Below are 54,704 nucleotides of genomic sequence, written 5' to 3' on the forward strand. Positions count from 1 at the left end.
CGGCCTGTATGCGGTAGAAGTCCTTCAGCGCCAAACCATCCAGATCCTTGGTACTGACTTCAGCCAGGGAGGCGAACAAATTCAGATCTTGCTGTTCTTCATCATTGGGCGCTGTTTGGCGGGCGATACGAAGATCACGCACGGTCGGTGTTCGGAGGCTCAGCGTATCGACACGCACGCCGTTGGCTTCAGAGGGCACAGTCAGTTTCACGGTGACGCGGTCAGCGGCCAGGGTCATCCAGCTTGGAATTGCGGTATTGCTCATAGAGGTGGGTCCTTAAAAAGAGGAAACGCCGCCCGGGCGATTCGCCAGGCGGGTATCAAGAAGAGTTAGAGGCCCAATGCAGAACGCTGGGCGGCCAGTTGATCAACGCCATTGATGACACGGCGCATGCCAATGGGGTCGATCTCGTAGACGGTTCGGCCGTCCACTTCGAGCTTGTAGTAGGTCAGTCCGACGGCATGCTTGATTTCGGCCTTGTCGCCCGCTTTCCAGTCCCCCATATCGACCTCTTTCAAGGTGCCGCGCAGTGTGACGATGACCGGCGTAACTTTGCCTTTGAGCCCTTTGTAGGCTCCTCGGAATGTACCGTTAAACGCAGTGCCGTCGGCCAAGCCGAAGAACTTCAACGACTCACGACGCACACCCGTAGTGGTGAAGTTCGCCTCCTGTTTTTCCATGCCCATGTCCAGCTCGACCGGGGCATCCATGCCTCCGCCGCGATGTTCTTCCATCTTGAGCGTGAGCTTGGGCAGCGTCAGGCTCGGCACGTCGCCCTGGAAGCTAACGCCGTCGACGAACAGGTTCAGGTTCGCCAGGGTTTCGGGAATCATTGCCATTACAGTCGCTCCTTATGCGGCGGTATCGAGGACTTCGGTCAACCATTGATTAGTGACCTCTACACGGAAGTTGGGGTTTTCTGCTGGCGGAACGTCAGTGAAGCGGATGTCCCAATACACCTTGCCCTGCTCTAACTGGCTGGCCGTGTTCAGCTCCGGATTGGCAAACACCTCGAAGTTGATGATTGCGCCTAGGGCTTTCAGGTCGCGCATGAACGCTTGCAGACCGTCAGTCACGTCCTTGATGTAAGTCGCGGTGATCGAGCGGTCGACCGCCCATTTGTGGCCGTAGAGGATCGCATCCATGACGATGTCCATCGTCCGCACGCGAGTGACGAACGCCCACTTCGGATCGCTCGACAACGTGCGGTTACCCCACAAGCGGAAACCGTCATCGCGGATGATCGTAGTGATGTTGGCGTTGTTGAGCAGGTTGGCCCGGCAGGTTGCGTCACCGTCCAGAAACTCAATCGGGCGCGAGGTACCGGTGATGCCGACAAACTCCTTGTTCGAAGGCGACGCCCAAAAGCCGTATTCACTGTCGGTCCAGGCAAACAACCCCGCCACCCAGGCAGAGCCCGGCGCGTCGACCGTGGCGTCCGCCGTGGTGTCCCAATACTGCACGCCTGGATCAACCAGGAACCCCCGCTTGGCGCCAAAGTTCTCGGCGTAAGCCATCACCGCCTCATCAGTGGTGTTCGGGCCGTCGAGGATGGCGAGCCCTCGCAGCTTGTCGGCCAGCGCGACCAGCGCGGTACCGACAGCCAGTGTCGCGCTGTGCTTGGGAGTCACCAACAGCCGCGGCTGGGCGTTGAACCGACTCTTGCCGTCCAGCAGCGCTTGCAGGCCGGTGCGCTTACCGTTGGCCTGCACGCCACCGATGATTGCCGAGGTCTGTTCAGCCGGATCGGCCAACTGAGGCACGCCACAGGCAACAATCACCGCCTTGGCACGGGTGTAGATGGCTTTGCAGGCTTTGGTCATTGCCGAGTCGGGCCCGAAGGCGGCCACCGCTTCGCGCTCATTGGTGATCATCACCAGGTCATTCGGCTGTGCGCTGTAGGCCGGCGCCGGTACAAACGTGTCAACCAGTCCAATGATCGAGGACGACGGCAACGCAATAACACGAGTGCCGGTGTCGACGCTCGTGGTAGTAACGCCGTGAAAGAAGCTCATAGTTTCTCCAGATACGAAAAGGCCCCGCAGTGCAGGGCCTTGTTTGTGGTGAAGCGGAAAAGAAAACGCCCCGTCAGTGCGGGGCGTTTAAGTCTCGACAGTGGCCGGGGGATAAGGCCAGTCAATCGATGTAGGAAAGCCTTCTTTCAGCTCAATCCGATTAAGGTCGATACGGTAATTTTTCCAGGCTTTCAGTGCCTGAACCTCGGCTTCAGAAGCCCTATCAATATCGACCGCATCCTGCAATGGCGCTATTCGCAATGCAGCCTGGGCCAGCAACTCATCACGACGAGCCAAGGCCGCAGCCGCCAGCTCTTCTGTCGTTGGATCAGGTGCATCTTGCAGTACCGGGTAGCCCTGCCGATTGGGCACTATCGAGGCGCCTGGGCGACTTGCAACGCCGCTGAATAACGTTTGAAAGTCCTCGTCGGAAATGTACACCGAGCCAGCCGGCGGTGTGTCGGAGTGGTCAAAGCCTCGAATATCAGCAATGTAGTAAGGCATGGTTAGCGCTTCCCAATGATTCGAACAAATACGCCTAGAGGCGCTGCAGCGCTAGCCCTTAGACCGCACGAGGACAACCCAGGAGGACCGTCGACGGAAACGCCATAATGAGCGCCCCCAAAAATCACGACTGGGTGAACTGCGTAGACCGCCGAAAGCGTCTGAGGGTAGGTGATCGTGCCAGTACCTGAAGCCGACAACGTGGCCTGCATCCATTGCTCGATAAATCCGTTTGGGCCCTTTTGAAATCCTGCCGGCGAATATTGCCCACTGAACACGTCGGAATATCCAAGCTGGGCAGACCCGGACGCCCACCACCCTGAAACGCCGTTGCCGATCAACTCAAGATTCGTTCCGGGCGCAAGGACCATGCTTGTGACCTGACCAGAGCCTGCGTTGATCCCATCTGCTCCGGCACAAACGACGGTGATGGTGCCGCTTCCGATGTTTCGAAAGTGGACACAGGAACCACTACGGCTATCAGCAGCAGATGGAAGCGTGACTGTGAATGTCCCGATGCACGTGACCACCGATCCGATACTCGCAGCAATCAGCGTCAATGGGCCAGTAGTACTGATGAACCCTCGGTAGTTGCCCATTCCGCGCTGAACGAATTCGGTAGTAGCCAGGGCCTTGGTGCTGTCATGCTGAGGACGCGTCGTGTAGAACTCCCCAGCCATTACCCCGGCAAACCGCAGCGCCAGAGTGCCCCCAATCAATCGCCATTGATCCTGCAAGCGTATGAATTCGGCCGTGTCGCCCAGCGCCATCGATAACGCACCCGCTACCCCGGTCGAGGTATAAACAACATCATTGCCGGCCCCAACGACGTTGAGCCCACCAGCGCCTGCGCACGACAGCATTACCGTGGCACCTTGGGTTACGCCGGTCGAGGGCGGCAACGTGACCGTCAATTGCCCAGCACTGGAGAAGCTGTGAAGCCCACCAACGTGTGCAGCCGTGAGGGCGAGGTTCGTACTGTTTGAACTGAAGGAGGAGTACTCAACGCCGCTCCTTTTCACAAAGTCGGTCGTAGCGAGTAACTTGCTGTTATCAAACTGAGCGGGAGTTGGGGCCTTGGGCATCCCCGTGAAGGTCGGCGACTGCAGACGGGCGAAGCCGTTGGTGATGTCCTGAAAAGTCAGAGGTGTTGTGCCCAGGATAATTGGTCCGTCTGTCATGAGCTGCCACACCGTGTCAGCCTGCGCCGCCCCTGATTCGACGCTCACCGTCAGGCCCGAGGTGACATCTGCGGAGGAGTCAGCATCAGCCGAGCGCGGCCATGCCCCGGCGGCTACGATGTAGATACCATTGTCCTTGGCTGCCGCTTGGTTTTTGACGAGCACTCGTGCCCCAACCGGTACTGCAATCCCATCGATTGTCTGGGCACCGGCCAGGACAATCGCGGCTGTGGTTGCCACCAGCACCGAGTTTTTGAAGTCCTGCTTATTCAATTCCTCCAGAATTCGGCTGTCGACGTATTCACGTGTAGCCAGCACCACTGCCGGATCTATTTTGAGGGTCACGTTGGCGGTGCTGGAGACGATCATGTTCATTCGAACGACTTGCGTTTTGCCTGTGCCTTGCACCAATAAAGGCTTGAAGCTCGGCGGACAGTTCGCTACCGCGACCAAATCACCATCGGCGTCATACAGACCCAGCTCACGAATCCACCAGCCACCTACTTCAGCTGGGATCACTTGTTCTGCAATGATGATGCTCGCGTTATTCGGATCCACCTTGAGTTGGTTCAAAGGTGCCCGACGCTTCTCATTGATGAGCCGAGTTTGCAGCCGATCTGGCTGCGGGTCAGTACCATTGGCATCTCCCACGCCCATTTGGGCAAAAGTCCATGGCACACCGAGTGCATCGGCGTTGGCTTGCTTGGCTTCCCCAATGGCAGTGAGGATGCAGTAAAACTGGCTGTTCTGATCGATCATGGGTAGACATCCAGTGTGTCGATTTGGTGAGTGCGTCCGACCTGGCTGAAGGAGCCCGTGACTTCAATGTCACGTTGGATAGGCGGGTAAACGCTAATGACGTCGCCTTCATACACGCAGGCGGCAAAGTTGATGAATCCGTTGGTTTCCAGACTGATGGCCAGTCCTGTCAGGTGGCGACTGACTGGCCGGGCGTCATCGATGAGCCACGTCAATTCCTGGTAGGTTTCTTCGCTAATGCCTTCATCGGAAACACCGATCTTCAAAGCGAACGTTCCCGGCACACCCTTGGGCTCTGTCTGGAACCACTCGACGACCTCAATGAGATAGCCGAACGGCTCCACCACCCGACGCAACGCGCCGATGGTGCCCTTATGGGCATGGACGTAGAACGAAGAGCGGATCACCGAGCGCTTGACCTCTTCCGGCCACGCCTCGTCCCAGCGGTCCACGGACCAGGCCCAAGCCAGTTGGTAAAGCAAATGCGCCGGGCAGGCGTCCGGGTTGTATAGGGTTCTGAGCGGTATCTCTGTTGTTTCGTCGATAGCCGCCTCAATTGCACGCTCAAGCTGGGTACTGTTGAGGGGAAGCAGACTTTTCATTTGCCACCCCGCGTTACGGTGAAGCCCGAGCACCACGCCGCTTGAGCTTTGGTTGGGCGGATGTCCACCCATCCAGGTATCTCGACCCGGGCCACACCAGTGACATGGATTTGTGCATCAATCGCCGAACGGGCAACCTCAACGCCCAAGCGGCGCCGGGGGTTGATCCAGGCCCGCAGTCGCGCATTGCACTCGGCAAGTGCTGCCTCGTTTTCCGGGCCCGTGCCGACCATGTACACCACGGCGTCGATTCGATAGGGCAGGATTTCAGCACCCTGCACCGTCAACCGATCAGCCACAGGCCGCCGATCTTCATCGTTGAGGTAGGTGTCCACTTCGGCCAACAGCTCGGGGCTAGCGGTACCGTCGCCCTCCAGGGACAGGACCGTCACCACCACCTCGGCCGGTGCCGGGCTTTCGGCCGTGGCATCTGCCACCAAACCCGAGGCATTTCGAGCATGCAGGATGTAACTGTTCCGTGGCCCGGCAGTGGTCAGCCCTTCGTACCTCAGTTGGATACGCTCGCGCAGTGCGTCATAGCTTTCCATAACCGCTGCGACTGGCGGCACAGTGGTCAAGTCCTCAGCCTGAATGACCAGGCGCTCAAGGTTCACGTTGGCGGCTAACTGCACCAGGTCGGCACCCGTGGCATGAGCCAGCAACAGTGCCTTGGCCGCGTCGTTGACCCTCGCCCGATTCTGCATGCGTCGATAAGCACCCAACTCCAGCAGCTTGGTTACGGGATCGCTTTCAAGTAAAGCGGTCCAGTTATCGCCCATGTACTCGCGGAAAGTTGCCAGCTCGCCCTGATACAACTCTTCAAAATCCAGACTCTCCAGCACCTGTGGGGCCGGCAACGCCGAAAGGTCGATAGTGCTCATGCGTTCACCTCCAGCACCACGCCATCGCCAATGTATGAGCCCGTCAGCTGCAAGGTGATTTGTCCATCAACCACCGCAATGACCCGGACACGCTCAAGCTTCAAACGGGGCTCCCAACGCCCCAGGGCACGAGCGACCTCGGCCTGAACTGCGCTCTTCCAGCCCTCATTAACTGGCAGGTCGACATAGCGACGCATCTGGCTGCCGTACTCTGGCCGCATGCGGCGGCTGCCGACAGGCGTGCTCAGAATGTCCTCAATGGACTGCCGCAAATGCGCCTGGCCGGACAGCGTCTGCCCCGTGCGACGGTCCACTCCGATCATGGAATTACTCCGTCAGCTGTTGCATATCCGGGTGCGCCTTGAGAAAGGCGTATTGATCATCGCCACGGGCTGTGACCTGACCGGCGATGACCGGCACGGTGCGGCCGTCTGGCATGACCAACGTGCGAGAGGTGTACAGGGTGTCGCGAAACACCCGCGCCGGCCCGATGGGTTCGGGCGACTCGGTCCGTGTGGGCTGAAGCGGGTTCACATCGGTAGCGGCCCGGTCCGTCCCCGTTCGTTGCTTGCTCATAAGGTTCGCTCCAGAAACGCAAAAGCCCGCACGCGGCGGGCTGTGGATGAATGTCGGAATCAGTGTTTATGGTTCGGCGTGTTACCGGTGGTGTCGATGATGCTTCCGCCGCCGTGGATATCACCCGTTACGTGTAACGGGCCGTTGATCTGCACATTGCCGGTCAGGGTGATATCGCCTGCAGTGGCGTTGATCGCACTATCGGTAACGACCACTTCGGTTCCGCCGACTTTGACGGTGACGGTACCGCTTGGCACGGTGATGGTGTACGTGCTGGCCTGCCAGTCGTAGACCATCGAGCCACCATCATCGAAACGCCATACCTCGACATGATCACGGTTGTCCGGCGGTGCCCCAGCATTGCCATACAGACCGGGGATAAATGTGCCTTGTGCCACTTCCCCGCTGGCACTGACCAGAGTCCCCTGCTCGCCCATGCTGGGCGCTCGCCAATGACGGGCCTTGCCGGCAGCGATACTGTGCCAACGCACCCAGGCACTGACCCAGTCCCCATCCGACACCCGGCATACGGGCGGCGAAGCGGTCAGATCCAGCGCCACCACATAACAATCCTTGACCAGGCCAGCCAGCATGCGGTCATGCTGCGCGCTGGGGTAGCTCATGCCATCTCCTCCGCTGACTGATAGCTTCCTTCGCTGCCGGGTCCCGTGTCAGGGCTGAAACCCCAGAGCAAGGTACCCGGTGGCTGATTCGGCCATGGCCACTCTGCTTCACCCAGATAAATTGTCTGGGTCCATTCAACGACCCAGACCGCATAGCCATCCAATTCGGGACGGGTCCAATCTTGGGCCGCCCGAACAAACTCGGCGGGCTCGACCTCCAGCCCCCATGTCTGGATACGCAACAGCACGGCCATTTGTGCGGCGGCGAATGCCGCTTTCTGCTGACATTCGGCATCCTCGCCGCCGACGATAAAGCGCACTTCCAAGCGCGCAACCAGCGCCGTCTCCCCTGTTCCGGGATCTTGGCCGGGTTCCAGCTCTGCCAGCTCAACCACCGCAGCGGGCAAATCAATATGATCGGCCATGTAAGGCATGGTCCGCACGCAGGCCAATCCCGGGATCGCTTGGTCGATATGAGCCTCAACGGCCTCATACAAAAGCTCAAGACTGAAGTCAGACACGGGCAGATCCTCGCAAATACTTCTGCAGTTCGAAGTTCAGTTCCTGCTCCAAGATCTCAAGCAGGCGCTGGTGAGCGCGATTGGTCCACGACTCGAAGTGGGGCCGGACGTCCTCCAGTGAAATCTTGGCTTTGGCCAGGGGGTAGCGACTGCCGTTCTCTGCAATCCAGCCCGAGCTAGGCCCTGTTCCGCTGGATAACTCACTGTCGGGGTAATCACTGGACTTGAAGTGCTTGCTCGCCGTGCGAATCCAGATATCTGCTCGACCGCCGTAGACCTTTTTGAAAAACGCCCCCTGATACCGGCGCCCCGCCACCGACACACCCGACCGTGATTGCCGAGGTCGCCCCGCCCGGCTCGCCTCAATTGCGTTGATACCGAACCAGAGCTTGCCTTGACCATTGCCTGAGAGGGGATAGGCTCGCAGGCGCTGCCGCACCGCAGAAACCGCAATGCGTTCCTGTCGGCTGACGGTGCGAGCAATGTGGGTGCGCAACCATCGCAGAGTTTTGTTGACGGCCCGACGCTGGGCAGCGGCGGCAGCTTTGGGGACCAACGCAGCAAAGTCGGCGAACGCCTTCAAATCTGATCGATCCGCCTGCAGCGTAATCATCCCGCTACTGGCTGATTGCTTGAAGTAGCTGCCGACGCTCATGGCGATTTCCTCAACACCAACGTAACCAGACCATCGCCTCCAGGCTCCGGCCTGACGATAATGTAATTACCACCGCCGTCATGCACCGGTAGGTCGACCACGACCTGTTGCCGCTCACAGACCCCCTCGGCGTCTGCCACCCGGATGACCAGGTGTGGCTCACGAAGGCCGGTGTTGATCCGGCCGAGTTTGGGTTGCAACCAGGGAGCGGAGAACATGCCCAGGACTGGTCGACCTTCGATCAGCACCGAGTCGCCGAGGACATCGAATACCGTGTTGTCTAGGTCGACGACCAGCTCGCGAAAGCTCACAATCAGAGTTCCAGCAGGATCTGCGCACGGGGCCGAGTGCACAGGTGCAGCGGGTTGGATTGCGCTTCGCCGGCCACACCCTTGTTGAACGGCAATGGCTCCAGCTTGCTGTAGTACGGAATGCCCTGGGTATTGACCGTTTCCATGTAGTCAGCCGGAGCGAACACCGAGATGTACAGGTCCGGCACACCTTCAGGGACCAGCAGCGCCTTGTCGTCGTGGACGAAGGCCACACCGGCTACCTTGCCACGGTAGCGCTCCCAGACGATGCCGCCGAACTCGAAACTCTCCCGAGCGTCACCGCGCAATGCCGCCGCTTGCTGAGTGGCGATGTAGGTTTCCTTGACCGACTTGTGAACGATCAGCTTGTTCCAGAAGTTCTTGCCACAAAAGGCGCGGGAGCCGGTGCTGGTGACGCTGCCCAGCGCGTCCTCCTGCATGTCCAACGCCTCCCCGCACTTAACGCGCAGTTCGGTGCTTGGGTCGTTCAATCCCATGGACAGTTTTTGTCGGGACACTCCGAAGGCGGCGTACAGGTCCAACAGAGGTGTCGAACCGTCGGCATCCAGAACCAAGCCGTTGAGCGCGCCCATGCGCTGGAATTCGTGTGTAGCGTCCAGCTGCCGGCGCGCTTTTGCCAGCCGGGTGTTCACCACGTCCTGTACTGCTTGCAACTCAGTGCGGGTGCCGAACGCCCGGATGCCCTGGATCTCGTCGGCCTTGATGGTGAAGCGTTCCGGCAGGTGCACGGTGTTGAAAGGAATCATCTTGCGTTTGCTGGCACCGACGACTAGACCCGAAGTACCGCGCTCACCTGCCGGCACCAGCGCCAGGGTGTCGCCATCCTTCTCGATTTGCACTGTCAGGGTAGCAACACCCTCTTCTTGAAACAGGCCGAGACTGCTGATGCGGCCCGGCAAATAGGGTTGTTCGTTGATTGCTGCGGTGAGCGCCGGTACGGCAAACGCTTCATCGTCAAAAATGGCGATATGGGCCATGGGTACACTCCAGAAATGAAAAAACCCGCCGGAGCGGGTTCAAAAAAGATTGTTTGTAGATCTATCCCTGACGCAGAACTCGAATTGCATTGCCGATCCCCTCGGCATTCAGGTCCAGTGTTTCCAAGGCAGTCGTGATGTTGTCCGCAACGTCCAATGAACCTCTATCAGCGACCCAGTTGGAAAGTTCTTCAACGGCAGCGCCAATTGCACTCTGATTGATCAGCAATAACTCCAGGGCGCTGGCTAGGGCTTCGTTGTGGTCTGGCATAGAAATCGTCCTTAGTAGGAGTTTCTCTCATGCTAGTTCAACCACTTTAACGAACGATCAAAAAATGCGCGGCGAGGGCCCTTTCCGCGTCGGGATCCAGGCCGGTCAGATGGACTTCGCTCACCTCCGCCAAACGCACCACAGCACGGGCTCGACGTACCACGTCGGATTCGCCAAGCGGGCCGAAAAGGATACCCACGGCGGTTTGCGTGCCGTCTTCGGCTGCCGGGTCGTAAGGGGCGAACTCGCCAGTGGCAGTGATCAGCCCGAGTACTTGCCCTGGATTCAATGCTGGGCCTGCCGCGACGTTGATCGATTCACGCGAGATGTTCCCGGCACCCTCGGACAGAAGGAATTCACCGGCATGCATCGGTTCCAGTTTGATGGTCATGGTCTTGCTCCTTTCGAGGTATTAGCGCTACCTGACTGCGCCGCCTGACGGGCTGCCCAGATAGAGGTGGGGTCGGGTTGTTTGGCCTGGGCCTTCGGGGCCGGGTCTGCGTTGAGCGGTAGGCTGTTGTCGATCTCGAAGCCTTTGCCGCTGCCCACCAGCTTGTCGAACAGACGCGCTCGCACCGAGGAGGCATCCAAACCGGCCGCGACATACTCGGCGCTGAACTCAGGCAGCCGTGCGGCAACGCACAGATCGTTTACGGCTTTTGCGCGAGCCAAACCCGCTAGGACGATGGTCTCGCTTTCCAGCTTGGTCGAGTTGAGCAGCGGCTCGATCAGGTTGCTGATGCCATCCGCCGTACAACGCTGGGTGATCATCAGGGCCAGCTTGGCCGAGTGCACCACCGGAGGTTCATCTGGCGGTTCGGAAGGATCAGGCTCGTTATCCGACTCAGGCGGTTCATCAAGCTGGGCGAGCAATTCAGCCGGGGCATGCTGGTATCGCTGCAGCACCGCGCCCTGTCCCAGGCACGCCTTGACCTTCACCCCGTCACCCACCTCATCGGCCAGCCCCAGGTCCACCGCTTCGTTGGCGGTCAACCAGGTTTCAGCCGCCACCAGACGCCGAAGCTCGGCCTCGTCGATCTCTGGCGCCTTGGCCTTGTAGGCCGCGATGATGGCCTCCATGGTTTGGTCCAGGACGTCGGCCACCTTGCGGAAGTCTTCGGCGTCCCCTGCCGCATAGGTCCATGGGTTATGGATCATCAGCATGGCGTTGGAGGCGATGACCACGCGGTGCGCACCGCAGACCGCGACACTGGCCGCGCTGGCTGCCAGGGCATCGACACGGCCGGTGCAACGCTCGCCCAGGCGGGACAACGCGTTGTGCATCGCCAGACCATCGAACAAATCGCCACCGATGCTATTGAATGCCGCGATCACCGGCGATACGCCGTCATCCATGGCGCGCAGATCCTGCACGAACTGATTGGCGGTGATGCCCCAGGTGCCGATCTCGCCGTAGACAAACACCTCGATAACCCGCTCCTCGGCTTCGCCGCTCTCCTGCATGGCGTACCAGGTCTTGTCCTGGACGTTCACCCGCTGGCCGGCTCTGTTGTAGATGCGCGGAAGCGCTGGTTTGCTCATGATTGCTCCTTGTCGTCAGTAACCTCGACGGCTTCGTGCGTGTTGTAGTTGAGGCCCAGAGCCTGGGCTCTGGCGTTGTCAGCTGCGTTTTCTGCATCGACGGTTTCGGCGTCATAACCGGTACGGGTGACCATTTCGCTGCGTGAGGCGAAGCCGGCTTGCACTTCCATCCGGCGAGCCTGCACATCTTGAACGGGCTGGATGTAGGCCCAGCCTTGCGGTACCCAGCGTGTGCGCAGGTATTCGCGGCGCCGTTTGGCGTAGTCGTCCAGCACCAAGGCACCGGATAGGAACGCCATGTCCATCCAGGCGGCACGGATCGGGCGGCAGAGCTGATGCACATACACACCGAATTGCAGTTGTTCCAGGCGGCGCCGGAACTCGTTCAACACGACGCGCAACGCACGGTCATTCACTTCGCGCATGTCACCGGTGAGGATCTCGTATGGCGTGCCAGTACCGGCCGCTGCAGCCATCAGTTGTTGGCGCATGAAGTCGGGATAGTTATTGCCCGCGTCCGGCGGCTTGGAGAATTCAACCTCTTCACCGGGCCCCAGCTCCTGCATGGTGCCCGGTTCCAGCGCGACCATGGGCGTAAAGCCGTCACGGTCGAAGCTCAGAGGCTCACCGGTGACGGGATCCCTGGGCACGGGGCCGGAGTCCGGTGCCGGGCGGCTGATGAATCCGGCGAACAGGTTTGCAACCTCCTGCCGGAACAGCACTGCGTCGTCATAGTTATCCAGGCTACGCAGGCGTTTCAGTACAGGAGACAGACGCGGTACGCCGCGCAATTGCCCCGGTTCTACCGGTTCGAAGATGTGCAGTACCTGCGACGCCGGAACCCGTACCAACTGGTTGTAACCAGCGTTCAGCGATACGCCGTCGCGGGGGTGCGACAGGTACATCCAGTAGGCCACCCGCTTGCCCTCCGGATTGAACTCGATGCCAGCACGAATGGCGTTGCCGGTGCGCGTGGTCTCGAATTTGTCGTGGGGCACGAACTCCGGCGCGAGGATCTGCACCTGAAGCGGCACAGCCAGTCCCTCGTCCAGGCGGCGTGGTCGCAAGCGGACAAAGCATTCGCCGGAAGTCTCAACGGTGCGAGCGACCAGCGCCTGCTGCCCGTAGAAGTCGGTGTGCTCATCGGCGTCCGAATCGTCCACCCAGTCATCCCATAGCAGCTGCAGCAGCTTGCGAAGCGAGTTGTCTTCGGTGTTCGGCCTGGGCGTGATGCCCGTGCCGATCAAGTTGCTGACGCGTTTGTCGATGACGTTGAAGGCATACGGGTCGTTGCGCACCGCCGCCCGTGACCGGCCGCGCAGATTGCGCAGTGCCGGTGTGTTGATACTGTTGATTCCGTTGTCGGGTGCATCCCAGCCAGTAGATCGGCGACCCTCTCCGGCGCCTTCGTAACTGGCCTTGATGTTCGACGGCAACAAGAATCCGCTACGGCTGAGCGTCGGATAATGTCGGGCCATCAGACTCCTTTGCCTCCGTGATAAAGCCGGACTACGCGGGAGCGCGGCCCGGCCGAATTGACCAGAGAGGTGCGGATCTCGTCGCGAGCCTTGATCAGCTCGTCGACGGTGCGGTACTCCACGGTGCGGTCGGTGTAGCGCACGACTTTCTCACCGCGAGCGATGGCCGCCTCAACCGCGTCGAGGTGCTTTTGTGTAAAGGACATATCAGCGTCTCTTCAGATAGCCGCTGGTGGAACTGCGGCGTTGAGGGGATGGTGCAGCGGGTCGTGGTTGAGCCGCTTGAGCGACAGGTTGTGGTGCTGGTTGTGGCATGGCCGCCGGAACAGGTTGAGTGACTCGTTCGCCCTGCACAGGCTTGATCCCCAGCGCGTCATCGAACAACCCAGACTGCGCCAGGGCCTGGCGGACCCGCTCCCAGTCGTGCTCCTTGTAGCGGTTGATGCCCACGTAATGCGCCATGGCAAGGCAGTACACCATCAGGTCAAGGGCTTCGTTGCGCTCGGCCTTGCCCTTGACCCATTCAATGCGCTTGTGACCCCGTACGTAACGCGCGACCTTACGTTCAGCTACGCACTGCGCGAAGAAGTCGTCCGGCAGGTCGTTGGCAAAGTGCAACGATCCCGGCCCGTCTGGGAACGAGTAACGATTGTAGATCCAGTCCTTCGCGGTATCGGTGCCGACAAACCACAGTTCAGCGCCGTTGCGTTCTGTCTGGCCCTTCCATGTCACGTCCACCATTGACGGCCGCTGGGCAATCACCGGTTTGCCTGGCTTGCTCGCGCCCTTGATGGCGAACACGTTTCGCCAGCGGCGCACGCGGCAGAACTGATAGACCTCGTCGGTGTGATGACCGCCGGAGTCGACAGCCGTTGCCAGAATCCCCAGACCAACACCACACGGATGCCGGTACTTGGCCTTGAGCAATTCGTCCAGCGCCGCCCAAGTGCGATCATCTGCCGGGTCGCCCGAGACGATCTGGTAGTCAATGACCCAGCGCTCCATGCCGACGCCCCACCCCATCGCCATGAACTCCAGGCGGTTGGCCTGGACGTCAACGGCGCCGGTGATCATGAGCACGCCGGCCGGCATCGAGCCGAGGGTGAAGTTTTCCAGGCGTGCCCGGTGCTTCAGGGTATCGGCCTTGGTTTGCTCCTGTGCGCTGTCCCAGACCTTCGCCAAACGGGTGTTGTAGAACACCTGCATCGGTTCAAGGTCGCCCTTGGCCTGGGCTTTTTTGGCCTTCTCGAACTGCTTGGCGAGGGACTTCCAGTCCATCCAGCCAAGCGGCGAATACAAGGCGTTAAGGGTAAACCCCACCGTCTCGCCGTCACCCTCGGCATGGGCGCGCCATTCGCCTTTGGCGAGCATCTCGGCCTTGTGGTACTCCTCGATCAACACGTCACAATCAGGGCCGGCGCACTGGTAGTGCACCACGCTGAAGTCCCGCGAGTAGTGCAGGCGCTCCCACTCCAGAGTCTGCATGTGCCCGCAGGTGGGGCACGGCACGTAGTAGTGACGTTGGTCGCTACCCTCGAACAAGTCGGAGATCCGCGAGGCACCTTTGATGGTTGGCGAACTGGAGAAGTAGAACTTCGCATTGCGACCGAACGTACTGCCCCGCGTTTCCGCCAGCTCGATGGGGTCGCCCTCCTCGCCAATGTCCACTTCCCAGCGGTCGATCTCATCGCCGTAAACGTAGCGCGCCGACAGCTCCGAAAGGTTGGCCGCCGAGCCGGCTGTGGTGACATACAGCGAACCACCTTCGAACTCCTTGGTGTCCATGGTGTTGCGCGAGTCTCGCGAGCGGCTGGAGGCCACTCGTTCGCGCAGAACAGGCGTAGCCTTGATGGTCTTGCCAATCCGTGAGGAGACACGCTTCGCCAAGCCCAGACTCGGCAGCAACGTCAGGATGTTCGACGGCGCCATGTGGATCAGGCCGCCGATCCAGTTCAAGGCGATCTGGGTTTTCATCAACTGCGAGGCGACCATGGTCACCACACGTTTGCATGGGTGAGCCGGCGAAAGGCATCGCATTGGCTCGCGGGCGTACGGTGTACGTGACGTGCGGTACTGGCCGGGCTCGGCGGCGCCGGTGTCACGCGGGATGCGCATGTATTCGTCGGCCCATACATCAATCCAGACATCCGGGTCGGGACGCAGCCCACGGAAATATGCCTCGCGGTACACCTCTGCACCGTCAGGGAATTCCGTGGGCATAGGCTCAACTCGTATTCAGGGCGTGTTCAAGGTCCGCCGAGGAAAGGCGCTCCGCGTCCTCCAGCGTGCGGCGTAAGGCCGCCGTCAGGTGCTTTTCGATTTCCCAGGGGTCGGTCATGACCGCCAGCTCCGGCGCCAGCTGTGGCGGCATGCCAAACAGCTGATCGCGAAGGAGGCGCCCAGCGTTGTAGGCGCCTAATTGCACGGCGGGTAACGCGACCAACGATCCTTTGGCTTTGTGCAGCTCGATTTCCGCGAGCTGAGCTAAGTTGTGCTCACGCAGTGCACGGGCTTTCTGGAAATCGGGGAGCTGCCCCGCAGGTGTGTTCGCGGGCGGCGGCGCAGCCGTGCAAGTCGGCTCAACCGAGGTTGAAAGCTGGCCGTACACATCACGCTGAATCCGGTCCTGCTGGTGACGCTCGGCGACGGCGGCTTTGCTCGGGTCGGCGGTGTCGCGAATCAACGCTTCGCTGGCCTGAACATCGACTTGTTTGCCGTCGGCACTGAGCACCAGCCGGTTGTTGTTTTTCAACCAGGTGATGTAACTCGGTGCCCTGCCGATCCGGGCCGCGAAGGCGCTCTTCGACAGGTACTGTGGTTCTGTCATGAGCCCTCCTTTCAACGGCTTTTCAATGCGAACCTTTCAATTTCAACGGGTTGAATTTCAGTAAGCTGGCAACCCTGCCGCTAACGCTTTCCCGCGGGTTTGCGACCCCGTGCCCTCTGAATGCTCCCAGGGTCCCCGGCGCCAAAATCACCCCTGCCCACCGCCAGTCGGCGGTGCTTCTGCTACACCGAGCCGCTTGGCGGCCCAGCGTTCGTAAAGCCCGATGGCTACATCGGCACCGGCCATCGCCGTGATGCTGCCCAGGCTCCCTGCCGTCCAGAGCGACATGCCGGCGGCGATCATCAGCATCATTGCCGACACCCCGCAGACAACGCAGGCACCGGACCGCAGCGCCAGGCGTCTCAACAACACCCAGCCCCGCGCCCCATCCTTGTCCGCCCGCCACATCTCCCCCGATACGCCACCGACCAAGGCCAGGAGAATCACTAACCAGATCGGCATCTCTGCCAGTGCTTGCTGCTCGTTCGTCATTACCCCGCCCCTTAAACGCAAAAACCCGGCGCAAGGGCCGGGTTTGGTGTGTGGTGTCGGCCGCTTTATGCGGTCGCACCTATCGAAGATGAGTACTTTTTACAGGTCGATTCCGGTGGCAGCAAGCCTGTTTTAATGCCACCCGGTGAATGTCTGGTGAACGCCTAGGCAATGTCGGCGAATATCTTTATTTCGGCTTCCAGCGCCTGCGGCGCTGTCCTGCCTGTCCCACTACCTTAGATCGAAGTGGGACAGCTACAGGCTCCTAGAATCGGGGCCTGCCCCACTGTCCTACTTAATTTTCTCTTCTCTCACGTAAAGAGAAAAAGCTAAGAGCACGCGTGCGCGCCCTGGGCGCGTATACGTTCCCGCTACGCTCACACATGGGCGGGACGTGCGGGAAGGTTGGACAGTTGGACAGCTCAACAACAACGCGGCCCGCGATTGTCCAACTGCATCAAACAACAGTGGGACAAGGCGAGCCGGTAGGACAGCGAAGGACGCAGGCAGGATCAAGCAGCGATCCCCATCAGCAGCCAATAGATGCACAGGTGTGCGTCATGCAGACGCTGGTAGTAGGTGTCGCGCCCGCAGCCGCAGTGGGCATACTTCAAGCGCATGTCCGAGTCCTGGTTGCAGTAGTGCTCTCGCACGATTTGCACATGCAGGGGGTCGAGATGCTTGGTCACGATCAGCTCGATATCTAGCGAACCCTCCAAGGGTGCCCGGAACGCACGCCGGCCTCGAATCAACTGCCCATTGCTCTCCATCATCATGGCGACCATGTTTCCACCGGCGAGCCCGCCGGCACTCATGCCGCAATGCAGATCCTCTGCCCATTTGCGCAGCCGCGCATCGATCTCCTTAATCATCGAAACAAGGCTCCTCGACCGGTTGCTGTTCCAGGTTCGATCCCCCGCCCCAATTCTCCGGCTTCTTGTAGGCCCAAGGCCTGATGCCGCTTTTGCGCAGAGCTGGTTGCCGGACCTTGCGCCAACCCAACCGGTGCATGATCGCCCCGACCCGCATCTGTTCCGGTTTGCCCCAGTGACCGAAGTCCAGTTTCAAAGCCCCCTGCAGAATGTCGGTGCCGGTCGCGGTCTCGCCAATTTGAGACTCCTCGAGCCAATCCAGAATCGGGCCTTCCCACTCATCCACCACAAAGCGCTCTTCCTGGGCCTCGGCGAACAACGGCGCCTCCTCCCGGTTGACCCACCAGATATCGCCGGACTGATAGCAAAACATCGCCTCGGCCCACAGCTGGTCGCGGATCTCGCGCAGTTGCTCCAGATCGACCTTGGTACAAGCCACCGGCCAATAGCGCCGGTTCCCGGTGGCATCCTTCAGGTATTCATCCTGGTTCGTCGTACCCACGAAAACACACTGGCGTGGCACGTCCATCGTTCTGCGGCCATAGCTCTCGCGGTAGGTGTCGGTCGAGGCCGAGAAGAACTGCTTCGCCTTGGTGGACTCGGCCTTGTTGAAGCTGTCCAGTTCCCCCAGCTCAACGATCCACTTGCCGCGAATGGCCTGGAACCCATCCTTGTCGCCCAGGGCGAAGGGGGTATCCATAAACCAGTCACCACCCAACACCGACATAGCCGTGGATTTACCAGCGCCCTGCGCGCCTTCGAGGATCATCACCGAGTCAGCCTTGCAGCCAGGCTGCATCACCCGGCCGACCGCCGAGACCATCCAGCGCTTACCGACCTTGGAGCTGTAGTCGGTAGGGGCTACGCCCATGATGTCTGTCAACCAGGTATCGAGCCGTGGCACTCGGTCCCATTCCAGGCCATTGAGGTAATTGCGTACTGGATGAAATGCATTGTCATGAGCAACAACACTCACCGCCTCGATCACGCTGCTGGCCTTGACCCGCAAGTTGTACTGCTGGGCGAGCCACTTCATCACCAGCATGTCATCAATGTCAGCCCAATCACCGACGCCACCGCCATACGGGGCAGCACGCAACTTAACGATCTTGGAGCTGAAAGCACTGAAGCCGATCACACCGGCCCAGCGCTCATCGTTGCTCAGGATCAGCTCTACGTTTTGCATGTGAGCGATCAACATGCCGTTTTCGGTCCGGGCCAGCCAGTCTTTCCAGCCACCTGCTGCAGGAGGCTTGACCACCGCCAGCACCTGACGGCGGACAGCTTCCAAGCCTTCAGCGCAATGAAGGTCGTTGAAGTCAGTCCATTTGTCTTCCCGCTCGACGGTAAAGATCGGCGCGACCACCTGACCACCCACCACCAATGCCGCGTTGCTTGCCTTTTCCTCACCCGGGTTCCAGGGCTCACCGTTCGGACGCTTGGTTCTCCAGTCGTCATCGCGACAGATGATGATTGGACGCCCCGGGAACCGCTCGCGCATTACCTTGGAGACCATCATGAGGTTGCCCGCATCAAAGGCAACGGCGACCGTCAATGAGGTCGCCATGTGCAGGCTTGCACCTGTGGCGTAGCCCTCACACACCAGCACTGGCTCGCCCGGCTCAGGGTGCGGACCAATGAGGTGGAAGGCGCCTTCCTTCGCCATCCCATAGGGCCAGTAAGACTTGTCGCGACCAGTGTCCTCTTGCTTCTCGGGAAATATCACTTGTAACCCGACGATCTGGTCCCGAGCGTTTTGCATGGGCACCAAAACCGCGCCGGAGCGCGGGGCATAACGAACGCCGAGGCCCACGATCTGCTTTCGATCCAGATAGGCGCTACGGCCTTTCTCGGGCATTCGCTTGAATAAGCCTGAAGCACGGTTAGCCGCTCGACGGGCAGCGTTGGCAGCCTTCTCGGCGGCCTTTCGCTTGGCTTCCTCCTGACGAGCGCGCATGACTTCACGCTCTTCAGGAGTCATCCGACCGGGCTTTACTTTGATCTTTTGTGTTTCCCCTGTACGCCAGTCACCGAACGAACCGAAGATCAGGGTTTCGCCTTTCTCGGTGCGGTGTTCATGCAGAACGTACCAGCCGTTTTTCTCCTTGCCCTTATCCAGGGCGGTCTTGCATCGAGTCAGCTTGCCGTAATGCAGTGGCTGCGCGGGCTCCAGACCAAAGTCCGCAAATTGATTCAACACGTCATCGAGCATGACGTGCCTCCCGCATCTCATCAATGGACTGACAGGTCACACATTGTGTGCAGCCCTGCTGGGCCAAGCGCCGCGCCTCGGGGATCGGATCGTCACAGCTTTCACAAAACAACAACGAATGCCCAGGCAACGCCGGTTTGAATGCACTGCGAGCAGCGAGCGCCTGATCGATGCGCTCCTGCACCAAGTCATTGGCGAAATCAGCAATGTCAGCCACGGCTGTCACCCCGCGTTGTCTGGTTGACGTACGTGGCGCGGTTGAACAAGCCCAGCAGCCCCTGGATACCTCTAAACACCTGCAGGCGGATCGCGGCCAGCTCATGATCGCTGACCACCCCATCGCCGATACTTTTGGCCCAGGTATCGGCCAGATCGGCCACCTGCCGGAAATACTCGGCGAGGCCGATGGTCAGGGTTTCCGGCATGTCAGTGGTATACACCTCAGACAGCTCGTGCCAGATCGTATCGCCGACCAAGGCATGCACCGCGTCCAGGATGCGCCTGTCCTTCGTCAGTTCGAGGATCTCGGCAAACTCTTGGATGTTCACTGAGTGACTGGGGTGCGTGGGGGACAGTTTGTGCTGCAGCGTGGTGGAGTTTCTGCCGGTGGTGGCGGCAATTGCAGCGGCACCGCCCGGATAGTCCCGTGCGGCATGGTAAAGCGCCAGATCGAGCGGCAGGACTTCCCGCTGTGCTCGTTCGACGCAACTCAAAGCGATTCGGCTCATGGCATTAATCCTTGAAAGTTGCCAGTGCCGCGCGACATGCAGTGGTGATACATTTGCCGCGTGGCTTGAAAGGGCCTAAACGCCGGATAGATCTTCGGGATCAACACCGGCACCGTGCCGGGGCGAACAATCCATTGCTCACCCTTGGCGCAACAGCTGCCCAATCTGTGGTGGAAAAGGCAGCAACACCAAGGCTTCCGAGCCTTGGGAAAGCGCGATGAAGAGAGGTGGTTTGCATGTGGTGTGCCCGCCTACCTTTATCGCGACCCGACAGCGCTGTGGTGGTGCGTGTCGGGAGGAACTGGGCGGCCGTTGGGTCGCCTTTTTTCTAGCTAAGCAGCTTTGGACGCAGTCGTTTCGGTGATGCCAAAATGCTCCAGCACTTCGGCAAGGGAGACGCAGCCTTCGCTTTCGCGGGTCAAAGACTTGATCAGCGAGACGCTGGGATCTTTGCTCGCGTACTTGACGTGTAGCCTTAAATAGCTCACCGCTATGCTGCATCGCGCTGCATAAGCCATGAGCTCCTCGGGATCCAAATTGTTGATGTAATCGCGCAGATTCATGTGTGATACCTCCCGCCCCAAATTTAACCATTCAGGTTAATTTTTTCAACACCTTTTTGGACATTCACCGGAAAGGTTAAAAAAGTCAAACTCCCGGCATGAAAATTTCCGACACGCGCCTGCAGAATTTCCGAAGAGTCTTGGCTGAGAAAAAACTCCGCTTGACCGACATCGCTGACCTTTTGGGCAAAGCACCGGCTCAAGTGAGCGCGTTCGGGGGGAAAAACCCCACGAAAGGTATTGGTGATCAGATTGCCCGGGAAATAGAGCAGGCATTAAGTCTTCACACCGGTTATCTAGACATGCCTTTTGGAATAGGCGAATTCAATAATGCAACCGTATTGAGTCACACTGGACGTAAATTGCCTGTGATTGGATCTATCGCCGCCGGGGCATGGTGTGAGTCGGATATAGTTTTCGATCCGCGTGATGCGGAGGAATGGATCGATGCCCCCGGACCTGTCGGGCCTCGAGCTTTCATACTTCGCGTCGAAGGAATGAGCATGGAGCCGAAATTCGTCGAGGGCGATAAAATAGTCATCGATCCCTCTCTAGAAGCTTTACCTGGTCATTTCGTTGCCGCAAAAAGAACCAGAGATCAAGCGGCAACACTCAAGCAATTGAAGCAAGAAGGGAATGAGCAGTATCTCTATGCGCTAAACCCTGACTGGCCGGAACGAATCATAAAAATGACCGAAGAATGGACCATCTGTGGAAGAGCAAGATGGAAAATATCAGACCTATAGATATCCGAGCCCAGATCAATAGATCCGAACTCAGACTGATAGTTTTATGCCGCATCCGGAGATTGGCTTCCTAGATCATCTATTTGCTCAGGATCATCAACATACTCTTTTAAGCCTACTTCAGTCAAAGCTGCATTCAACTCCCCAAGCTCAACTTGCTTATTATCCTTCAAAGCAGATATTACAGCACCCACTACAAAGCTGTATTTGATTTGATCATTTGTTCCACACGCTCGAATTAAGTCAAGGACTTGTTGTTTGGTAAAATGCTTCGCAAACCTGATAACAGTGTGACCAAATTCATTTGCCATAGCAAAAGAAGGCGAGATAGCGAATAGCTCGGCCACCCTCTCCCCGACGACATCATTGTATAAGGTTGTTTTTGAGTGATTAATTTCCGAACGATTAGCTTTCATAACACGGCTTTTCGCAGATGCCTCTAAGCCTTCAAGTGCCAACAGGGGGATTAACTGGTCAAAATTACCGGTAGGCAACTCTTCAACGTAGGCAGAAATTCTCTGCTGCTGATCCTCATCAAGCATAACCCATGCGTCGTCTAACAAGGTAAGCAGCGTGAGAACGTTATCGAGATTCCCTGCATCTAAAGCACGAACAACTGGAGAAAGCTTTTCCGCCATTGTTTGGTCATATACGACCTTATGCATCGTTTCGATCGCTTTAAGCGCGGTTGAAACTTGCAGTTCTTCTTTAAGTGTTAAACCTGCGAAAAATTTCTTTAAAAGAACCACAATGAAACTAGTCACGAGAGCCGAGCGCGCCTTTAGCAAGGGGCCATTTCTAAACGCAACGACAGCCTTCTCTGTATCGGCGGGAAAATAGCCCGAGTCAACTTCCTTGAGCAACAAGGCAAGCGCGTACTTTCCTTGAGCAGGTGGATACTGAAGCAAATACTCAACTGCCGATCTCATATGTACCCTCGCGAGTTCGGCTGGAGGGTTAAAAATTTCACTATCTACGGTCATCGAAGGATGAGCGCACCTATTACGATCCTGTTGTAGCCTATCTAAATCTGTAAACTCAACATGCGATATCAGTTGAAATTTGTCTCTAGCATTAGTTAGCAGCTCTCGTTCGAATTTCAAAGAGGCAGAAATATCATTCGCCACGCGCGCCGCTTCGAAGGCCTGTATTACTCCCTCAGCTTGCTTATCACCTGCCAAGGATAACTCCTTGTATTTATCGATGATATCAAAAGCCACGGCAATCCAAGTCGAAACAATCGATGAGCGGAATGCACCAGATTTATAGCAGGCTACAGCCTCGCGAATATAGCTCTTGGCCTTTTCGTCCCGGCATTTCAAAACTAGTTCATCTAAATCGGAAAGAGGCGACGCCATCAGAAAACTCCCTGTACGTGGACGCTGGAAATCTAGAGTAAAGCTATTGCTTTGCCACCATTCTGTCCATCAGAAAGTCGAAATGGGCGTCACCCAAGATATAAAAATCACCCACAAGGTAAAAATATTTTTGACAAGTTAACCTTTGTGGTTAACTATCAGCTCACTCTTCCACCACAGAGCGAGTCTAAACCATGCACACCACAGCATCCCTTCACATCCATCCGGCCGTTGCCGACCTAGCCCGCATCTTCGAAGTAAGGCGTCTCGCCCGTATCTACGGCTGCACCTTCATCCCGTCTAAACCCAGGCAACAGGCCCGTACCGCACCGGCTTCCTTCGACCCAACCGACGGAGGTCGGGCGGCATGAGCAAATTCAAGATCGACAATCGTACGCTGACGTTGCTCTGCGCCCAGGTGAACCTGAGCGGCACTTTCGACCACATCTTACGGTCAACGCCTCGGCGCGTTGTGCTGGCATTCCAGTTGAAGGTTGAACGTAACAAGGCGGACAGCACCTTCACCGTTGAGCTGGGCTCAGAGCGACACACGCTTACCCTGCCCAACACTAAGAAAACTCACTTGAAGCTGGCCGACTTCATTGAGGAAATCGCTAACGGCCCTATTGACCAGACTCGCGCCCCCCACTCTGCACGCCATTCTGAACGCGAGTACGGCGCTTTCAGCCCCCTGCAGCGCGAACAAGTTTTCATGCTGGTCGGCACGGGTGGGTTTATCGATCTGGATCTGGGTTTTGAACTGCCGATCCGGCTCGCCGTGCATCGGACGCGGACACGCCCGGGCATCACGGTAGTCATGAGCATCGGCGTCAAAAGTCCACGCACTAAGTGCTTTACCGTATACGGCACCGACTTAGAGATGTACGAGAAGGTTTGCGAATCCATCAACCACTTGGCTGTGCTGGCGACACCTGCAGCACACGCGGCATAGGGGAATGACATGGAGCGCAACCTCGAAAAGACCGCCAAGCACTTCGGCCTGACCCGCCCCGCCCTGATCAAACTCATGCGTGAGAAGGGCCTGCTTACCGACCGCAACCTGCCGGCGTTCCCCGTTCGTGACCGAGAATACCTGCGGATCAAGGACAGCAATTGGTACCACGACACGCTGGGCATGCAGTACAGCCAATCGACACGAGTTCGGCAGGCCGGTATCCCATGGCTGGCGGAACAACTGGGCCTCGACCTTCCTGCCATCCCGGCAGACAACCGTGACGTGGCCTAGGGAATACGCCCGCCAGATCATCGCCCTACGCACCCGAGAGGAGCGCAACGCCGCGCTCCTTGAGGTGCCGGAGCACCTGCGCGAGCTGACCAAACGCCATTGCCTGAATGCCTGGAATCACCCGGCCCGAAACAAACGCATGGAGAACCCAAAGCCTCATGACTAGCCAGCCTCAAAACCCGCTGCGCCTGATGCCAGCACCGGAGACGGCCACCGTCGAGCTGCTGTATCGCACCTTCGGCGACGTGCTTATCCCCCTCGAAAAGCTGCGCGTGCAGTACTTCCGCAACCTCAACGAGCAGTCTTTTGCAGCCGAAATCACCAGCGGCCGCATTCAACTGCCCGTGACCACACTGGACAGCAGCCGCAAGGCACCGAAGTACGCGCATATCCGCCACGTCGCGGCACTGATCGACATCCAGGCCTACAAGGCCGACGAAGTCCACGCGAAGGCCCAGGCCGACGCAACCGAAGAAGCCCAACCGTAACGGCTGCCACCACCAGCCACCCACACCAACAGGAGCACACCACATGACTGCAATTCAAATCTGCGCATTGATCGGCCTGATAGTCGGCGCGGCCCTCATCTACTGGACCGGCTACCGAGGCGGGCTCATTGACGGCCGCGCCGAAGGGATCGAAGAGGGTACGAATGACGAGCGCGTCGCCAACGCGAAAACCATTCGTGGGCTGGAGGCATCCCTCCAATTCATCCGCGCCGATCACCAGCACCTCGCAGCCCATGCGAAGCGGCTGAGAAAAAGCCAAGCCTTCGGCCCTCAGGAGCGCCAAACGCTTATGCAGATCGCCGAAAAACTGAGGCTGGCCTCTGACACCTTCCGCGCCATGAGCTCGAAAGCACAGGCACAGCAGGCGCTCGACCTGCGCGAGAAAGCACTGGGCATGGCCGCTCTGCTGGATCAGATTAAAGTGGAGGACGCAGCATGAGCCGTCATAGCCCGATGCTACGCCTTTCACCTCAAGACGCTGGCGTGCTGTACCAGCAACACGCCAAAGCCACCGCCGAACTGCGCGAAGTGACTCGATTCCGCAAAGAGTTTGACCGGCAACTGTCGCTTCTCATTGGCTATGACGCCTTGCGCAAGTTGCACAAGGACACCCAGAACGCCCTGCTGCTCGCCGACCTAGTCAAGGAGGCAGCATGAACTGGATCCTTACGCATACCGGCAAACGCTTTGACCTGTTCGAGCCGGACGTCGACATGATCGACCCACGAGACATTGCGCACTCGCTCGCTCATTTGTGCCGCTTCAACGGCCACACCCGCGAGTTCTACAGCGTGGCCCAGCACTGTTGCTTGGTTGCGGATCTGGTGCCGGCCGAGCACAAGCTCGCCGCCCTGCTCCACGACGCGACCGAAGCCTACATCGGCGACATGGTGCGGCCGCTCAAACAGTGGATGCACGCCTACCAGGACGTCGAGACATGGATCTGGGAACGCATTTGCACCCGCTTCAGCATCGATCAGGATCTGCCGGCATCCGTCACCCAAGCCGACCTGATCGCCCTGGCCACCGAACGCCGCGACCTGATGCCACCCGACCCGGCCACCTGGGATTGCCTTGTCGGCATAGAACCCGCGCCCGAACGCATCCGGCCGTGGTCACCCACCGAAGCCCGGCTCACCTACCACCAGCGCCTGATGGACCAACTCGCTATCGAACACCGGAGGAAAGCGGCATGAAGCAGGAACAGAACGCCCCTCAAACCCAGTCCGCTTTGCTCCGCAGCGCCAGTTGGGTCAACGCGCCTGTAAATAACAGCCTCTGCTGCGCAGCAGCAGGCATTACTGCTTCTTTCCAAGCCACTGCCGAGCCACTTATACCCCACGAAAGGCTGCGCCGGGCAGAAGCATCTGAAGCCACGCTGATAGCTCAGAACCGCCAGCCCGCGCAGCCTGCCTTGGGGTATACGCACTTCGACACCGCAGCGGATCCGCCACCGCTGCAGTACCAAGTGGACAAGATTCCCGAGGAAAAAATGGCCGAGTTGGTCGGTACGACCCGCCGAGCATTGCAGGGCAAACGCGCCAGAGGGGTCATCCCTAAAGGCGTCTGGAACACCATCGACAACCGCATCTATTACAGCATCAGGAGATATGAGGCATGGCTCGAAAGCCAATGGGATTGCCCACCGGAGTTGAATTTGTCGGCCAGTCCGTCAGGATTCGCTTCACCTGGAACGGGCAACGCCGTTGCGAAACCCTCCCCTATCCCCAGACACCGAAAGGCATTAAAGCGGCATCCGATCTACGCGCTAACGTAACCAGCCTGATCAAGCATGGTGTTCTCGACGACCAACGCTATGCCGAGCTGTTTCCCAACTCCACTTATGCTACCTACTCGGCTACTCCCCGCTTTGGGGAGTATGCCCAGGAGTGGTTAAACAGTCGGGAGGTGGTAGCAGGCACACGCAAGAACTATCGAGCGTCCCTCAATTTGTACTGGATGCCCCACTTGGCTCTGTTGCCCATGGACGGTATCACCTCAGTGCTATTGCGCAAAATTGTAGCCAACACTGAATGGCAATCGCCGGGCGTTAAGCGCTCGGCGATCCAGCGATTGACTACGGTGTTCACCACCGCCGTCAAAGACGGCCTAATCAATCGCAACCCGGTCGAGTCCATTGAGCTTCCCGTGAAAACGAAAAAGCCCATCGACCCTTTCACGGTGGCTGAGGCCAACGCCATCATTGAGCACCTCTATAACACGCTGACTCATTCGATGCGGATCTATGCGGCTTACTTCGAATTCGCCTTCTACACCGGAATGCGCCCTAGCGAGATAGCAGCCCTGCGCTGGGACGAAGTGGACAAGAAGAAACGCTTAGCCAATGTGTGCCGGATCGTCGCGGACTATAAGATCGAGGAGCGCACCAAAACCCGAAATGAACGGCAAGTCATGCTCAACAGCCGGGCGATGCATGCCATTGCGGTCGCGGAGCAAATCGCGGAACAACGTGCGAAACAGAGCCGTAGGAAGCAGGCGAAGTCGCCCTATGTGTTTCCACCCACAAAGAATTTTGAGTTCATCCAGCAGTCCAGCGTCACCGACAAGCACTTCCAGGCGGCGCTGACCGAATTGGAGATTCGCGCCCGCCGGCAATACAACTGCCGTCACACATACGCTACCATGTGCCTCATGGCGGGTATGAACCCTGCATTTATTGCCACTCAGCTGGGTCACAGCGTTCAGATGTTGCTCTCGACCTACGCCCGATGGATCAACTCCAGTACCGACTGGGGCGAACTCGGGAAACTCGAAAACAGCCTGATTGGTACAAAATTGGTACAGACAGAACAAGTACCCTCCTGAAACCCTTATGGAATCAGCCTCTGTGACACTGGAACAGAACTACACCGCGATTCTCGGCCAACTGGGCGAGGACGTCTCCCGCGAGGGCCTGCTCGATACGCCCAAGCGCGCTGCGAAGGCCATGCAGTACCTCTGCCGCGGCTACGAACAGACCCTGGAAGAAGTCACCAACGGTGCCTTGTTCAGCTCTGACAACAGCGAAATGGTGCTGGTCAAGGACATCGAGTTGTACTCGCTGTGCGAACACCACCTGTTGCCTTTCATCGGCAAGGCCCATGTCGCCTACATCCCGAGCGGCAAGGTGCTGGGGCTGTCGAAGGTCGCGCGCATCGTCGACATGTACGCACGTCGCCTGCAGATCCAGGAAAACCTCAGCCGCCAGATCGCCGATGCGATCCAGCAGGTGACCGGCGCCCTGGGCGTGGCGGTGGTGATCGAGGCCAAGCACATGTGCATGATGATGCGCGGCGTGGAAAAGCAGAATTCCTCGATGATCACCTCGGTGATGCTTGGCGAGTTCCGCGAAAATGCCGCGACGCGCATGGAATTCCTCAGCCTCATCAAGTAAACCGTTTCGCGAAGAAAACCGGCATCGATGGCCGGTTTTTTTTCGCCCGTGAAAATCAGGTAAGCTGCGCGCCCTCTTCCCGTGCCACGAGACTTATACCGTGATCGTCAAAGCGCTTCGAGTTGGCCTGGGCCAACTGATCATCTTCATCAACTTCATCACCCGTCCCGGCAAGAAACAACGCCCGGCGCAAGCCCAGGCGCAGGTCGACCAGGCTGCCCGCGGCTTGACGCTGTTCCAGTTCCACGCCTGCCCGTTCTGCGTGAAGACCCGCCGCACCCTGCGCCGCCTGAACGTGCCGGTGGCGTTGCGCGATGCGAAGAACAACGCACAGGATCGCCAGACGCTGCTGGAGCAAGGCGGCAAGATCAAAGTGCCGTGCCTGCGTATTGAAGAAGATGGCCAGACCACCTGGATGTATGAATCCAAGGTGATCATCGAGTATCTGGATAAGCGGTTTTCGGCAGTCTGATGATTTTGCAGTGAATGCTGGGCCTCTTCGCGGGCAAGCCCGCTCCCACAACGGTTCAGTGTGAATGCAGGATTTTATTCACATCCATTCCTGTGGGAGCGGGCTTGCCCGCGAAGAGGCCCGCACAGCCCCCGCAAAACTGCGCGTTATCAAGCCGCCTGCGCAGCCAGCGCCGCCCGCACCACCCCCGCCAATCTACGCAACCCTTCATCCAGTCGCGCCGGGTCAATGTGGCTGAAGTTCAGGCGCAGGTGCCCCGGATGCTGGTCCGGCTCGGGGAAGAACGGCTCCCCGGGCATGAACGCGACGTCGGCCGCCAGCGCGGTGGCGAGCAACGTGCGGGTGTCCAGCGGTTGCTTGAGGGTCAGCCAGAAAAACAGCCCGCCCTGGGGCACGTTCCAATCGGCGATGTCGCAAAAGTGCGTTTGCAGCGCCGCCTGGAACCGATCACGCCGGTCCCGGTAAAAATCCCTCAACTCACTCAAATGATGACGGTACTGCTCGGTGCCGATCCATTGCAGCGCCTGCCACTGGCCGATGCGATTGGTGTGCAGGTCAGCCGACTGCTTGAGCCGCAGCAGGTGCGGGAACAGATCCGGACTGGCGATCAGGTACCCCACCCGTAGCCCCGGCAGCAGGGTTTTCGACACGGTGCCGGTGTAGATCCAACTGGCCTTCTTCAGGCGACTGGCAATCGGCGTAGCACTGGCACCGTCGAAGGTCAGTTCACGGTACGGCTCGTCTTCCACCAGGGTGACCCCGAACTCGTCCAGCAGTGCCGCCACGGCATCGCGCTTGGCCTCGCTGTAGCGTACCGCCGACGGATTCTGGAACGTCGGGATCAGGTAGATGAACGCGGGCCGATGCCGCTCCAGTCGGGCGCGCAGCGCGTGCAGGTCGGGGCCATCGGCCTCCAGGGGCACGGTGATGCAAGCGGCACCGAACAACTGGAAAATCTGCAGCGCCGCCAGGTACGTCGGCGCTTCCAGCAGCACTTCGGTGCCCACGTCGATGTGCAACTTGGCCGCCAGGTCGAGGGTTTGCTGGGAGCCGCTGACCACCAGCACCTGGCTCGCTTCACAGGCCAGGCCCAGCGAACGCGCCTGCGCTGCCAGGGCTTCGCGCAGCGCCGGCTCACCTTCGCTCATGCCGTATTGGCCCATGGACAGCGGCATGGCTGCCCACTCCACCTTCGGCAACATGGCTTCGGCCGGCAGGCCACCGGCGAACGACATCACTTCAGGGCGCTGCGCCGCGGCGAGGATTTCTCGGATCAAGGAGCTTTTGAGGCGCGAGACACGTTCGGAAAAAGCCATGGGGTCACCTGTAGCCGGTCGCTGGGAAAATGAGTCAAACTGGTTGACCGAAATTACCTCGCTCTTTCTGGATACGTCAATATGCTTGACCTTAAAAACCCAACTTCACAGCAAATGGCCATGGAAGCGTTCTTCTTCGGTTACCAGGCGTTCACCGCCAAGGCCGATGAAATGCTTGAGCGCCGCGGATTGAGCCGGGTCCATCAGCGCATCGTTTTCTTCATCGCCCGCTACCCGTCGTTGAGCGTGAAAGAACTGCTGGCGCTACTCGGCGTCAGCAAGCAGGCGTTGAACATGCCGTTGCGCCAGTTGATGGAAATGCATCTGGTCAACAGCCTCGCCTCCGAGACCGACAAGCGTAAGCGGCTGCTGGAATTGACGTCCGAGGGCGAGCGGTTCGAGCAGGCGCTGCGACGTGAGCAGGTGAAATTGCTGGAGCGGGTGTTCGCCGAGGCCGGGGAGACCGCGGTCAATGGCTGGCTCGCGGTTAACCAGGCGCTCGGCAAGGGGCCTGCGGACTGATTCCGGCCCGCAGTTTTCCGGGCTGACGCTTTCGCGAGCCTGCTCGCGAACGCCGATATATCCTTCTCCCCCCGTTTTTTAGTCCACAACACAAAAAACATTATTTGCTTTATTTGTATACAAAAGCATAATTCGCTTCGTGCGAGTTCCTGACCAATAGGTCAACAAAACGTCGCCAGCCTTACCTGCCTCAAAGCCTCGCAGCCCTCCTCAGGGTCTGCGGTGCTGGAAATAACAATAAAACTGTTGAGGAGTACTCGCTGTGGAAAGCCGCAAACCCGAAGCCCAGACGCTGGACCTCTCGCCGCCATCACGCAGTGGCTGGCTGGAGCGCATCTTCAAACTCAGCGTGCACGGCACCACGGTGAAGACCGAATTGATTGCCGGCCTGACGACCTTCATCACCATGGCCTACATCATTTTCGTCAACCCCAACATCATGGCCGACGCCGGCATCGATCACGGCGCCGCGTTTGTCGCCACCTGCATCGCCGCCGCGCTGGGGTGCCTGTTGATGGGGCTGTACGCCAACTGGCCGGTGGGCCTGGCGCCAGGCATGGGTCTGAACGCATTCTTCACCTACACCTTGGTCGGCACCATGGGCTACAACTGGGAAACCGCGCTGGGTGCGGTGTTCATTTCCGGCGTGTTGTTCATGTTCCTGACCCTGTCGCGGGTGCGCGAGTGGCTGCTCAACAGCATTCCGGTAAGCCTGCGGTTCGCCATGGGCGCCGGGGTCGGCTTGTTCCTTGGGTTGATCGGCCTGAAAACCGCCGGGATCGTCGTCGACAGCCCGGCGACCCTGATCAAGCTCGGCTCGCTGCGTGAACCCGGCCCGCTGCTGGCCGCCGTGTGCTTCCTGATGATCGCGGTGCTCAGTTACCATCGGGTGTTCGGCGCGATCCTGATCAGCATCATTGCCGTGACTCTGGCCGGCTGGGGCCTGGGGCTGGTGCACTACAACGGCGTGATGTCGACGCCGCCGAGCCTGGCGCCGACCTGGATGGCCATGGACGTGGCCGGCGTGTTCAACATCAGCATGATCAGCGTGGTGCTGGCCTTCCTGTTCGTGCACATGTTCGACACCGCCGGCACCTTGATGGGCGTTGCCCAGCGCGCCGGGCTGGTGAAGGCCGACGGCAAGATCGAAAACCTGTCCCGCGCCCTGAAGGCCGACAGCGCCTCCAGTGTCTTCGGCGCCATGGTCGGCGTGCCGCCCGTGACCAGCTACGTAGAAAGCGCCGCCGGTGTGGCCGCGGGTGGTCGCACGGGGCTTACCGCCGTGACCGTCGGTGTGCTATTTATTGCCGCGATGTTCTTCGCGCCACTGGCGGGGATGATCCCGGCCTACGCCACCGCCGGCGCGCTGATCTACGTCGCCATGCTGATGATGGGCGGCATGGCGCACATCGAATGGGACGAACCGACCGACAGCATCCCGGCCATTGTCACGGCCATCATGATGCCTCTGACATTCTCGGTGGCCGACGGCATCGCACTGGGCTTCATCACCTATGTGGTGCTCAAGGCCGGCACCGGCAAGCACAAGGACATTTCCGTCAGCCTGTGGGTGCTCTGCGCGATCTTCATCGCCAAGTTCATCTTCTTGTAAGCGGCCCCCTTATCCACCGCCTCACCCTTGGGTGAGGCTTTTGTACATCAGGAGCAAAGCAATGAATCTGGAAACCTGGCTGTTGTTCAGTGGCGCCGCGCTGGTGGTGATCCTCATCCCCGGGCCCCTGTCGCTGTTGATGATCGGCAACAGCCTGAACTACGGCCTGCGACGCTCGTACCCGGCATTCCTTGGCGGGGTGATTGCCTCGATCTGCCTGCTGAGCGCTTCGGCGCTGGGGCTCGGCGCATTGCTGCTGGCCTCGGAAAAACTCTTCAGCGGCCTGAAAATCGCCGGCGCGCTGTACCTGTTCTACCTGGCCTGGCAGAGCTGGCAGCAATCGCGCCAGCCCTCCCAGGGCGCCGAGGTGCCCCAGGCCGCCGCCGTGCCGCGCTTTCGCGCACTGTTCGGCCGGGCCTTCGTGTTGGGCGCCAGCAACCCGAAGGACATCCTGTTCTTCGCTGCCTTCCTGCCGCAGTTTCTGAGCGCCGAACAGCCTTTCCTGCCCCAACTGTTGATCATGATCGCCACCTGGACCGTCCTCGACCTGCTGTGCAAGCTGGCCTACGGGCTCGGCGCCCACGGTGCGGCGCGGTACCTGCGCACGGGCAAGGGCCAGAGCTGGTTCAACCGCATCAGTGCCGGCCTGTTCGGTGGCGCGGGCGCGGCATCGCTGATGTCCGCCCACTGAGCGTCTTTCACCACGGATGGCCTGCGCCCTTCGAGCCCAGACCTTGGCAAAACATGGCAACAACCCATCGATATACACCCCAGGGAAAACACCTTACATAGAAGGCCATTCACGTACCGTTGAACAAGGAAGTTCACCATGGCCGAGGTTACCCCGCCCCACTCCGCCCCTGACGACCACGGTGTCGTTGTCACGGACCTGGGTCTGCACACGAATGAACACAGCCCCCAGACACTCGATTTTCGGGCAGCCGATACGACGCCGCCCAGCCCCGAAGACGCCCACAGGCACGCCCAGCTCAAGGTCGTCGATCAACTTTACGGCCCGCTCCACATCGGCTCCGTAACCATCACCCGTTCAGCCCTGGACGCACTGGGTGCGACGACCGATGGGCAGCCGCTGAACGGTGACAACACGTTCTTTCGCATCCCCAGCCGCTTTTTCCTGGATTCACTGCAGCTCGACCCGGATGCCCTCGAAACCCGCCTGACACTCACCGCCGATGCCAACGACTATCGCCTGCCCACCCTACTCTTCGAAATGGCCAGCCTGCGGTCCCGGGCCGCGCGCCCATTGCTGGGGCAACCCTGGCAAATCCAGGTTGAGCCGGGCAGCAACCGGAGTACGCTGGAGCGGCTCTTGAAACTGGCCCAGAACCTCGACAGCCGTGGCCTGGCGCAACAGTCGCTGAGCTGGTTGAGCCAGACCAAGAGCCATGTGCTCATTCCTACCGGCCTGGGCCTCCAGGCTTTCGGTATCTATAGCGGCCTGCGAGGCCTGCAAGACGCCATCCGCGACCAGGACGCCTACCAGACGCTGTTCAACGGTGCCAGCGTGAGCGCCGAGGTGGCGTCCATCGGCGTCGAGGCACTGGTGACCCGACAAGCCACCCAGATGATCAAGACCGGCCAGCGCTCCCTGGAGGACTTCGGCAAGACCACGTTCGCCATCCGCCTGGCCCGTGGAAGTGGCCTGATTGCCAGCATACTGACCCTGCCTTTCGACATCATCGCCGCCGTCGATGCCTTCAAGACCGCCGCCTCCGCCACCGGCAGGGAGGCCACCGATCACTACGTCAGCGCCGCGCTGAGCGTCACCAGTGCCGCCATGGCCGTGACCCTGGGTGTCGCCGCGCTGGCCGGGTTCACCTCGGCCGGGCCCGCGGGCCTGGCCGCAGGGCTGATTCTGGTGGTTGGCTCACAAATCTGGGGCGCCATCCGTCAAGTCGATGAAATCGACGATTACCTGCAGCTCACCGTCCATGAACGCTTGCGTACGGGCTGGTTCGCCTTCTGGATGATCAGCCCGGATGACGAAATCCGTGATCGCTACCTGGTCGCCAAGGCCACCGCCGAGCACACCCGACGACTCCAGGCCAACGCCTTGAAGCTGCTCAGGGGGCCGTTGAAGGACAGTACCGAGGCAATCGTGAACGGCACGTTCACCGTGGAACTCGAACCGGTGACCTACAACACCTGGAACTGGTGGACCGGCAAGCGCCAGCCGGCGACGACCGTACGCCCGCGGATCCAGGACAGCGATGACACGATCGATGCACGCGACGGCGTCACCGCCGAGACGCCCGGTGCCGTCATTGAAGCAGCGGAGGATCACAAAGGCATTCATTGGTACATCGGCGGTGGCAACGACACCCTCCTGGGCGCAGAAAACAAACCCAACGTGTTCCATTACGCCAGCGGTCTGAAAACGCTGACCGGCGGGACGAAAGATGACGTATTCATTTTCGAGGGCTCGCCGCAGATCCTCGCGCCGGAACCGGCGCCCTCGCCCAATCGACTGGTGGGCGGCGCGGGCAGCGATACGCTGATACTGGCCGGCCGAAACAGCAACTCCCAGGCGCCGCGACTGGGTTATCACGTCGACCTGGAGGCCGGGCAAGTCAGCATCATCGCCGGAGCGGCGAGCGGCGCCTACCGCGCGACCGTCCTGGAAGGCATCGAACACGTCGAGATCCGTGAGGGCGGCACCAGCGTCATCAAGGGAACGGCCGGCTCGAACACCCTCAAGTCCCGCGGCCACGATTCAATCGAGGCCGGCGCCGGGGATGACCGGATTTTCATCCTCGGCGCCAGCAACCGCAACGCAGATGGCGGCCCGGGGGCCGACGTCTATGCCATCGCCCATCGCCCCGGCCATGTCTGGATCAGCGAAGACGGTGTGGACCACAGCATCATCGCCCTGGACTGGCGCGCGGACCTGATCGAAAGCTGGGCCATCGAAGCCGGCAACCTGGTGATGACGGCCTGCTTCGATGCAAACGACTGGGACGTTCGCACTGTGACCGTCAACAATGTCTACAGCGACACGGCCTACCCAAGGGCACTGCAAAACAGCCGGCTGACCTTCGTCACCCAGGACGGCTTCCATTGGGTGCCCGACCTGCCCGACACCCTCGAGGATGGCAACCGGCTCGCCGTCGAAGCCATCATGGTGCAGCAAGGCACACCGCGAAACCCGAGCATCCTGAATGATCGCAGCGAGCTGTCGATCGCCCACGACAGAGACACCAGCCATTACGTGTCCCGGCGAGTGGAACTCACCACCCTTAACGTCAGGCACAAAAGTGACTGCTCCACCACGCTTCACCTGGACTACAGCCACGCGGCGTTGACCCGGATCGAGGCCCACTACAACGCCCATGTCACCCAGGACGACGAAGGGGACAGCGTCAGGTACGGCGAATGTGGCCTGACGCTGCACTTTGGCAAAAACCGGGTCGTGCTGAACAATCTGGCCAGTTCCGACGAGCGCTACACCGCGCGCGACAAGCCAACCGGGCGCCGGGCCTTTTCCGCCCTGGTGTCGCAGCACGTGTTCATCCTGGTCATGAATGACGGCGCGTCATACCGCCTGGTCCAACCCACTCCCGACTACGGCCTGTTGCTGGACAAGCGCTTCATCCACAAAGCCCCCGTGAGCTGGAAAACCGAAGCGCCCCAGGCGCTCACGCCCACCCGAAAGCGTTACGCCTACCTCCAACCCTTGGATAAAACGCCCCATTACATGGGCCACCGGGCGACCTGCGCCAAGCTCACGGCCTCTGCGCACCAAAGCGGTGTCGAAGTCCTGATCGGCCAGGGCGCGACGTACCTGGTTCACCTGAGCCCGAACGTGACGCTGCGCCTGTCCACGCCGGGCGCGCTGGCCAATGCCAACCCCCGCTTGCCCCATGCCTCCACCTGGGAGCTCGATGCCACGGCCCTCGGCCAGGTCGAGATCACCCTCGCGTCCAACCGGTTGCACATCGGCGCAACGGTCATCCATCTACCTGCCCATGAAGCGCAAGACCTGGTCGACCGGATACGGGTGATTACCGCGCAGGGCGTCGTCTATGGCGTCGACAGCCTGTTCGAGCGGGTCTACGTCGAATCGCTGGATGGCCGCTACCTGGCGCCCATGATCGATGCCGACGCGCCATTGCCTAGCGAACTGGCCAAGCTGTCGTCCGAGTCCTTGAAGGTGTCCCACATGGCCCTCAAGGACGGTTCACCCGGCACCTTGAGTTATCACCTTCAGGCTCGTCAATGGCGCCTTGATACGGACCCCTCGCGGGTCATCACGGCGCATCAGCTGAAAAAGACCGAGCTGTGCGACCACCATCTCCAGGTCTATCAGGACCTCGTCCGCGAAGGCCTCAGCCAGCACCCACCCCTGGGCGACAACGCCCTGCGCCTGTTGCGGGAACAGTGCGTGAAACTGGTGGAGGGCTTCACGCTGAGCAGGTCGCTGATGCTGGCCTACGCCGTCAGCCTGAGCCCGACGTTCGGCGCAGAACTCCCCTATTCCACCTGGGTTCGCACGCTCGATGCGGTGCTATCCGAGCAATCGCCGTCTTGATGCGGATTTTGCCGAAGGTTCGTTCGAGCGCCATATCTATGTAGTGCACCCGCCTGCTCTTTTTCACTGAACATCTTCAAGGCCCCAGCCTGTCAGCGCGACAGGCCGCAGGCTCGACCATTTTGTTCAACTCAAGAGCAGACACATTCCATGAGTCCAAAACGCCCTATCCGGCCTACGGTGCCAGGCCAACCGCCCGAAGCGCCCCACAGCCAGCGCGACACGCAGGCACAAACATTGCCCAGGAACCCCGTCAGGGGAGATGGCGTTGAGACGACCTCCAGTTCGTCATCGGGAAGCGACACCCAGGCGCCAGAGCCTCTGCACAGCCCTGTCCATCTCTCCGACATCAGTTCACCGGCGCCCGTCGACACGCTGCCCGGCGCCCTGTCGCTGGACCCCTACTACCTTTCGCCGGAACTGGTGCCCCTGTTATCAGCGCCCGACGCCACCTCGGGCATCCGCACATTCAGGACACGCACGTACGTCGAACTGGAAGAAGGCGGGACGGTGCTGTTGGGCCACGATGCCGAAGGCCACCACAGGGCCCGCTCCAGCGCCGAGCTGGTCGCCTCCGGGCCACGCCTGGAACAAGTGGCAGGCAGCCTGCTGTGGCGGCGGGTTGCCGTTGCGGTCGAGTCGGACAGCAGCGACGCCTCGCTGACCATGACCTTGCACAGCCTGTCGGACGATGATTCATCCGAAGCGACGGCGCCCAAGCGCCAGCGCACGACTCCGGCACCGACACCGCAAAACGAAGCCAGCGTGGAACCCCCGCCAGTGTTCAGGCCGGAGTGGGCGTTCAAGCCAACGCTCGCACTGCCCCAGTTCATCACCGTGAGCGGTGTCCACTACAAGGTGATGAGCCGCATGGACGCGCGGGAATTCCCGATCCTGTACATCCAGCCGCCCCTGCATCCGGCCTATGATTTCGATGTGCTGGAGGCCATTCTCAGGCACACGCCCGAAGAACAGCCCAGGGCCGTGATACGTGTTCCGCCGCACGATCACTGGGAAATCGACGCCCGGCTGCCCTTCGAAAAAACATTGACGGCTCACGTCAGGGACATTTTTCCGGAGGTCACCACCGTTACCCTGGAAAACATCGCCAGGAGGCAGTTCGAACTGGCCAACAGCTCCCCGTATGCCGACGCCGCGGGACTGACCGCTCTGCGGCAGATTTTCCACAGCTGGAAACACGCCACTCCCTCCCCTCACCCACAATGGAGCGATCCGTTGCTGATGCTGTCGACGCTTCCCACCACGGCAGGAATCACCAACACGTCCCGCGCCATCGACCTGCCCGCCCCGTCCTCGACAGGTGCATTAAACCGGCTGGACTTCGACCCCATGCGGTTCAGGCAGCAGTGGGAATACTTTCTCTCGACCTACTCGACCATAGACTTCAAGCGCTTCATGGCCGGCCTGTTGACCCGCAATGGTTACACGGTCATGGAGCCCAACAACTTCAACAGTTTTCCGGCATTGGTCTTTCGACGCACGGGGCACGACTATCTGTTTTTCATGAGCCTGCACCGCACCCGGATCCCGAAGCTGTCCTTGCCCACGCACAACAACCCCAACACAACCGGCATGAACCTGGAAACCCAGGTCGGCGACGCCGCCGCGCAAGCCGTCAAGGACGCCCACGAGGCCAACAGGATCGTCTGGCTCAAGGGTGGTTCGCAGATCCTGCCAGGCGTCGCCGACACCGTCTTCATCATCCGCGATGACAACGCCCGGCTGTAAACCTGCAAGCAAAAAAAAGCCCGCAGTGTGGGCGGGCGAAAAACCAGGGAAGCTACATGCGCAATGGCTTCCAGGACCAGGCTGCTGCTTGGGGTCAGCTGCCTCGATAAGTTGAATAGGCATACGGCGAAATCAGCAGGGGCACGTGGTAGTGCTCCTGCTCGGCTGAAATGCCGAAGCGCAACACCACCACGTCGAGGAAAGCCGGATCGGGCAGTTGCACCCCCCGGGCGCGGTAGTAGTCACCGGCGTGGAACTGCAACTGATAGACCCCCGAACGGTAGTCATCCCCTTGCAGCAGCGGCGCGTCGCAACGGCCATCGCTGTTGGTCAGCGCGCTGGCGACCTGCTGCAGGTGCGAGCCTTCCACGCGGTACAGTTCAATCTTGATCGAACTGCCCGGGCAGCCATGTGCAGCATCCAAAACGTGAGTAGTCAAACGTCCCATTGATTGTGCGCGCCTCGCTGCAGGGCAGTCCGGCCCGACGCCTCCTGATCGGTTGAAAGACAGGCCGCACCGTTTCGGAGCACGAACGGGCGCGGCGATGAGCGAATTAAGACACTTTAAAAGAAAATTGTACACAATAAAAAACAGAAACTTTTCCGCCGACTCCATCGTCCCTGGGTCCGCGCCAATCTGCCGCCAAACCAGCAGATACGCTAAGCTTCTATCGGTTAATTGACCAAACGGGCAGATTTCTTGCAGTGTAGGCCTATACCGGGCAAGTGCGAAAATTGCGAAAATTCAGGCTTACAAACTGCACATAAAGTTGTATACAATCACTCCATCGTCGTGACGCCAGCCCAAGATCCATCACCGGGGCGCCACCTACATGGTTCGAACAAGAAGGAAGACTGCAGTGAGCGCTGACTACCCACGCGACCTGATCGGTTACGGCAGTAACCCTCCCCATCCCCAGTGGCCGGGCAATGCCCGTATCGCCCTGTCCTTCGTCCTCAACTACGAGGAAGGTGGCGAGCGCAACATCCTGCATGGCGACAAGGAATCCGAAGCGTTCCTGTCGGAGATGGTAGCGGCGCAACCGCTGCAGGGCGAGCGCAACATGAGCATGGAGTCGCTGTACGAGTATGGCAGCCGTGCCGGTGTCTGGCGGATCCTCAAGCTGTTCAAGTCATTCGACATCCCGCTGACCATTTTCGCCGTGGCCATGGCCGCCCAGCGCCATCCGGACGTGATCCGCGCCATGGTCGCCGCCGGTCACGAGATCTGCAGCCATGGCTACCGCTGGATCGACTACCAGTACATGAACGAAGCCCAGGAACGCGAGCACATGCTCGAAGCGATCCGCATCCTCACCGAAATCACCGGCGAACGTCCATTGGGCTGGTACACCGGTCGCACCGGGCCCAACACCCGTCGGCTGGTGATGGAAGAGGGCGGTTTCCTCTATGACAGCGACACCTACGACGATGACCTGCCCTACTGGGAACCCAACACCCCCAACGGCAAGCCGCACCTGGTGATCCCGTACACCCTCGACACCAATGACATGCGCTTCACCCAGGTGCAGGGGTTCAACAACGGCGACGACTTCTTCCAGTACCTCAAGGACGCCTTTGACGTGCTGTATGCCGAAGGCGCCGAAGCGCCGAAGATGCTCTCCATCGGCCTGCACTGCCGCCTGATCGGCCGCCCCGCCCGCCTTGCCTCGCTCAAGCGTTTCCTCGAATACGCCAAGCACCACGAGCAGGTCTGGTTCAGCCGCCGCGTCGACATCGCCCGTCACTGGCAACAGGTCCATCCCTGCCCCGGCGCATCGAAGCCAGGAGCGTCGAAATGACCGCGTTCCAGACCCTCAAGCCGTCCACCCTGAGCCGCGAAGCCTTCATCGAGGCCTTCGCCGACATCTATGAACATTCGCCATGGGTGGCCGAGAAGGCGTTCGACCTGGGCCAGGATCCGTCGATCGACCAGATCGAAACCCTGCACCAGCGCATGAGCGACATCCTTTTGAGCGCCGATCACGCCAGCCAACTGGCCCTGATCAACGCTCACCCGGACCTGGCCGGCAAAGCGGCCGTCCAGGGGCAACTGACCGAAGCCAGCACGCATGAACAGGCCGGCGCCGGTATCCACCAATGCACCAGCGAAGAGTTCCAGCGCTTCACCGAGCTGAACGACGCCTACAAGGCCAAGTTCAGGTTTCCCTTCATCATGGCGGTAAAAGGCAGCAACCGGCACCAGATCCTCGCGGCATTCGAAACGCGCATCCACAACCCGGTAGACACCGAGTTCAAGTGCGCGCTGGCGGAGATCAACAAAATCGCGTTGTTCCGATTACTGACCCTTTAGCGAGCAGCCACCTCCAGGGCTTGCAAGCATCCCCAGCCAACTTATTCAAAGGCAGACAAGAAGAATGAAAGCTTACGCCGTACCTTTCGAGAAGTTCGTCAACCTGGCCGACGCCCGTCTCGGCACCAAGATCATCTCGGTCACCGACGACTGGTTCGCCGACGCCAATCGCCTGTTCCAACCGACCCCGGCCGTCTGGAAAGAGGGCGTGTTCGATGACAATGGCAAATGGATGGACGGCTGGGAATCGCGTCGCAAGCGCTTCGAAGGCTACGACAGCGCCGTGATCCGCCTGGGCGTGGCCGGCACCATCAAGGGCGTGGACATCGACACTTCATTCTTCACCGGCAACTACCCGCCGTCGGCATCCCTGGAAGCCTGTTTCCTGGCCGAAGGCGAGCCGGACGACAACACCCAGTGGACTGAAGTGCTGTCGGCCGTCGAACTGCAAGGCAACAGCCACCACTACCACGAGATCAGTAACGACCAGGCGTTCAGCCACCTGCGCTTCAACATCTACCCCGATGGCGGCGTGGCCCGGCTGCGGGTCTACGGCATTCCGCATCGCGACTGGTCGGCGGTCGGCGACAACGAACAGATCGACCTGGCCGCCGCCCTCAACGGCGGTCGCGCCCTGGCCTGCTCCGACGAACACTTCGGCCGCATGAGCAACATCCTCAACCCAGGCCGTGGCGTCAACATGGGCGACGGCTGGGAAACCGCCCGGCGTCGCACCCCAGGCAATGACTGGGTGATCGTCGCCCTGGGCCATGCCGGCATCGTCGAGAAAGTGATCGTCGACACCCTGCACTTCAAGGGCAACTACCCGGACAGCTGCTCGATCCAGGGCGCGTTCGTCAAGGGCGGCACCGACAGCCAGATCGAAACCCAGTCGCTGTTCTGGCGCGAACTGCTGCCGAGCCAGAAACTGGAAATGCACGCCGAACACACCTTCGCCGAGCAGATCAAGGCCCTGGGGCCGATCACCCACATCCGCCTGAATGTGTTCCCGGATGGTGGGGTGAGCCGCCTGCGGGTGCTGGGCAAGGTATCGAAATAAGGGGTGAACCCAAATCGCGAGCAAGCTCGCTCCCACATTTGAAATGCATTCCCCTGTGGGAGCGAGCTTGCTCGCGATGGCGGCACAACAAACAACACAGAATTCAAGATAAGAAGACCAGCATGCGCACACTCAAGATCGAACCCTTGACCAAAGAAGCCTTCGCCCCGTTCGGTGACGTGATCGAAACCGACGGCAGCGATCACTTCATGATCAACAATGGTTCGACCATGCGCTTCCATCGCCTGGCGACGGTTGAAACCGCGATGCCGGACGACAAGGCGATCATCAGCATCTTCCGCGCCGACGCGCTGCAGATGCCGTTGACCGTGCGCATGCTGGAGCGTCATCCGCTGGGCAGCCAGGCCTTCATTCCGCTGCTCGGCAACCCCTTTCTGATCGTGGTCGCGCCACTTGGCGATGCACCTGTATCAGGCTTGGCCCGTGCCTTCGTCACCAACGGCAGGCAGGGCATCAATTACCATCGCGGCGTCTGGCACCACCCGGTGCTGACGATCGAAAAGCGGGATGACTTCCTGGTGGTTGATCGCAGTGGCACAGGCAATAACTGCGATGAGCATTTCTTCATAGAGGATGAGTGTTTGATCCTCGATCCCCACCAATAAGAGAAGCGTCCGATCACGCGAAAACAAGCGTGACGGGCGAGAGGTAAAGACTGTGGAAGCACATATGCTGGAATGGCTGAACCTGAGCGTTCGCTGGGTTCATATGATCACTGGCGTGGCCTGGATCGGCGCGTCGTTCTACTTCGTCTGGCTGGAAAACAACCTCAACCGCGTCAACCCCAGGAGCGGCCTGGCCGGCGACCTGTGGGCCATCCACGGTGGCGGCATCTATCACCTGGAAAAATACAAACTCGCGCCACCGGCCATGCCGGACAACCTGCACTGGTTCAAGTGGGAAGCCTACTTCACCTGGATGTCGGGCATTGCGCTGCTGTGCGTGGTGTTCTACTGGAACCCGACCGTCTACCTGCTGGCACCCGGCAGCGGACTGAGCGGCCCGCAAGGCGTGGCCCTGGGCCTCGGCTCGTTGTTCGCCGGCTGGTTCATCTATTCGTTTCTCTGCGACTCGGCCCTGGGCAAGCGCCCTGCCCTACTCGGCGGGATCCTGTTCGTGCTGCTGATCGCGGCGGCCTATGGCTTCAGCAAGGTGTTCAGTGGTCGTGGTGCCTACCTGCACGTCGGCGCGGTGATCGGCACGATCATGGTCGGCAACGTGTTCCGCATCATCATGCCGGCCCAGCGCGCCCTGGTGGCCGCCATCGCCGAGAACCGCACGCCCGATCCGGCCCTGCCGGCCAAGGGGTTGCTGCGCTCGCGCCATAACAACTACTTCACCCTGCCGGTGCTGTTCATCATGATCAGCAACCACTTCCCGAGCACCTACGGCAGCCCATACAACTGGCTGATCCTGGCCGGTATCGCCGTGGCCGCGGTGTTGGTGCGTCATTACTTCAACACCCGCCACGACAGCAACCGGTTTGCCTGGACATTGCCGGTCGGCGCCCTGGCGATGATTTGCCTGGCGTATGTCACCGGGCCCAAGCCTCCATCGAGCGCCCCGGAGGTCGCCAAGGCCCCGGCGACCATCGAGTATCAGCCACTGCCGGAAACCGCCGTGGGCGGGGGTGCCAAGCCGGCGACCACGCCGGCCGCACCGGCGGCACAACCTGCCCAGGCCTCCAACGTCCAGGGCCCGTCGTTCGAGAAGGTCCACAACGTGATCCAGGAACGCTGCTCGGTCTGCCACTCGGCCAAGCCCACCAGCCCGCTGTTCAGCGCGGCGCCGGCCGGGGTGATGTTCGACACGCCGCAGCAGATCAAGGAACAGGCCGCGCGCATCCAGGCCCAGGCCGTGACCAACCAGATCATGCCCCTGGGCAACATCACCCAGATGACCCAGCAGGAACGTGACCTGATCGGCGCCTGGATCAACCAGGGCGCGCAGACCCACTGAGAACCGCGCCACACGATACCGCTGACGGGCAGCCGGCACACGACCGGCCGCCCGCCAGCGACGGCCTGCCTCAACAATAAAAACAAGAGGAAAGCACCGGATGATCCAACCCTGCCTCCCTGCCCCAGGCCCGTCGTCCAGGCGCCGCCGCACGGCACTTGAGCCCGTCGAGACAAGCCCGTATCCTGCGCGCCCGTTCGACCCCGAACGCCTCATAACAATACTCAGACCCTGACCCACACGCCCGCGTGTTCCAACGTTGCGCGCAGGCGTCCTGAAATCCCTTTTCGACTGTTGCAACACGGCTGATCGAGCCTTCGCCGCCATGGCGGAACAGGCACGACGCTCGCTGTCAGCGCTTGTCACGAGCAAAAAGCTGACCGAACGGATGTTTTAACTCCGTGAAAAAAGGCGCCACACCAGAGCGCTGACTGAAAAAAGCGGTACCAACTTACCTTTGGGAGCAAACCGAATGAAACGCACGTGCACCAGCCTGATCGTCGCAGGATCCTTGTTGGCCGGCGGCCAGGCCATGGCCGACGACCTGTTCCAGTGGCAGAACAACAGCCTGACCTACCTGTACGGCAAGGATTTCCAGGTCAACCCGCGCATCCAGCAGACCGTGACCTTCGAGCACGCCGATGCCTGGAAATACGGGGACAACTTCTTCTTCCTCGACCGGATCTTCTACAACGGCAAGGAAGACGGCCAGGCGGGACCGAACACCTACTACGGCGAGTTCAGCCCACGCCTGTCGTTCGGCAAGATCTTCGACCAGAAGCTGGAACTGGGCCCGATCAAGGACGTGCTGCTGGCGATGACGTATGAGTTCGGCGAAGGCGACAACGAGTCCTACCTGATCGGTCCGGGCTTCGACCTGGCGATTCCCGGCTTCGATTACTTCCAGCTGAACTTCTACAACCGCCAGACCGAAGGCCCACGCGCCGGCGACAACGTCTGGCAAATCACCCCGGTCTGGGCCTACACCCTTCCCGTGGGCTCGTCCGACATCCTGATCGACGGTTTCATCGACTGGGTGGTGGATAACGACCGTAATTCCAAAGGCACCTACCACGCCAACCTGCACATCAACCCGCAGATCAAGTACGACCTGGGCAAGGCCCTGAAGCTGGGCGACAAGCAGCTGTACGTGGGGGTGGAATATGACTACTGGAAGAACAAGTACGGGATCGAAGACAGCGAAGGGTTCAAGACCAACCAGAGCAACACCAGCTTTTTGCTGAAGTATCACTTCTGATATTCAGCCCGCAGCTAATCCCCCTGTGGGAGCGGGCTTGCTCGCGAAGACGGCAGCACATCCGGCCTGGATGCAAGCTGACCCGACGCTTTCGCGAGCAAGCCCGCTCCCACAGGGATTCTGAGTTGACTGACCTTCTTTGTCATTCCTGAGCCAACCGCAAAAACCGACTCAACGCCTCGCGTTGGGCCAGCGCATCCTGGCGGCCCAGCTCGATCAGTTCGCTGCAATACCCCGCCTCGAACAACAGGTAGCTCAGCACGCCCGCGCCGCTGGTCTTGGTCGCGCCCGGGCCGCGCAGGAATACCCGCAGCGCACGAGGCAGCTCCTGGCGATGGCGCGCGGCGATTTCGTCGATGGGCTGGCTCGGGGAAATCACCAGCACGTCCACGGGTGCCGCCCCCAGGGCATGAGCCGGGACGTCGTCGGGCAACAGGTGGCTGAAGCCGTTCAAACGTTGAAGCAACTCGATGTCGCTTTCCAGGCTGTCGATGAAGGTACTGTTGAGCATGTGCCCACCGATCTGCGCCAGGGTCGGTTGCAGGCCGGTGTAGCTTCGCTCCGAGGGGGTTTGCCCGCCAGCGCCCCGAGGGTTGCCGCTGACGCCGATGACCAGCACGCGGTTGGCGCCCAGGTGCAGGGCCGGGCTGATCGGCGCCGATTGCCGCACCGCACCGTCGCCGAAATACTGCGGGCCGATCTTGACCGGCGCGAACAACAGCGGGATCGCCGAGCTGGCCAGCAGGTGCTCCACCGACAACAGCGCCGGCACGCCAATGCGCCGATGCCGCAGCCAGGCATCGATGGTGCCGCGGCCCTGGTAGAACGTCACGGCCTGGCCGGATTCATAGCCGAAGGCCGTCACCGCCACCGCCCGCAGTTGTTGCTCGGCGATGGCCTGCTCGATGCCCGAGGCGTGGAACTGTGCCTCCAGCAGCGCCCGCAAGGGCGAACTGTCGATCAGCGCCACCGGCAACTTGGCCCCCAGGCCCAGCAAGCTGTGGGTGATGAAGCGTGTCGCCTGGCCCAGCACGCCGCGCCAGTCGCTGCGCATGACCTGGTGGCTGCGCACCGTTCGCCAGAATGCTGTCAGCCGTTCGATGGCGCTCTTGAAGTCCATCGCCCCGCTCGCCAGGCTGACGGCGTTGATCGCCCCCGCCGACGTGCCGACGATCACCGGAAAGGGATTTTGCCCGCCCTCGGGCAGCAACTCGGCAATCGCCGCCAACACCCCCACTTGATACGCTGCCCGAGCCCCGCCACCGGAAAGAATCAAACCTGTAACGGGTTCAGCTGGGGTCATCGCCATGCTCCGTGCTCAAGGGATATCAAAAAAAACTCAGCCGCGTTTGTCGTACAGCTTGGGCTCGCCCGGTGGGCGGCTCTTGAAGCGCCGGTGGGCCCAGAGGTACTGCTCGGGACAATCGCGCACCGATTGCTCGACCCATTGATTGATGCGGATGCAATCGGCTTCCTCGCTCTCCCCTGGGAAATCCGCCAGCGGCGCCTGGATCACCAGGCGATAACCGCTGCCATCGGCCAGGCGCTCCTGGGTGAACGGCACGACCAACGCCTTGCCCAGGCGGGCGAACTTGGTGGTCGCGGTGACCGTTGCCGCCTGGATACCAAAGAGTGGCACAAACACGCTTTGCTTGGCGCCGTAATCCTGATCCGGCGCGTACCAGATCGCCCGGCCGGCACGCAGCAGCTTGAGCATGCCGCGCACGTCGTCACGCTCCACCGCCAGGGAATCGAGGTTGTGCCGCTCGCGGCCTCGGCGCTGAATGAAGTCGAACAGCGGGTTCTTGTGTTCGCGGTACATGCCATCGATGGTGTGCTGCTGGCCGAGCAAGGCTGCGCCGATTTCAAGCGTGGTGAAGTGCAGCGCCATCAGGATCACGCCCTTGCCTTCGCGCTGGGCCTGCTTGAGGTGCTCCAACCCCTCGACATGGGCCAGCCTGGCCAGGCGCGAACGCGACCACCACCAGCTCATGGCCATTTCGAAGAAGGCAATGCCGGTGGACGCGAAGTTTTCCTTGAGCAGGCGCTTGCGCTCAGCAGCGGACTTTTCCGGGAAACACAGCTCCAGGTTGCGGCGGGCAATGCGCCGTCTGTCGCCGGCGGCCCGGTACATCAGTGCACCCAATGCACGACCGACCCGCAGCAGCAACGGATACGGCAGCTGGACGACCAGCCACAACAGCCCCAGGCCGCACCACAGCAGCCAGAAACGCGGATGAAAAAAAGCAGCTCGAAAACGCGGGCGATCCATTACAGCTTCCACAAAGACATGGGCCGCGCATTCTACATCGTTCGACCCGGCTTGCGGCTCGCGGACGATCTCGTTATAAGTCTCGGCACTTTTAGCGACAAGTCGTTGTACACCGACCATGAGCCAAACCGAACCGCTAGACCAAGATCCCGTGTTCCAGTTGAAGGGCAGCATGCTCGCCATTACGGTGCTGGAGCTGGCCCGCAACGACCTGGAGAGCCTTGACCGGCAGTTGGCGGCAAAAGTCGCCCAGGCACCGAATTTCTTCAGCAACGCCCCGCTGGTGCTGGCCCTGGACAAGCTGCCGCCCGGCGAAGGCGCGGTGGACCTGCCAGGCCTGATGCGCGTGTGCCGCCATCACGGCCTGCGCACCCTGGCCATCCGCGCCAGCCGCATCGAGGACATCGCCGCCGCCATCGCCGTGGACATTCCGGTGCTGCCGCCGTCCGGTGCCCGCGAGCGGGTGCTGGAACTGAGCCCGGTCGACACCAGGAAAACCCCGGAAAAACCACCCGAGCCAACCGTCAAGCCGACACGGGTCATCACCTCGCCCGTACGCGGCGGGCAACAGATTTATGCCCAGGGTGGCGATCTGGTCATCGTCTCGTCGGTCAGCCCGGGTGCGGAACTTCTGGCCGATGGCAACATCCATGTATACGGCCCGATGCGCGGTCGCGCACTGGCCGGCGTCAAGGGCGATACCAAGGCCAGGATCTTCTGTCAGCAATTGAGCGCCGAGCTGGTTTCCATCGCCGGACAATACAAGGTCTCCGAAGACCTGCGTCGCGACCCGCTGTGGGGCGCCGGCGTACAGATCAGCCTGTCGGGCGACGTGTTGAACATCATTCGGCTTTAACGGATACTGCCGCATTTTCCAAGCATCTCTAAAACGTAGCGAAAACGGCTTAAACGACGCAGGAAACAGGACCAGGCAGTATTTACCGGAGGTAAATCCCGCCCCCAGTCCGATTCCCGCCAGGCCTGTCCACTTGCAGCAGTTTTCCAGAGATGTTTTTCAGGGGCTGACAAAGTCCTTTTTCCTTAGGGGTGAAACACCTTGGCCAAGATTCTCGTGGTTACATCCGGCAAGGGTGGTGTGGGTAAGACCACCACCAGCGCCGCTATCGGTACCGGCCTCGCTCTGCGCGGGCACAAGACAGTCATCGTCGACTTCGACGTCGGCCTGCGTAACCTCGACCTGATCATGGGTTGCGAGCGTCGCGTGGTCTATGACTTCGTCAACGTGGTCAACGGCGAAGCGAACCTGCAACAGGCCCTGATCAAGGACAAGCGCCTTGAGAACCTCTACGTGCTGGCCGCCAGCCAGACCCGTGACAAGGACGCGCTGACCCAGGAAGGCGTGGAAAAAGTCCTGATGCAACTCAAGGAAGACTTCGAGTTCGTGGTCTGCGACTCCCCGGCCGGTATCGAGAAAGGCGCCCACCTGGCCATGTACTTCGCCGACGAGGCGATCGTGGTGACCAACCCGGAAGTGTCGTCGGTACGTGACTCCGACCGCATGCTGGGCCTGCTGGCGAGCAAATCGCGCCGCGCCGAAAACGGCGAAGAGCCGATCAAGGAACACCTGCTGCTGACCCGCTACAACCCGCAACGGGTCAGCGACGGCGAAATGCTCGGCGTCGAAGACGTCAAGGAAATCCTCGCCGTGACCCTGCTGGGTGTGATTCCCGAATCCCAGGCCGTACTCAAGGCTTCCAACTCGGGCGTGCCCGTGATTCTTGACGACCAGAGCGACGCCGGCCAGGCGTACAGCGATGCCGTCGATCGCCTGCTGGGCAAGACCGTGGAGCATCGATTCCTCGATGTAACGAAGAAAGGTTTCTTCGAGCGCCTGTTTGGAGGTAGGTAATGAATCTTTTTGACTTCTTTCGTGCCAACAAAAAGCCCAGTACCGCCTCGGTCGCGAAAGAGCGTCTACAGATCATCGTGGCGCACGAACGCGGCCAACGCAGCACCCCTGACTACCTGCCGGCCTTGCAGAAGGAACTGGTGGAAGTGATCCGCAAGTACGTCAACATCGGTAGCGATGACGTGCACGTGGCACTTGAAAGCCAGGGCAGTTGCTCGATTCTGGAACTCAATATCACCCTGCCGGATCGCTGATAGATCCTGCGGGAGCCACGGCGGCTCGGGTCCCCACAGCCTTTTTTGTGGGAGCGAGCTTGCTCGCGAACGCGGTTTTCCAGACACATTGATCTTGAATGTGCCACCGCCTTCGCGAGCAAGCTCGCTCCCACGAGGGCCGGGCCCGAGCCGCCGTTGGCGTTTGTAAAGAGACTGTCTGCAATGCCCCTGTCCAACATTCGCATCATCCACCAGGACGCCGCCGTGCTGGTGGTCGACAAGCCGACCCTGCTGCTGTCCGTGCCCGGTCGGGCCGACGACAACAAGGACTGCCTGATCACCCGCCTGCAAGAAAACGGCTATCCGGAAGCGCGAATCGTGCACCGACTGGACTGGGAAACCTCCGGCATCATCCTGCTGGCCCGCGATCCGGACAGCCATCGCGAACTGTCCCGGCAGTTTCATGACCGCGAAACCGAAAAAGCCTACACCGCCCTGTGCTGGGGCCAACCGGCGCTGGACAGTGGCAGCATCGACCTGCCGCTGCGCTACGACCCGCCGACCAAGCCTCGCCACGTGGTGGACCACGAACACGGCAAGCACGCCCTGACGTTCTGGCGCGTGCTGGAGCGCTGCGGCGACTGGTGCCGGGTCGAACTGACCCCCATCACCGGGCGCTCGCACCAGTTGCGCGTGCACATGCTCTCCATCGGTCATCCGTTGCTGGGCGACGGGCTCTACGCCCACCCGCAAGCCCTGGCCGCCTGGCCACGCCTGTGCCTGCACGCCAGCATGCTGAGCTTCACCCATCCACTGAGCGGCGAACGCCTGCGCTTCGAATGCCCGGCACCCTTCTGAGCACCGCGGTACACAACAGATGGCTCCCCTCGATTTAAGGTTTGGCAATCCGGTTATGGCTCTACACGAAACCCCTGTCGACAAAGTCCCCCACCAGTTGCTCTACCTGGTCTACGGCGACCAGGACGTCTACCGCCACGAGGCCAAGTTCAGCATCCTGACCGCCCTGGCCCACGGCAAGCCGTCGACCCTGCCGCGCATCCGGGTTCTCACCGACCGCCCCGAGGACTTCCAGGGCTGGCCGGTCGAGACCCTTGCCCTGAGTGCCGAACGGCTGGCGCAATGGCAGGGCGAGCATGGCTACATTCACCGTCGTAAGGCTTGCGCCATCGCAGCGGGCCTGACGCTGGCGCAAAAGACCCTGTTCGTCGACACCGATACGCTGTTCCTCGACGACCCCGACCTGTTGTTCCAGCAGATCCAGCCGGGGCAGTACCTGATGGACAGCTTCGAGTACGACTGGGACTACGTCTGCGAGCGCGAGGATTACCGTCGACTGGGCACGCACCTGGCCGCCCACGGCGTGAACCGGGGCAACGGCTTCAAGCTCTACAACAGCGGTTTGTGCGGCGTGACCGACAACGATGCAGGCCTGCTGGCCCAGGCCATCGAACGGATCGATCAGTGGACCGAAGGCGGCTTCGACATCCACACCATCGAGCAGATCGCCATTTCGTTCGGCTTGCGACACGCGACCGTGCGCGAAACCAGGCGGCAGGTGTATCACTACTTCGCCGAGAAGCGCTTCTTCCACACCATGCAGGCACACTTCTTCGCCCAGCACGGCGAAGCCTTCAGGCCAGCGCTGGTGGAGCGCTGCCATGAAGTACCGCGCAGCAAGCCGTTCCCGACGGCCTGGCGGCGCCTGACAATCAAGTGGAAGTTGCGCAACCAGCGCGGCGCGGCGCGCAAGATCGGCCGCGACCTGTTGTATGGCAGCGCGGCGCCGAGCCATCCGTACTACGACCTCTGCCGGCATCACTGGTGGGATTCGGCCGCACGGGAAATTCAGCGCCTGGACCCACAGCGCCAGCAGCGGCTGTTTGGCCAATTGGAACGCTGGCCACGGGACCTGCCGGAACCGTCCAGGCCACAGGACAAGGCCCTGATCATGGCTCACCTGCGCGAGCGAGTCGCCACTTCGGGCTGATGGCGAGCAAGACACCGGCGAGGCTCGCATCGCCGGGATTGTGCCTGCAATGCAGACGGTCGATGGGGTAAACTGCCGCCCATTGCTGTCTGGAGTTACTTATGCGCGCAGAGTTGAACCAGGGCCTGATCGACTTCCTCAAGGCCTCCCCCACCCCTTTCCATGCCACCGCCAGCCTTGCCCAACGCCTGGAGGCGGCGGGTTACCAGCGCCTGGACGAACGCGACACCTGGACCACCGAGGCCAACGGTCGCTACTACGTCACGCGCAACGACTCCTCGATCATCGCCTTCAAGCTGGGTCGCAACGCCCCGCTGCATGACGGCATTCGCCTGGTCGGCGCCCACACCGACAGCCCGTGCCTGCGGGTCAAGCCGCAACCGGAACTGCAACGCCATGGGTTCTGGCAACTGGGTGTGGAAGTCTACGGCGGCGCGTTGCTGGCGCCGTGGTTCGACCGCGACCTGTCCCTGGCCGGGCGCGTGACCTTCCGCCGCGATGGCAAGGTCGAGAGCCAGCTGATCGACTTCAAGGCACCGATCGCGACGATTCCGAACCTGGCCATCCACCTCAATCGCGAAGCCAACCAGGGCTGGGCCATCAACCCGCAGAACGAGCTACCGCCGATCCTCGCCCAGTTCGCCGGCGACGAACGCGTCGACTTCCGCGCCGTGCTCACCGATCAACTGGCCCGCGAACACGGCCTGAACGCCGACGTGGTGCTCGATTACGAGTTGAGTTTCTACGACACCCAAAGTGCCGCGGTCATTGGTCTGCACGGCGATTTCATTGCCGGCGCGCGCCTGGACAACCTGCTGTCGTGCTATGCGGGGCTGCAAGCCTTGCTCAATGCCGACACTGAAGAAACCTGCGTGCTGGTGTGCAACGACCACGAGGAAGTCGGCTCTTGCTCGGCGTGTGGCGCCGACGGGCCGATGCTGGAACAGACCCTGCGTCGCTTGCTGCCGGAAGGTGAAGAGTTCGTACGCACCATTCAGAAATCCCTGCTGGTGTCGGCCGACAACGCCCACGGCGTACACCCCAACTATGCCGACAAGCACGACGCCAACCACGGCCCCAAGCTCAACGCCGGGCCGGTGATCAAGGTCAACAGCAACCAGCGCTACGCCACCAACAGCGAAACCGCCGGGTTCTTCCGCCACCTGTGCATGGCCGAAGAAGTCCCGGTGCAAAGCTTCGTGGTGCGCAGCGACATGGGCTGCGGCTCGACCATCGGCCCGATCACCGCCAGCCAGCTGGGCGTGCGCACCGTGGACATCGGCCTGCCGACCTTCGCCATGCACTCGATCCGCGAACTGTGCGGCAGCCATGACCTGGCGCACCTGGTGAAGGTGTTGAGCGCGTTCTATGCGTCTCGCGAATTGCCCTGATCAGAACGATTCCCTGTGGCGAGGGGATTTATCCCCTCGCCACAACAGCGTTCGACCCAAGGCACTGACTGGGATCATCACACCCCAGCCAAACCCCAACTAGACTGACCTTATCGCCCTCTCCGACAAGGCCGTCGCCATGATCTCGATGTCTGCTTTCAATGCCATGCTGGTGCCGATCATCGCCGGCATGATCCTGCTGGCCATCGGTTTCAACTTCCGTGACAAGAACGTCGGCGTGTTTGCCATGTGGATCGGCATGCTGCTGATCCTCGCCACGGTGGTGTTCAAGATCCTGACCAAGCTCAACGAGTCGCTCTGACCTTGCCCTCAGGTCTGCGCCGGTTGCTCCGGCACGTCGACGCCGACATGGATCGCATCGTGTCGCCAGAACTCCAGGTCGCAGTCGATCAGCCGCTGATGCTGGTCGTAGTTGACCCGAGCAATGCGCAACCCGGGGCTGCCCACCGACACCTTCAGCGCCGCCGCGGCTTCCGGTTGCAGTGAGGTGGGCACGATTTCGAACTTCACCCGACCGTAGTGCAGGTCGTAGTGCCGGGCGTACAGCTCGGTCATGGACTGGTTGAGGTCGAATTCGAGGATGCCCGGAAAGTACTGCGGGTTCAGGTAATGCTCGACGTACAACACCAGGCGCTCATCGATACGCCGCGCCCGGCAGATCTGGATCACGCTCGACAGCGCCGGCAACTGCAACCAGGCACACACCGCCGCCGAGGCCGGTTGCAGGCGCGCCGAGATCACCTGGGTGGAAGGCACCCGCCCTTGCGCCGTGACCATGGCGTGGAAATGGCTGCGCTGCATCAGGTTGTAGGCCAGCCGAGGGGGCGAGACGAACCAGCCCCGGCGCTCTTCCCGATAAATCTGCCCCTGGGCTTCCAGCTGTAGCAAGGCTTCACGCACGGTAATGCGCGTGGTGCCAAACAACTCACTGAGCTTGCGCTCGGCCGGTAGCTTGCTACCCGGCGCCAGCAACCCATGGTCGAGCTGCTCTTGCAGGACCTGTCCGATGGCTGTCACCGCCTTGGTTGCATCGATGCGCATCAACGTTACCTATCTGGACTAGACCAGCACTGTTCCGGGGCGCGATCGCCCACCTGGCGACCCCGCTGCTTCTTCCAGCAAGCCTAGGCATTGCACATGACTGGCAGATGACAAAGGCGCCGAACGGTAGGCCTTGCACTGTGCAAACAACCGGCCAAGTCCTTTCAAATCAGCTGTTTAACCATGGTCTACGCTTACTCGGTGGCCAACCCGCACGCACCTGGGATTTGCCGGCCCCCGCGGCGCCGACATCAAAATGTCACAGGGCTCGCCTACATTGGCTCAGGTATTGCTGACCTAGACCAACACAACCGCAATCGCAGCGTTGAAAACGCCCATAGGAGCTTCGGATGAAACAGCTTTTCCTGGCATCACTGTTAGGCTCGACCATTGCCATGTGCACCGCCGCCATGGCCGCTGATACCGATCTGAAAACGTTGGAAGCCGCTGCGAAAGCGGAAGGCGCCGTCAACAGCGTCGGCATGCCCGATGACTGGGCGAACTGGAAAGGCACCTGGGAAGACCTGGCGAAACAATACGGCCTCAAGCACGTTGACACCGACATGAGCTCGGCCCAGGAAATCGCCAAGTTCGCCGCCGAGAAAGACAACGCCAGCGCCGACATCGGCGACGTCGGTGCCGCCTTCGGCCCTATCGCGGTCAAGCAGGGTGTGGTCCAACCCTACAAGCCAAGCACCTGGGACCAGGTCCCGGCCTGGGCCAAGGACCAGGATGGCAACTGGGCGCTGGCCTACACCGGCACCATCGCATTCATCGTCAACAAGAAACTGCTGCACGGCTCCGACGTACCGACCAAGTGGGCTGACCTGAAGGGCGGCAAGTACAAGGTCTCCATTGGTGACGTGAGCACCGCCGCCCAGGCCGCCAACGGCGTGCTGGCCGCCGCACTGGCCAACGGTGGCGACGAGAAGAACCTGCAACCGGCCCTGCTGATGTTTGCCGAGATTGCCAAGCAAGGTCGCCTGTCCATGGCCAACCCGACCATCGCCACGATGGAAAAGGGTGAAGTGGAAGTCGGCGTGGTCTGGGACTTCAACGGCCTGAGCTACAAGGCCAAGATGGCCAACCCGGATGACTACGTCGTGCTGATCCCGTCCGATGGTTCGGTCATCTCCGGCTACACCACCATCATCAACAAATACGCCAAGCACCCGAACGCCGCCAAGCT

Annotated in this window: 64 protein-coding genes (2 of these 64 only partly in view); 31 read left to right on the plus strand and 33 right to left on the minus strand. The window is 60.6% G+C overall.

The window, feature by feature from the left end; all coding sequences use genetic code 11:
- The 27 genes from V5F23_RS20380 to V5F23_RS20510 form a co-directional block, all read right to left on the minus strand.
- Positions 1-265 carry the 5' portion of a phage tail assembly protein gene (locus V5F23_RS20380; RefSeq protein ID WP_338496324.1) on the minus strand. 62 nt of this gene lie to the left of the window's left edge, so only the first 265 of its 327 coding nucleotides appear in the window; the start codon lies at positions 263-265; the stop codon falls past the left edge of the window.
- Positions 266-330: 65 nt separating this feature from the next.
- Positions 331-840 carry a phage major tail tube protein gene (locus tag V5F23_RS20385; protein WP_338496326.1) on the minus strand — a complete coding sequence of 170 codons (510 nt, stop codon included), beginning with the start codon at positions 838-840 and terminating at the stop codon, positions 331-333.
- 12 nt (positions 841-852) lie between these two features.
- Complete coding sequence (locus V5F23_RS20390) at positions 853-2,016, minus strand: phage tail sheath family protein (RefSeq protein WP_338496328.1); 1,164 nt, start codon at positions 2,014-2,016, stop codon at positions 853-855.
- 87 nt (positions 2,017-2,103) lie between these two features.
- Complete coding sequence (locus tag V5F23_RS20395; RefSeq protein WP_338496330.1) at positions 2,104-2,520, minus strand: tail fiber assembly protein; 417 nt, start codon at positions 2,518-2,520, stop codon at positions 2,104-2,106.
- A gap of 2 nt (positions 2,521-2,522) precedes the next feature.
- Positions 2,523-4,460: a phage tail protein gene (locus tag V5F23_RS20400; protein WP_338496333.1), complete on the minus strand. Its 1,938-nt coding sequence runs from the start codon at positions 4,458-4,460 to the stop codon at positions 2,523-2,525.
- Entirely contained in the window at positions 4,457-5,062 is a 606-nt protein-coding gene (locus V5F23_RS20405; RefSeq protein ID WP_338496335.1) for a phage tail protein I, read from the minus strand. The genes V5F23_RS20400 and V5F23_RS20405 overlap by 4 nt, the downstream gene beginning before the upstream one ends.
- Positions 5,059-5,943 carry a baseplate J/gp47 family protein gene (locus V5F23_RS20410; RefSeq protein ID WP_338496337.1) on the minus strand — a complete coding sequence of 295 codons (885 nt, stop codon included), beginning with the start codon at positions 5,941-5,943 and terminating at the stop codon, positions 5,059-5,061. Before V5F23_RS20410 ends, V5F23_RS20405 begins: the two co-directional genes overlap by 4 nt.
- Positions 5,940-6,266, minus strand: coding sequence for a GPW/gp25 family protein (locus V5F23_RS20415; RefSeq protein WP_338496340.1), 327 nt, complete (start codon positions 6,264-6,266; stop codon positions 5,940-5,942). The genes V5F23_RS20410 and V5F23_RS20415 overlap by 4 nt, the downstream gene beginning before the upstream one ends.
- Before the next feature lie 4 nt (positions 6,267-6,270).
- Positions 6,271-6,519: a hypothetical protein gene (locus V5F23_RS20420; RefSeq protein WP_338496342.1), complete on the minus strand. Its 249-nt coding sequence runs from the start codon at positions 6,517-6,519 to the stop codon at positions 6,271-6,273.
- A gap of 59 nt (positions 6,520-6,578) precedes the next feature.
- The gene (locus V5F23_RS20425) at positions 6,579-7,142 is read right to left on the minus strand and encodes a phage baseplate assembly protein V (protein ID WP_338496344.1); all 564 of its coding nucleotides are present in this window, start codon (positions 7,140-7,142) and stop codon (positions 6,579-6,581) included.
- Entirely contained in the window at positions 7,139-7,669 is a 531-nt protein-coding gene (locus V5F23_RS20430; RefSeq protein WP_338498968.1) for a hypothetical protein, read from the minus strand. The genes V5F23_RS20425 and V5F23_RS20430 overlap by 4 nt, the downstream gene beginning before the upstream one ends.
- Entirely contained in the window at positions 7,656-8,318 is a 663-nt protein-coding gene (locus V5F23_RS20435) for a hypothetical protein (protein WP_338496345.1), read from the minus strand. The genes V5F23_RS20430 and V5F23_RS20435 overlap by 14 nt, the downstream gene beginning before the upstream one ends.
- Positions 8,315-8,629 (minus strand): hypothetical protein, encoded by a 315-nt coding sequence (locus V5F23_RS20440; RefSeq protein ID WP_338496347.1) that lies wholly within the window; start codon positions 8,627-8,629, stop codon positions 8,315-8,317. The genes V5F23_RS20435 and V5F23_RS20440 overlap by 4 nt, the downstream gene beginning before the upstream one ends.
- Positions 8,630-8,631: 2 nt before the next feature.
- On the minus strand, positions 8,632-9,627 hold the full coding sequence (locus V5F23_RS20445) for a major capsid protein (protein WP_338496348.1): 996 nt from the start codon (positions 9,625-9,627) through the stop codon (positions 8,632-8,634).
- 61 nt (positions 9,628-9,688) lie between these two features.
- Positions 9,689-9,898 carry a hypothetical protein gene (locus V5F23_RS20450; RefSeq protein ID WP_338496350.1) on the minus strand — a complete coding sequence of 70 codons (210 nt, stop codon included), beginning with the start codon at positions 9,896-9,898 and terminating at the stop codon, positions 9,689-9,691.
- A 46-nt stretch (positions 9,899-9,944) separates the two neighbouring features.
- Positions 9,945-10,289, minus strand: a complete 345-nt coding sequence (locus tag V5F23_RS20455) for a head decoration protein (RefSeq protein WP_338496351.1) — start codon at positions 10,287-10,289, stop codon at positions 9,945-9,947.
- Positions 10,286-11,440: a head maturation protease, ClpP-related gene (locus tag V5F23_RS20460; RefSeq protein ID WP_338496353.1), complete on the minus strand. Its 1,155-nt coding sequence runs from the start codon at positions 11,438-11,440 to the stop codon at positions 10,286-10,288. Before V5F23_RS20460 ends, V5F23_RS20455 begins: the two co-directional genes overlap by 4 nt.
- Positions 11,437-12,918, minus strand: coding sequence for a phage portal protein (locus V5F23_RS20465; protein WP_338496354.1), 1,482 nt, complete (start codon positions 12,916-12,918; stop codon positions 11,437-11,439). The genes V5F23_RS20460 and V5F23_RS20465 overlap by 4 nt, the downstream gene beginning before the upstream one ends.
- Positions 12,918-13,124, minus strand: a complete 207-nt coding sequence (locus tag V5F23_RS20470) for a hypothetical protein (protein ID WP_014339651.1) — start codon at positions 13,122-13,124, stop codon at positions 12,918-12,920. Before V5F23_RS20470 ends, V5F23_RS20465 begins: the two co-directional genes overlap by 1 nt.
- A 1-nt stretch (position 13,125) precedes the next feature.
- Positions 13,126-15,138, minus strand: a complete 2,013-nt coding sequence (locus V5F23_RS20475) for a phage terminase large subunit family protein (RefSeq protein ID WP_338496358.1) — start codon at positions 15,136-15,138, stop codon at positions 13,126-13,128.
- Between the two features lie 4 nt (positions 15,139-15,142).
- On the minus strand, positions 15,143-15,745 hold the full coding sequence (locus V5F23_RS20480) for a terminase small subunit (RefSeq protein ID WP_338496360.1): 603 nt from the start codon (positions 15,743-15,745) through the stop codon (positions 15,143-15,145).
- A 147-nt stretch (positions 15,746-15,892) separates the two neighbouring features.
- Positions 15,893-16,237 (minus strand): phage holin family protein, encoded by a 345-nt coding sequence (locus V5F23_RS20485; RefSeq protein ID WP_271901848.1) that lies wholly within the window; start codon positions 16,235-16,237, stop codon positions 15,893-15,895.
- A gap of 512 nt (positions 16,238-16,749) precedes the next feature.
- Positions 16,750-17,109, minus strand: a complete 360-nt coding sequence (locus V5F23_RS20490) for a hypothetical protein (protein WP_338496363.1) — start codon at positions 17,107-17,109, stop codon at positions 16,750-16,752.
- A complete protein-coding gene (locus V5F23_RS20495; protein WP_338496364.1) occupies positions 17,102-19,321 on the minus strand; it encodes a VapE domain-containing protein in 2,220 nt (739 codons plus the stop codon). Before V5F23_RS20495 ends, V5F23_RS20490 begins: the two co-directional genes overlap by 8 nt.
- Positions 19,311-19,538: a TraR/DksA family transcriptional regulator gene (locus tag V5F23_RS20500; RefSeq protein ID WP_072394137.1), complete on the minus strand. Its 228-nt coding sequence runs from the start codon at positions 19,536-19,538 to the stop codon at positions 19,311-19,313. The genes V5F23_RS20495 and V5F23_RS20500 overlap by 11 nt, the downstream gene beginning before the upstream one ends.
- Positions 19,531-20,049, minus strand: a complete 519-nt coding sequence (locus V5F23_RS20505; RefSeq protein ID WP_338496366.1) for a phage regulatory CII family protein — start codon at positions 20,047-20,049, stop codon at positions 19,531-19,533. The genes V5F23_RS20500 and V5F23_RS20505 overlap by 8 nt, the downstream gene beginning before the upstream one ends.
- A gap of 332 nt (positions 20,050-20,381) precedes the next feature.
- On the minus strand, positions 20,382-20,612 hold the full coding sequence (locus V5F23_RS20510; RefSeq protein WP_338496369.1) for a hypothetical protein: 231 nt from the start codon (positions 20,610-20,612) through the stop codon (positions 20,382-20,384).
- A 98-nt stretch (positions 20,613-20,710) separates the two neighbouring features.
- On the opposite strand from V5F23_RS20510, the gene V5F23_RS20515 reads away from it, so the two are divergent.
- Positions 20,711-21,358, plus strand: coding sequence for a S24 family peptidase (locus V5F23_RS20515; RefSeq protein ID WP_338496372.1), 648 nt, complete (start codon positions 20,711-20,713; stop codon positions 21,356-21,358).
- A gap of 44 nt (positions 21,359-21,402) precedes the next feature.
- On the opposite strand, the gene V5F23_RS20520 is transcribed toward V5F23_RS20515, so the two are convergent.
- Complete coding sequence (locus V5F23_RS20520) at positions 21,403-22,716, minus strand: hypothetical protein (RefSeq protein WP_338496375.1); 1,314 nt, start codon at positions 22,714-22,716, stop codon at positions 21,403-21,405.
- Between the two features lie 367 nt (positions 22,717-23,083).
- On the opposite strand from V5F23_RS20520, the gene V5F23_RS20525 reads away from it, so the two are divergent.
- The 11 genes from V5F23_RS20525 (at position 23,084) to V5F23_RS20575 (ending at position 28,337) form a co-directional block, all read left to right on the plus strand.
- Complete coding sequence (locus tag V5F23_RS20525; protein WP_338496378.1) at positions 23,084-23,668, plus strand: hypothetical protein; 585 nt, start codon at positions 23,084-23,086, stop codon at positions 23,666-23,668.
- Between the two features lie 9 nt (positions 23,669-23,677).
- Positions 23,678-23,962 (plus strand): phage antirepressor KilAC domain-containing protein, encoded by a 285-nt coding sequence (locus V5F23_RS20530; RefSeq protein ID WP_079305132.1) that lies wholly within the window; start codon positions 23,678-23,680, stop codon positions 23,960-23,962.
- Positions 23,949-24,128, plus strand: a complete 180-nt coding sequence (locus tag V5F23_RS20535) for a hypothetical protein (protein WP_337349358.1) — start codon at positions 23,949-23,951, stop codon at positions 24,126-24,128. Before V5F23_RS20530 ends, V5F23_RS20535 begins: the two co-directional genes overlap by 14 nt.
- Complete coding sequence (locus V5F23_RS20540) at positions 24,121-24,450, plus strand: pyocin activator PrtN family protein (RefSeq protein WP_123351314.1); 330 nt, start codon at positions 24,121-24,123, stop codon at positions 24,448-24,450. Before V5F23_RS20535 ends, V5F23_RS20540 begins: the two co-directional genes overlap by 8 nt.
- Before the next feature lie 43 nt (positions 24,451-24,493).
- Positions 24,494-24,910, plus strand: coding sequence for a hypothetical protein (locus V5F23_RS20545; protein WP_338496384.1), 417 nt, complete (start codon positions 24,494-24,496; stop codon positions 24,908-24,910).
- Positions 24,907-25,128, plus strand: coding sequence for a hypothetical protein (locus V5F23_RS20550; protein ID WP_106271161.1), 222 nt, complete (start codon positions 24,907-24,909; stop codon positions 25,126-25,128). Before V5F23_RS20545 ends, V5F23_RS20550 begins: the two co-directional genes overlap by 4 nt.
- Positions 25,125-25,667, plus strand: a complete 543-nt coding sequence (locus V5F23_RS20555) for a phosphohydrolase (RefSeq protein ID WP_338496386.1) — start codon at positions 25,125-25,127, stop codon at positions 25,665-25,667. Before V5F23_RS20550 ends, V5F23_RS20555 begins: the two co-directional genes overlap by 4 nt.
- Positions 25,664-26,248 carry a hypothetical protein gene (locus tag V5F23_RS20560; RefSeq protein WP_338496388.1) on the plus strand — a complete coding sequence of 195 codons (585 nt, stop codon included), beginning with the start codon at positions 25,664-25,666 and terminating at the stop codon, positions 26,246-26,248. Before V5F23_RS20555 ends, V5F23_RS20560 begins: the two co-directional genes overlap by 4 nt.
- Entirely contained in the window at positions 26,149-27,297 is a 1,149-nt protein-coding gene (locus tag V5F23_RS20565; protein WP_338498972.1) for a tyrosine-type recombinase/integrase, read from the plus strand. The genes V5F23_RS20560 and V5F23_RS20565 overlap by 100 nt, the downstream gene beginning before the upstream one ends.
- A gap of 22 nt (positions 27,298-27,319) precedes the next feature.
- A complete protein-coding gene (folE, locus tag V5F23_RS20570) occupies positions 27,320-27,865 on the plus strand; it encodes a GTP cyclohydrolase I FolE (protein WP_047736476.1) in 546 nt (181 codons plus the stop codon).
- 100 nt (positions 27,866-27,965) lie between these two features.
- Positions 27,966-28,337, plus strand: coding sequence for a glutathione S-transferase N-terminal domain-containing protein (locus V5F23_RS20575; protein WP_212802905.1), 372 nt, complete (start codon positions 27,966-27,968; stop codon positions 28,335-28,337).
- Between the two features lie 149 nt (positions 28,338-28,486).
- On the opposite strand, the gene V5F23_RS20580 is transcribed toward V5F23_RS20575, so the two are convergent.
- Positions 28,487-29,653: a PLP-dependent aminotransferase family protein gene (locus V5F23_RS20580; RefSeq protein WP_042732862.1), complete on the minus strand. Its 1,167-nt coding sequence runs from the start codon at positions 29,651-29,653 to the stop codon at positions 28,487-28,489.
- Between the two features lie 81 nt (positions 29,654-29,734).
- Here V5F23_RS20580 and V5F23_RS20585 point away from each other — a divergent pair, with 81 nt between their 5' ends.
- The 5 genes from V5F23_RS20585 (at position 29,735) to V5F23_RS20605 (ending at position 38,085) form a co-directional block, all read left to right on the plus strand.
- Positions 29,735-30,175, plus strand: coding sequence for a MarR family transcriptional regulator (locus tag V5F23_RS20585; protein ID WP_047736478.1), 441 nt, complete (start codon positions 29,735-29,737; stop codon positions 30,173-30,175).
- A 262-nt stretch (positions 30,176-30,437) separates the two neighbouring features.
- Entirely contained in the window at positions 30,438-31,787 is a 1,350-nt protein-coding gene (locus V5F23_RS20590; protein ID WP_338496391.1) for an NCS2 family permease, read from the plus strand.
- Between the two features lie 61 nt (positions 31,788-31,848).
- Complete coding sequence (locus V5F23_RS20595) at positions 31,849-32,478, plus strand: LysE family translocator (RefSeq protein WP_047736480.1); 630 nt, start codon at positions 31,849-31,851, stop codon at positions 32,476-32,478.
- Between the two features lie 138 nt (positions 32,479-32,616).
- Complete coding sequence (locus tag V5F23_RS20600) at positions 32,617-36,336, plus strand: calcium-binding protein (RefSeq protein ID WP_338496393.1); 3,720 nt, start codon at positions 32,617-32,619, stop codon at positions 36,334-36,336.
- Between the two features lie 150 nt (positions 36,337-36,486).
- A complete protein-coding gene (locus V5F23_RS20605) occupies positions 36,487-38,085 on the plus strand; it encodes a hypothetical protein (RefSeq protein ID WP_144419401.1) in 1,599 nt (532 codons plus the stop codon).
- A gap of 94 nt (positions 38,086-38,179) precedes the next feature.
- Here V5F23_RS20605 and uraH read toward each other — a convergent pair whose 3' ends face one another.
- On the minus strand, positions 38,180-38,533 hold the full coding sequence (gene uraH / locus V5F23_RS20610; protein ID WP_042732411.1) for a hydroxyisourate hydrolase: 354 nt from the start codon (positions 38,531-38,533) through the stop codon (positions 38,180-38,182).
- A gap of 412 nt (positions 38,534-38,945) precedes the next feature.
- On the opposite strand from uraH, the gene puuE reads away from it, so the two are divergent.
- The 6 genes from puuE (at position 38,946) to V5F23_RS20640 (ending at position 44,697) form a co-directional block, all read left to right on the plus strand.
- Positions 38,946-39,887 (plus strand): allantoinase PuuE, encoded by a 942-nt coding sequence (gene puuE, locus V5F23_RS20615; protein WP_338496394.1) that lies wholly within the window; start codon positions 38,946-38,948, stop codon positions 39,885-39,887.
- Positions 39,884-40,399 (plus strand): 2-oxo-4-hydroxy-4-carboxy-5-ureidoimidazoline decarboxylase, encoded by a 516-nt coding sequence (uraD, locus tag V5F23_RS20620; RefSeq protein ID WP_042732409.1) that lies wholly within the window; start codon positions 39,884-39,886, stop codon positions 40,397-40,399. The genes puuE and uraD overlap by 4 nt, the downstream gene beginning before the upstream one ends.
- A 64-nt stretch (positions 40,400-40,463) precedes the next feature.
- A complete protein-coding gene (gene alc / locus V5F23_RS20625) occupies positions 40,464-41,459 on the plus strand; it encodes an allantoicase (RefSeq protein ID WP_042732408.1) in 996 nt (331 codons plus the stop codon).
- Positions 41,460-41,581: 122 nt separating this feature from the next.
- The gene (locus V5F23_RS20630; RefSeq protein ID WP_042732407.1) at positions 41,582-42,085 is read left to right on the plus strand and encodes an ureidoglycolate lyase; all 504 of its coding nucleotides are present in this window, start codon (positions 41,582-41,584) and stop codon (positions 42,083-42,085) included.
- Between the two features lie 52 nt (positions 42,086-42,137).
- Complete coding sequence (locus V5F23_RS20635) at positions 42,138-43,439, plus strand: urate hydroxylase PuuD (RefSeq protein WP_338496396.1); 1,302 nt, start codon at positions 42,138-42,140, stop codon at positions 43,437-43,439.
- A 472-nt stretch (positions 43,440-43,911) separates the two neighbouring features.
- Positions 43,912-44,697, plus strand: a complete 786-nt coding sequence (locus V5F23_RS20640; protein ID WP_042728958.1) for an outer membrane protein OmpK — start codon at positions 43,912-43,914, stop codon at positions 44,695-44,697.
- A 142-nt stretch (positions 44,698-44,839) separates the two neighbouring features.
- Here V5F23_RS20640 and V5F23_RS20645 read toward each other — a convergent pair whose 3' ends face one another.
- On the minus strand, positions 44,840-46,000 hold the full coding sequence (locus tag V5F23_RS20645; protein WP_042728957.1) for a patatin-like phospholipase family protein: 1,161 nt from the start codon (positions 45,998-46,000) through the stop codon (positions 44,840-44,842).
- Positions 46,001-46,036: 36 nt separating this feature from the next.
- Positions 46,037-46,969 (minus strand): lipid A biosynthesis lauroyl acyltransferase, encoded by a 933-nt coding sequence (locus V5F23_RS20650; RefSeq protein ID WP_042728956.1) that lies wholly within the window; start codon positions 46,967-46,969, stop codon positions 46,037-46,039.
- A 118-nt stretch (positions 46,970-47,087) separates the two neighbouring features.
- On the opposite strand from V5F23_RS20650, the gene minC reads away from it, so the two are divergent.
- The 7 genes from minC to V5F23_RS20685 all read left to right on the plus strand — a co-directional run bounded on the left by minC (position 47,088) and on the right by V5F23_RS20685 (position 52,775).
- Positions 47,088-47,825 carry a septum site-determining protein MinC gene (gene minC, locus V5F23_RS20655; protein WP_042728955.1) on the plus strand — a complete coding sequence of 246 codons (738 nt, stop codon included), beginning with the start codon at positions 47,088-47,090 and terminating at the stop codon, positions 47,823-47,825.
- Between the two features lie 201 nt (positions 47,826-48,026).
- Entirely contained in the window at positions 48,027-48,839 is an 813-nt protein-coding gene (gene minD / locus V5F23_RS20660) for a septum site-determining protein MinD (protein ID WP_042728954.1), read from the plus strand.
- Positions 48,839-49,093 (plus strand): cell division topological specificity factor MinE, encoded by a 255-nt coding sequence (gene minE / locus V5F23_RS20665; RefSeq protein WP_003179111.1) that lies wholly within the window; start codon positions 48,839-48,841, stop codon positions 49,091-49,093. Before minD ends, minE begins: the two co-directional genes overlap by 1 nt.
- 183 nt (positions 49,094-49,276) lie before the next feature.
- Positions 49,277-49,912, plus strand: coding sequence for an RluA family pseudouridine synthase (locus tag V5F23_RS20670; RefSeq protein ID WP_042728953.1), 636 nt, complete (start codon positions 49,277-49,279; stop codon positions 49,910-49,912).
- A 55-nt stretch (positions 49,913-49,967) separates the two neighbouring features.
- Entirely contained in the window at positions 49,968-51,062 is a 1,095-nt protein-coding gene (locus V5F23_RS20675) for a hypothetical protein (RefSeq protein ID WP_042728952.1), read from the plus strand.
- Positions 51,063-51,163: 101 nt separating this feature from the next.
- Positions 51,164-52,453 carry a M18 family aminopeptidase gene (locus V5F23_RS20680; RefSeq protein ID WP_042728951.1) on the plus strand — a complete coding sequence of 430 codons (1,290 nt, stop codon included), beginning with the start codon at positions 51,164-51,166 and terminating at the stop codon, positions 52,451-52,453.
- A gap of 139 nt (positions 52,454-52,592) precedes the next feature.
- Positions 52,593-52,775, plus strand: coding sequence for a hypothetical protein (locus V5F23_RS20685; protein WP_003179103.1), 183 nt, complete (start codon positions 52,593-52,595; stop codon positions 52,773-52,775).
- Between the two features lie 8 nt (positions 52,776-52,783).
- On the opposite strand, the gene V5F23_RS20690 is transcribed toward V5F23_RS20685, so the two are convergent.
- Positions 52,784-53,515 (minus strand): UTRA domain-containing protein, encoded by a 732-nt coding sequence (locus V5F23_RS20690; protein ID WP_042728950.1) that lies wholly within the window; start codon positions 53,513-53,515, stop codon positions 52,784-52,786.
- A gap of 350 nt (positions 53,516-53,865) precedes the next feature.
- Between V5F23_RS20690 and V5F23_RS20695 the strand changes: the two genes are divergently transcribed.
- Positions 53,866-54,704, plus strand: partial view of an ABC transporter substrate-binding protein gene (locus V5F23_RS20695; protein WP_042728949.1) — the 5' portion only. Its footprint extends 229 nt past the window's final position; the window shows 839 of its 1,068 coding nt (coding positions 1-839); its start codon is at positions 53,866-53,868; its stop codon lies off the right edge, out of view.

The organism is Pseudomonas sp. WP18 (assembly GCF_036689585.1).
In the GTDB taxonomy this organism is placed as follows: domain Bacteria; phylum Pseudomonadota; class Gammaproteobacteria; order Pseudomonadales; family Pseudomonadaceae; genus Aquipseudomonas; species Aquipseudomonas chlororaphis_E.

What these genes read in the sequence shown, in the direction of transcription:
- uraH (WP_042732411.1), bottom strand. Translation starts at nt 38,533, where the DNA reads ATGGGACGTTTGACTACTCACGTTTTGGATGCTGCACATGGCTGCCCG.
- V5F23_RS20690 (WP_042728950.1), bottom strand. Translation starts at nt 53,515, where the DNA reads ATGCGCATCGATGCAACCAAGGCGGTGACAGCCATCGGACAGGTCCTG.
- V5F23_RS20685 (WP_003179103.1), top strand. Translation starts at nt 52,593, where the DNA reads ATGATCTCGATGTCTGCTTTCAATGCCATGCTGGTGCCGATCATCGCC.
- V5F23_RS20385 (WP_338496326.1), bottom strand. Translation starts at nt 840, where the DNA reads ATGGCAATGATTCCCGAAACCCTGGCGAACCTGAACCTGTTCGTCGAC.
- V5F23_RS20400 (WP_338496333.1), bottom strand. Translation starts at nt 4,460, where the DNA reads ATGATCGATCAGAACAGCCAGTTTTACTGCATCCTCACTGCCATTGGG.
- V5F23_RS20530 (WP_079305132.1), top strand. Translation starts at nt 23,678, where the DNA reads ATGGAGCGCAACCTCGAAAAGACCGCCAAGCACTTCGGCCTGACCCGC.
- V5F23_RS20640 (WP_042728958.1), top strand. Translation starts at nt 43,912, where the DNA reads ATGAAACGCACGTGCACCAGCCTGATCGTCGCAGGATCCTTGTTGGCC.
- V5F23_RS20630 (WP_042732407.1), top strand. Translation starts at nt 41,582, where the DNA reads ATGCGCACACTCAAGATCGAACCCTTGACCAAAGAAGCCTTCGCCCCG.
- V5F23_RS20455 (WP_338496351.1), bottom strand. Translation starts at nt 10,289, where the DNA reads ATGACCATCAAACTGGAACCGATGCATGCCGGTGAATTCCTTCTGTCC.
- V5F23_RS20405 (WP_338496335.1), bottom strand. Translation starts at nt 5,062, where the DNA reads ATGAAAAGTCTGCTTCCCCTCAACAGTACCCAGCTTGAGCGTGCAATT.
- V5F23_RS20510 (WP_338496369.1), bottom strand. Translation starts at nt 20,612, where the DNA reads ATGAATCTGCGCGATTACATCAACAATTTGGATCCCGAGGAGCTCATG.
- V5F23_RS20490 (WP_338496363.1), bottom strand. Translation starts at nt 17,109, where the DNA reads ATGATTAAGGAGATCGATGCGCGGCTGCGCAAATGGGCAGAGGATCTG.
- V5F23_RS20460 (WP_338496353.1), bottom strand. Translation starts at nt 11,440, where the DNA reads ATGAGCAAACCAGCGCTTCCGCGCATCTACAACAGAGCCGGCCAGCGG.
- uraD (WP_042732409.1), top strand. Translation starts at nt 39,884, where the DNA reads ATGACCGCGTTCCAGACCCTCAAGCCGTCCACCCTGAGCCGCGAAGCC.
- alc (WP_042732408.1), top strand. Translation starts at nt 40,464, where the DNA reads ATGAAAGCTTACGCCGTACCTTTCGAGAAGTTCGTCAACCTGGCCGAC.
- V5F23_RS20605 (WP_144419401.1), top strand. Translation starts at nt 36,487, where the DNA reads ATGAGTCCAAAACGCCCTATCCGGCCTACGGTGCCAGGCCAACCGCCC.
- V5F23_RS20585 (WP_047736478.1), top strand. Translation starts at nt 29,735, where the DNA reads ATGCTTGACCTTAAAAACCCAACTTCACAGCAAATGGCCATGGAAGCG.
- V5F23_RS20470 (WP_014339651.1), bottom strand. Translation starts at nt 13,124, where the DNA reads ATGTCCTTTACACAAAAGCACCTCGACGCGGTTGAGGCGGCCATCGCT.
- V5F23_RS20540 (WP_123351314.1), top strand. Translation starts at nt 24,121, where the DNA reads ATGACTAGCCAGCCTCAAAACCCGCTGCGCCTGATGCCAGCACCGGAG.
- V5F23_RS20415 (WP_338496340.1), bottom strand. Translation starts at nt 6,266, where the DNA reads ATGATCGGAGTGGACCGTCGCACGGGGCAGACGCTGTCCGGCCAGGCG.
- V5F23_RS20480 (WP_338496360.1), bottom strand. Translation starts at nt 15,745, where the DNA reads ATGACAGAACCACAGTACCTGTCGAAGAGCGCCTTCGCGGCCCGGATC.
- V5F23_RS20410 (WP_338496337.1), bottom strand. Translation starts at nt 5,943, where the DNA reads ATGAGCACTATCGACCTTTCGGCGTTGCCGGCCCCACAGGTGCTGGAG.
- V5F23_RS20495 (WP_338496364.1), bottom strand. Translation starts at nt 19,321, where the DNA reads ATGCTCGATGACGTGTTGAATCAATTTGCGGACTTTGGTCTGGAGCCC.
- minE (WP_003179111.1), top strand. Translation starts at nt 48,839, where the DNA reads ATGAATCTTTTTGACTTCTTTCGTGCCAACAAAAAGCCCAGTACCGCC.
- V5F23_RS20600 (WP_338496393.1), top strand. Translation starts at nt 32,617, where the DNA reads ATGGCCGAGGTTACCCCGCCCCACTCCGCCCCTGACGACCACGGTGTC.
- V5F23_RS20580 (WP_042732862.1), bottom strand. Translation starts at nt 29,653, where the DNA reads ATGGCTTTTTCCGAACGTGTCTCGCGCCTCAAAAGCTCCTTGATCCGA.
- V5F23_RS20435 (WP_338496345.1), bottom strand. Translation starts at nt 8,318, where the DNA reads ATGAGCGTCGGCAGCTACTTCAAGCAATCAGCCAGTAGCGGGATGATT.
- V5F23_RS20670 (WP_042728953.1), top strand. Translation starts at nt 49,277, where the DNA reads ATGCCCCTGTCCAACATTCGCATCATCCACCAGGACGCCGCCGTGCTG.
- V5F23_RS20390 (WP_338496328.1), bottom strand. Translation starts at nt 2,016, where the DNA reads ATGAGCTTCTTTCACGGCGTTACTACCACGAGCGTCGACACCGGCACT.
- V5F23_RS20515 (WP_338496372.1), top strand. Translation starts at nt 20,711, where the DNA reads ATGAAAATTTCCGACACGCGCCTGCAGAATTTCCGAAGAGTCTTGGCT.
- V5F23_RS20560 (WP_338496388.1), top strand. Translation starts at nt 25,664, where the DNA reads ATGAAGCAGGAACAGAACGCCCCTCAAACCCAGTCCGCTTTGCTCCGC.
- V5F23_RS20545 (WP_338496384.1), top strand. Translation starts at nt 24,494, where the DNA reads ATGACTGCAATTCAAATCTGCGCATTGATCGGCCTGATAGTCGGCGCG.
- V5F23_RS20450 (WP_338496350.1), bottom strand. Translation starts at nt 9,898, where the DNA reads ATGCCAGACCACAACGAAGCCCTAGCCAGCGCCCTGGAGTTATTGCTG.
- V5F23_RS20595 (WP_047736480.1), top strand. Translation starts at nt 31,849, where the DNA reads ATGAATCTGGAAACCTGGCTGTTGTTCAGTGGCGCCGCGCTGGTGGTG.
- V5F23_RS20555 (WP_338496386.1), top strand. Translation starts at nt 25,125, where the DNA reads ATGAACTGGATCCTTACGCATACCGGCAAACGCTTTGACCTGTTCGAG.
- V5F23_RS20445 (WP_338496348.1), bottom strand. Translation starts at nt 9,627, where the DNA reads ATGGCCCATATCGCCATTTTTGACGATGAAGCGTTTGCCGTACCGGCG.
- V5F23_RS20475 (WP_338496358.1), bottom strand. Translation starts at nt 15,138, where the DNA reads ATGCCCACGGAATTCCCTGACGGTGCAGAGGTGTACCGCGAGGCATAT.
- V5F23_RS20420 (WP_338496342.1), bottom strand. Translation starts at nt 6,519, where the DNA reads ATGAGCAAGCAACGAACGGGGACGGACCGGGCCGCTACCGATGTGAAC.
- V5F23_RS20425 (WP_338496344.1), bottom strand. Translation starts at nt 7,142, where the DNA reads ATGAGCTACCCCAGCGCGCAGCATGACCGCATGCTGGCTGGCCTGGTC.
- V5F23_RS20485 (WP_271901848.1), bottom strand. Translation starts at nt 16,237, where the DNA reads ATGACGAACGAGCAGCAAGCACTGGCAGAGATGCCGATCTGGTTAGTG.
- V5F23_RS20525 (WP_338496378.1), top strand. Translation starts at nt 23,084, where the DNA reads ATGAGCAAATTCAAGATCGACAATCGTACGCTGACGTTGCTCTGCGCC.
- V5F23_RS20465 (WP_338496354.1), bottom strand. Translation starts at nt 12,918, where the DNA reads ATGGCCCGACATTATCCGACGCTCAGCCGTAGCGGATTCTTGTTGCCG.
- V5F23_RS20675 (WP_042728952.1), top strand. Translation starts at nt 49,968, where the DNA reads ATGGCTCTACACGAAACCCCTGTCGACAAAGTCCCCCACCAGTTGCTC.
- V5F23_RS20550 (WP_106271161.1), top strand. Translation starts at nt 24,907, where the DNA reads ATGAGCCGTCATAGCCCGATGCTACGCCTTTCACCTCAAGACGCTGGC.
- V5F23_RS20505 (WP_338496366.1), bottom strand. Translation starts at nt 20,049, where the DNA reads ATGAGCCGAATCGCTTTGAGTTGCGTCGAACGAGCACAGCGGGAAGTC.
- V5F23_RS20395 (WP_338496330.1), bottom strand. Translation starts at nt 2,520, where the DNA reads ATGCCTTACTACATTGCTGATATTCGAGGCTTTGACCACTCCGACACA.
- V5F23_RS20650 (WP_042728956.1), bottom strand. Translation starts at nt 46,969, where the DNA reads ATGGATCGCCCGCGTTTTCGAGCTGCTTTTTTTCATCCGCGTTTCTGG.
- V5F23_RS20645 (WP_042728957.1), bottom strand. Translation starts at nt 46,000, where the DNA reads ATGACCCCAGCTGAACCCGTTACAGGTTTGATTCTTTCCGGTGGCGGG.
- V5F23_RS20680 (WP_042728951.1), top strand. Translation starts at nt 51,164, where the DNA reads ATGCGCGCAGAGTTGAACCAGGGCCTGATCGACTTCCTCAAGGCCTCC.
- minC (WP_042728955.1), top strand. Translation starts at nt 47,088, where the DNA reads ATGAGCCAAACCGAACCGCTAGACCAAGATCCCGTGTTCCAGTTGAAG.
- V5F23_RS20520 (WP_338496375.1), bottom strand. Translation starts at nt 22,716, where the DNA reads ATGGCGTCGCCTCTTTCCGATTTAGATGAACTAGTTTTGAAATGCCGG.